The sequence below is a fragment of the Mesorhizobium sp. dw_380 genome (genome assembly GCF_018588885.1).
In the GTDB taxonomy this organism is placed as follows: domain Bacteria; phylum Pseudomonadota; class Alphaproteobacteria; order Rhizobiales; family Rhizobiaceae; genus Mesorhizobium.
This window is the reverse complement of sequence record NZ_JAFFIW010000006.1, coordinates 224,780-267,612: the sequence shown is the minus strand read 5'-3', so window position 1 is coordinate 267,612 and position 42,833 is coordinate 224,780. Positions and strand designations below refer to the sequence as shown.

47 protein-coding genes, 1 tRNA gene and 1 pseudogene (1 of these 49 cut by a window edge) are annotated in these 42,833 nt (G+C 61.9%); 30 read left to right on the top strand and 19 right to left on the bottom strand.

The annotated features are described in order from the left end of the window. Positions 1-117: helix-turn-helix domain-containing protein (locus tag JT360_RS33525; protein WP_250888687.1), on the bottom strand; the 117-nt coding region annotated here is incomplete at its 3' end. A gap of 145 nt (positions 118-262) precedes the next feature. On the opposite strand from JT360_RS33525, the gene JT360_RS08975 reads away from it, so the two are divergent. Together JT360_RS08975 and JT360_RS08970 are read left to right on the top strand one after the other, a co-directional pair. Next, positions 263-508, top strand: coding sequence for a hypothetical protein (locus tag JT360_RS08975; RefSeq protein WP_214471160.1), 246 nt, complete (start codon positions 263-265; stop codon positions 506-508). A 272-nt stretch (positions 509-780) separates the two neighbouring features. Continuing rightward, on the top strand, positions 781-1,320 hold the full coding sequence (locus JT360_RS08970; RefSeq protein WP_214471159.1) for a J domain-containing protein: 540 nt from the start codon (positions 781-783) through the stop codon (positions 1,318-1,320). A 96-nt stretch (positions 1,321-1,416) separates the two neighbouring features. Here JT360_RS08970 and JT360_RS08965 read toward each other — a convergent pair whose 3' ends face one another. Continuing rightward, positions 1,417-1,650 (bottom strand): hypothetical protein, encoded by a 234-nt coding sequence (locus JT360_RS08965; RefSeq protein WP_214471158.1) that lies wholly within the window; start codon positions 1,648-1,650, stop codon positions 1,417-1,419. 332 nt (positions 1,651-1,982) lie between these two features. On the opposite strand from JT360_RS08965, the gene JT360_RS08960 reads away from it, so the two are divergent. The 6 genes from JT360_RS08960 (at position 1,983) to rimO (ending at position 7,305) form a co-directional block, all read left to right on the top strand. After that, positions 1,983-2,780 carry a sterol desaturase family protein gene (locus tag JT360_RS08960; RefSeq protein ID WP_214471157.1) on the top strand — a complete coding sequence of 266 codons (798 nt, stop codon included), beginning with the start codon at positions 1,983-1,985 and terminating at the stop codon, positions 2,778-2,780. 134 nt (positions 2,781-2,914) lie between these two features. Next, entirely contained in the window at positions 2,915-3,721 is an 807-nt protein-coding gene (locus tag JT360_RS08955; protein WP_214471156.1) for an alpha/beta fold hydrolase, read from the top strand. Between the two features lie 68 nt (positions 3,722-3,789). Beyond that, positions 3,790-4,488 (top strand): DUF2161 domain-containing phosphodiesterase, encoded by a 699-nt coding sequence (locus JT360_RS08950; RefSeq protein WP_214471155.1) that lies wholly within the window; start codon positions 3,790-3,792, stop codon positions 4,486-4,488. A 56-nt stretch (positions 4,489-4,544) separates the two neighbouring features. After that, positions 4,545-4,952: a DUF930 domain-containing protein gene (locus tag JT360_RS08945; RefSeq protein WP_214471154.1), complete on the top strand. Its 408-nt coding sequence runs from the start codon at positions 4,545-4,547 to the stop codon at positions 4,950-4,952. Between the two features lie 186 nt (positions 4,953-5,138). Next, positions 5,139-5,825: a TerC family protein gene (locus JT360_RS08940; protein ID WP_214471153.1), complete on the top strand. Its 687-nt coding sequence runs from the start codon at positions 5,139-5,141 to the stop codon at positions 5,823-5,825. A gap of 166 nt (positions 5,826-5,991) precedes the next feature. Next, complete coding sequence (rimO, locus tag JT360_RS08935; protein WP_214471152.1) at positions 5,992-7,305, top strand: 30S ribosomal protein S12 methylthiotransferase RimO; 1,314 nt, start codon at positions 5,992-5,994, stop codon at positions 7,303-7,305. 78 nt (positions 7,306-7,383) lie between these two features. Here the strand turns inward: rimO and JT360_RS08930 are convergent, their stop codons facing one another. The 8 genes from JT360_RS08930 to JT360_RS08895 all read right to left on the bottom strand — a co-directional run bounded on the left by JT360_RS08930 (position 7,384) and on the right by JT360_RS08895 (position 15,717). Then, on the bottom strand, positions 7,384-8,451 hold the full coding sequence (locus tag JT360_RS08930; RefSeq protein ID WP_214471151.1) for a BMP family ABC transporter substrate-binding protein: 1,068 nt from the start codon (positions 8,449-8,451) through the stop codon (positions 7,384-7,386). Positions 8,452-8,502: 51 nt separating this feature from the next. After that, on the bottom strand, positions 8,503-9,423 hold the full coding sequence (locus JT360_RS08925) for an ABC transporter permease (RefSeq protein WP_214471150.1): 921 nt from the start codon (positions 9,421-9,423) through the stop codon (positions 8,503-8,505). Then, complete coding sequence (locus JT360_RS08920; protein WP_214471149.1) at positions 9,423-10,553, bottom strand: ABC transporter permease; 1,131 nt, start codon at positions 10,551-10,553, stop codon at positions 9,423-9,425. Before JT360_RS08920 ends, JT360_RS08925 begins: the two co-directional genes overlap by 1 nt. Beyond that, on the bottom strand, positions 10,550-12,127 hold the full coding sequence (locus tag JT360_RS08915; RefSeq protein WP_214471148.1) for an ABC transporter ATP-binding protein: 1,578 nt from the start codon (positions 12,125-12,127) through the stop codon (positions 10,550-10,552). Before JT360_RS08915 ends, JT360_RS08920 begins: the two co-directional genes overlap by 4 nt. A gap of 217 nt (positions 12,128-12,344) precedes the next feature. Continuing rightward, complete coding sequence (locus tag JT360_RS08910) at positions 12,345-13,322, bottom strand: quinone oxidoreductase family protein (RefSeq protein ID WP_214471147.1); 978 nt, start codon at positions 13,320-13,322, stop codon at positions 12,345-12,347. 22 nt (positions 13,323-13,344) lie between these two features. Next, positions 13,345-14,163 carry a phosphatidylcholine synthase gene (gene pcsA, locus JT360_RS08905; RefSeq protein ID WP_352126999.1) on the bottom strand — a complete coding sequence of 273 codons (819 nt, stop codon included), beginning with the start codon at positions 14,161-14,163 and terminating at the stop codon, positions 13,345-13,347. Beyond that, positions 14,160-14,774, bottom strand: coding sequence for a DUF1326 domain-containing protein (locus JT360_RS08900; RefSeq protein WP_214471146.1), 615 nt, complete (start codon positions 14,772-14,774; stop codon positions 14,160-14,162). Before JT360_RS08900 ends, pcsA begins: the two co-directional genes overlap by 4 nt. 13 nt (positions 14,775-14,787) lie before the next feature. Beyond that, positions 14,788-15,717, bottom strand: coding sequence for a DUF2182 domain-containing protein (locus JT360_RS08895; protein WP_214471145.1), 930 nt, complete (start codon positions 15,715-15,717; stop codon positions 14,788-14,790). A gap of 70 nt (positions 15,718-15,787) precedes the next feature. Here JT360_RS08895 and JT360_RS08890 point away from each other — a divergent pair, with 70 nt between their 5' ends. Continuing rightward, positions 15,788-16,999 (top strand): UbiH/UbiF family hydroxylase, encoded by a 1,212-nt coding sequence (locus JT360_RS08890; RefSeq protein ID WP_214471144.1) that lies wholly within the window; start codon positions 15,788-15,790, stop codon positions 16,997-16,999. Positions 17,000-17,172: 173 nt separating this feature from the next. Continuing rightward, positions 17,173-17,496 (top strand): heat shock protein HspQ, encoded by a 324-nt coding sequence (gene hspQ / locus JT360_RS08885; protein ID WP_027027770.1) that lies wholly within the window; start codon positions 17,173-17,175, stop codon positions 17,494-17,496. 80 nt (positions 17,497-17,576) lie between these two features. Here hspQ and JT360_RS08880 read toward each other — a convergent pair whose 3' ends face one another. Then, complete coding sequence (locus tag JT360_RS08880; RefSeq protein WP_214471143.1) at positions 17,577-18,206, bottom strand: invasion associated locus B family protein; 630 nt, start codon at positions 18,204-18,206, stop codon at positions 17,577-17,579. Between the two features lie 232 nt (positions 18,207-18,438). On the opposite strand from JT360_RS08880, the gene JT360_RS08875 reads away from it, so the two are divergent. From JT360_RS08875 to mgtE, 5 genes are all read left to right on the top strand, one after another. Further along, positions 18,439-20,256 carry an extracellular solute-binding protein gene (locus tag JT360_RS08875; RefSeq protein WP_214471142.1) on the top strand — a complete coding sequence of 606 codons (1,818 nt, stop codon included), beginning with the start codon at positions 18,439-18,441 and terminating at the stop codon, positions 20,254-20,256. Between the two features lie 16 nt (positions 20,257-20,272). Further along, positions 20,273-20,953, top strand: a complete 681-nt coding sequence (locus JT360_RS08870; RefSeq protein ID WP_214471141.1) for a DsbA family oxidoreductase — start codon at positions 20,273-20,275, stop codon at positions 20,951-20,953. A 48-nt stretch (positions 20,954-21,001) separates the two neighbouring features. Further along, the gene (locus JT360_RS08865) at positions 21,002-21,232 is read left to right on the top strand and encodes a hypothetical protein (RefSeq protein ID WP_214471140.1); all 231 of its coding nucleotides are present in this window, start codon (positions 21,002-21,004) and stop codon (positions 21,230-21,232) included. A gap of 326 nt (positions 21,233-21,558) precedes the next feature. Beyond that, positions 21,559-23,451: an ABC transporter ATP-binding protein/permease gene (locus JT360_RS08860; protein ID WP_214471139.1), complete on the top strand. Its 1,893-nt coding sequence runs from the start codon at positions 21,559-21,561 to the stop codon at positions 23,449-23,451. 271 nt (positions 23,452-23,722) lie between these two features. Further along, a complete protein-coding gene (mgtE, locus tag JT360_RS08855) occupies positions 23,723-25,087 on the top strand; it encodes a magnesium transporter (protein ID WP_214471138.1) in 1,365 nt (454 codons plus the stop codon). Between the two features lie 67 nt (positions 25,088-25,154). Here the strand turns inward: mgtE and gor are convergent, their stop codons facing one another. The 3 genes from gor to rpiA all read right to left on the bottom strand — a co-directional run bounded on the left by gor (position 25,155) and on the right by rpiA (position 27,995). Then, positions 25,155-26,546, bottom strand: a complete 1,392-nt coding sequence (gene gor, locus JT360_RS08850; protein ID WP_214471137.1) for a glutathione-disulfide reductase — start codon at positions 26,544-26,546, stop codon at positions 25,155-25,157. 116 nt (positions 26,547-26,662) lie between these two features. After that, positions 26,663-27,277 carry a DUF2059 domain-containing protein gene (locus JT360_RS08845; RefSeq protein ID WP_214471136.1) on the bottom strand — a complete coding sequence of 205 codons (615 nt, stop codon included), beginning with the start codon at positions 27,275-27,277 and terminating at the stop codon, positions 26,663-26,665. Next, the gene (gene rpiA / locus JT360_RS08840) at positions 27,264-27,995 is read right to left on the bottom strand and encodes a ribose-5-phosphate isomerase RpiA (protein ID WP_214471135.1); all 732 of its coding nucleotides are present in this window, start codon (positions 27,993-27,995) and stop codon (positions 27,264-27,266) included. The genes JT360_RS08845 and rpiA overlap by 14 nt, the downstream gene beginning before the upstream one ends. Positions 27,996-28,255: 260 nt before the next feature. Here rpiA and JT360_RS08835 point away from each other — a divergent pair, with 260 nt between their 5' ends. From JT360_RS08835 to JT360_RS08820, 4 genes are all read left to right on the top strand, one after another. Then, positions 28,256-28,939, top strand: a complete 684-nt coding sequence (locus JT360_RS08835; RefSeq protein WP_214471134.1) for a phosphoglycolate phosphatase — start codon at positions 28,256-28,258, stop codon at positions 28,937-28,939. A 139-nt stretch (positions 28,940-29,078) separates the two neighbouring features. Next, positions 29,079-29,153, top strand: a tRNA-Val gene (locus tag JT360_RS08830). A 160-nt stretch (positions 29,154-29,313) separates the two neighbouring features. Beyond that, on the top strand, positions 29,314-29,571 hold the full coding sequence (locus JT360_RS08825) for a PepSY domain-containing protein (RefSeq protein ID WP_214471133.1): 258 nt from the start codon (positions 29,314-29,316) through the stop codon (positions 29,569-29,571). Between the two features lie 170 nt (positions 29,572-29,741). Further along, positions 29,742-30,194, top strand: coding sequence for a hypothetical protein (locus JT360_RS08820; RefSeq protein ID WP_214471170.1), 453 nt, complete (start codon positions 29,742-29,744; stop codon positions 30,192-30,194). Here the strand turns inward: JT360_RS08820 and JT360_RS08815 are convergent. Both JT360_RS08815 and JT360_RS08810 read right to left on the bottom strand, forming a co-directional pair. After that, positions 30,186-32,069 carry a L,D-transpeptidase family protein gene (locus JT360_RS08815; protein WP_214471132.1) on the bottom strand — a complete coding sequence of 628 codons (1,884 nt, stop codon included), beginning with the start codon at positions 32,067-32,069 and terminating at the stop codon, positions 30,186-30,188. The two genes, JT360_RS08820 and JT360_RS08815, sit on opposite strands and share 9 nt — an antisense overlap. A gap of 205 nt (positions 32,070-32,274) precedes the next feature. Beyond that, positions 32,275-33,021, bottom strand: coding sequence for a 3-oxoacyl-ACP reductase family protein (locus tag JT360_RS08810; protein ID WP_214471130.1), 747 nt, complete (start codon positions 33,019-33,021; stop codon positions 32,275-32,277). A gap of 100 nt (positions 33,022-33,121) precedes the next feature. On the opposite strand from JT360_RS08810, the gene JT360_RS08805 reads away from it, so the two are divergent. After that, positions 33,122-33,736 (top strand): TetR/AcrR family transcriptional regulator, encoded by a 615-nt coding sequence (locus JT360_RS08805; protein WP_214471169.1) that lies wholly within the window; start codon positions 33,122-33,124, stop codon positions 33,734-33,736. Positions 33,737-33,796: 60 nt separating this feature from the next. Next, positions 33,797-34,192 carry a rhodanese-like domain-containing protein gene (locus JT360_RS08800; protein WP_214471168.1) on the top strand — a complete coding sequence of 132 codons (396 nt, stop codon included), beginning with the start codon at positions 33,797-33,799 and terminating at the stop codon, positions 34,190-34,192. A 9-nt stretch (positions 34,193-34,201) separates the two neighbouring features. On the opposite strand, the gene JT360_RS08795 is transcribed toward JT360_RS08800, so the two are convergent. Continuing rightward, a complete protein-coding gene (locus JT360_RS08795; protein ID WP_214471128.1) occupies positions 34,202-35,107 on the bottom strand; it encodes an alpha/beta hydrolase in 906 nt (301 codons plus the stop codon). 47 nt (positions 35,108-35,154) lie between these two features. Here JT360_RS08795 and JT360_RS08790 point away from each other — a divergent pair, with 47 nt between their 5' ends. Then, positions 35,155-35,607 carry a MarR family winged helix-turn-helix transcriptional regulator gene (locus JT360_RS08790; protein WP_019858112.1) on the top strand — a complete coding sequence of 151 codons (453 nt, stop codon included), beginning with the start codon at positions 35,155-35,157 and terminating at the stop codon, positions 35,605-35,607. A gap of 100 nt (positions 35,608-35,707) precedes the next feature. Here the strand turns inward: JT360_RS08790 and JT360_RS08785 are convergent, their stop codons facing one another. Together JT360_RS08785 and JT360_RS08780 are read right to left on the bottom strand one after the other, a co-directional pair. Next, a complete protein-coding gene (locus JT360_RS08785) occupies positions 35,708-36,319 on the bottom strand; it encodes a pyridoxamine 5'-phosphate oxidase family protein (RefSeq protein WP_214471126.1) in 612 nt (203 codons plus the stop codon). A 71-nt stretch (positions 36,320-36,390) separates the two neighbouring features. Further along, complete coding sequence (locus JT360_RS08780; protein ID WP_041006636.1) at positions 36,391-36,744, bottom strand: gamma-butyrobetaine hydroxylase family protein; 354 nt, start codon at positions 36,742-36,744, stop codon at positions 36,391-36,393. Between the two features lie 193 nt (positions 36,745-36,937). Between JT360_RS08780 and moaA the strand changes: the two genes are divergently transcribed. The 8 genes and pseudogenes from moaA to JT360_RS08740 all read left to right on the top strand — a co-directional run. After that, positions 36,938-37,933: a GTP 3',8-cyclase MoaA gene (moaA, locus tag JT360_RS08775; protein WP_214471125.1), complete on the top strand. Its 996-nt coding sequence runs from the start codon at positions 36,938-36,940 to the stop codon at positions 37,931-37,933. A 146-nt stretch (positions 37,934-38,079) separates the two neighbouring features. Beyond that, complete coding sequence (locus JT360_RS08770) at positions 38,080-38,439, top strand: hypothetical protein (protein WP_214471123.1); 360 nt, start codon at positions 38,080-38,082, stop codon at positions 38,437-38,439. 108 nt (positions 38,440-38,547) lie between these two features. Beyond that, positions 38,548-39,471: pseudogene (locus tag JT360_RS08765) on the top strand (DMT family transporter). A 47-nt stretch (positions 39,472-39,518) separates the two neighbouring features. After that, a complete protein-coding gene (mobA, locus tag JT360_RS08760) occupies positions 39,519-40,151 on the top strand; it encodes a molybdenum cofactor guanylyltransferase MobA (RefSeq protein WP_214471122.1) in 633 nt (210 codons plus the stop codon). Beyond that, positions 40,148-40,651: a molybdopterin-guanine dinucleotide biosynthesis protein B gene (gene mobB, locus JT360_RS08755; RefSeq protein WP_214471120.1), complete on the top strand. Its 504-nt coding sequence runs from the start codon at positions 40,148-40,150 to the stop codon at positions 40,649-40,651. Before mobA ends, mobB begins: the two co-directional genes overlap by 4 nt. A 158-nt stretch (positions 40,652-40,809) precedes the next feature. Continuing rightward, positions 40,810-41,595: an ABC transporter substrate-binding protein gene (locus tag JT360_RS08750; RefSeq protein ID WP_214471119.1), complete on the top strand. Its 786-nt coding sequence runs from the start codon at positions 40,810-40,812 to the stop codon at positions 41,593-41,595. Positions 41,596-41,669: 74 nt separating this feature from the next. Further along, on the top strand, positions 41,670-42,386 hold the full coding sequence (locus JT360_RS08745; protein WP_214471118.1) for an ABC transporter permease: 717 nt from the start codon (positions 41,670-41,672) through the stop codon (positions 42,384-42,386). Next, positions 42,383-42,833: the 5' portion of an ABC transporter permease gene (locus JT360_RS08740; RefSeq protein ID WP_214471117.1), read on the top strand. Its footprint extends 374 nt past the window's final position; the window shows 451 of its 825 coding nt (coding positions 1-451); it begins with the start codon at positions 42,383-42,385; the stop codon falls past the right edge of the window. Before JT360_RS08745 ends, JT360_RS08740 begins: the two co-directional genes overlap by 4 nt.

Below are 42,833 nucleotides of genomic sequence, written 5' to 3'. Positions count from 1 at the left end.
ACCCGTCTTGCGCGAGATGCCGAATTCCCGGCACACATCGCTCATGCCTTCTCCGTCGAGAAGGCGAGCTACAAAACGAAGACGTTCCTCCATCACCGAACACCCTCTCCACGGCATCAACACCTCCGGCCAAAGCCAAAAGTGTTACCCATGTGTCCGGTACAAAACGTCACCTATGTCTCGGGTCGCTCACCAGGGTATTAGAAGCCCTGAAGCGCCGGGAGCGATAGGGAACCTGCGGCTTGTCGCGGCGTTCTCTCGGATGCTCAAACAAATCGCCTTCGCTGCCGTGCTGATCCAGGTCGCCGCCTTCTCGGCTCTCATAACCGAGACGGTTCTTTTCGCGTCGACAGCGACCCAGGCGGCCAACGTGCAATACAGCGAGCCCGCTGCGATCACCGAAGAAGAATGCGCCCAAGCGACGGGGCTGAATATTCCACGACAATGCCTCGAGGGCGTTGAGGCAACAGAATCGGTCACGACGATTGTTTTGACGACAAAGGAATAAAAGCCCCAATTGAAGCGGCGGCCCGATTGTGCTGATCTGCAATTGTGGTCGATGTTGCTGCGATGCATGCCGTACCTGATTGTCCGCTCGGCTGGCGTCATCGATCGCAACCCTCACCAAAGAGGAGCCGGCTAGCCGGTTATCGATGCCGGACCAAAGTCTTGGTCGCCGCAAGCAAAAGTCCTGCGTAACCGCTTTGGTTCTGTACTTGTCCATTGGACGTTCCTTAGTTTAGTAAAGTCGAATATGTATTACGTTGGGGGTGCGTCGCTGTGTTCATTGACTACTACGAAGTGCTGGAAGTTAGCCCAAACGCCAACTCCGAAACGCTGGAGCGGGTGTTTCGTTATTTTGCCATGCGTTACCATCCCGACAATCAGGACACGGGCAATGAGGCACGCTTCAGCGAAATCGTAGAGGCCCATAATACGTTGAAAGATCCGGTCAAACGCGCGCAGTATGACATCCAGTACAGGGAAAATGCGGGTCTGCGTCGCGAGCTGACCGAGGAAGCAGGCAACGCCAAAGGCATGGAGCGTGACGTCGTAATTCAAGCCAAGCTGCTCGCGCTGCTTTATGTAAAACGCAGACAAGACGTCAACAACCCTGGCATTGGAGATGTAGAACTCGAGCGGTTGTCAGGCTGCCCGCGGGAGCATCTTGAGTTTCATCTCTGGTATCTCAAGGCAAAGGGTTGGATAGCCAGGATCGAGAACGGAACGATCGCGATCACGGTAGAAGGCATTGATCGCGCCAATTCCGAACATCGTCGTGACCCTACGACCAAGCTCCTGAACCATACAGCTTCTTGACCCTCGCGCTCGCTTGTGGCCCAGCCGTCGCTTCGAAGCCAATCGGCTTCATGCGACCATCCAGTTGGGCAAGCCCACGCAACGCCAGGCCCTTGCTCAATCGGATTGCTGGGTACGCTCCGCGATGGCAAACGCCTGTAGGTTCTTGGCCTTGCCGATGTCCTGATCCGCATTTGCGATGATCGAAAAGAAGGCCGCTCTCGCTATGTCCTTCTTCGAGGCCTTGGGGTGCGCTTTCCGGGCTGCCTTGACAAGCTGCTTGGGAGACATGTCGGGCGTGACGATCCTCATGAGGGTATCGCCGATCGCGCTCATTTCACTTGCGTCCATGACGGGTGTCCTGTGCTGACCGTGAGGCAACAATAACAGGGACAATTCGCGACTGCCAAGATGGTTCTTGAAACGGAAAACCCCGCCGGCAGGGACCGGAGGGGTTAGTCCTGGGAGGACGCGCGGCGCGCTGCGTTCGTCGACCGCGCATTCCCCAGATATCGTCCGGTTGCGACACCGATGTGACACACCGGCGGTGCCTGTATCACCAGCCCGGGTCAGCAGCATAACTGGGGAGACCGGCATCAAGCCTTTGGAAAGGAGAAATGTGGTTTGTTCAGAAGCTGAAGCGCGGCTGCGCTGGCCGAAGGCAAGGCGATAGAGGCGGGCGAATGGATATCTTTGGCATCAAGGCGCTGTTGATTTCAGCGCTGATCTTCATTCCGTTCGAACATCTGTTCCACGAACGGCAGCAGAAGACCTTCCGCAAGGGCCTGGGTGTCGATCTGATTTATGTGATGTTCAATGGCTTCATCATAAAAATAGTCATCATTCTGATAGCAGCCAACGCCCTCGACGCCGCTGCAATCCTGGTCCCGCAATCGATGACCAACGCCATCGGCGGCCAGCCTGTCTGGCTGCAGGTCGCGGAAATCATCTTGATCACCGATATCGGCGTCTATTGGGCACACCGCGCCTTCCACAAAATCCCCGCGCTTTGGAGGTTCCACGCAGTCCACCACGGCATTGAGGAACTGGACTGGCTCGGCGCTTTCCACTCCCACCCGGTCGACGCAATCCTCACCAAGGCGATATCGCTGACACCGATCTTTTTCCTCGGCTTCTCCCAAGCCTCGATCGCCGTCTTTTCAGTTATCTACTTCTGGCACACGCTGCTTGTTCATTCGAACGTGAGGATTCCGTTCGGTCCCTTGAAGTGGCTGATCGCCGGCCCGCAGTTCCATCGTTGGCACCATGCCAACCAGCGCGAAGCCTATGACAAAAACTTCGCCGGGCAACTACCCTTCCTCGACGTGCTGTTCGGCACCTACAATGCCACTGGCAACAAGATGCCCGACAAGTACGGCGTCGATGATCCGATCCCCTCCAGCTATTTCGGTCAGGCCGGCTATCCGCTCGTGCCCCGCGGCAAGCTGCCGAAACCAGCAGTGCCAAGTACTGAGGCCTGACGGCCAATATCTATCGTGCACGGTGGCTGCTGCTCATGTCGCCTGATGGCAGCAGACGTTGCGTCGTGGGTTGGTTTTTGCGGATACCCGCAATAATTGTAGGTCCTCCGCGTCAGCCCGAGGTTTGCTAAAGCATGGACTATCACGACGACGACCTCAGGAAATTCGAAGCCCATGGCGCTGCGCCTCTGCCGGCCGCGAGCGGCGAAGGCCAGGTGGAAAACGAGGGCGCAAGGATCTGGTACGCGACGTTTGGGACCGGCTTTCCCGTGATCCTGTTGCATGGCGGCCTCGGTCATAGCGGCAATTGGGGATTTCAGGTTCCCGCACTGGTCAAGCAGGGTTACCAGGTCGTGGCGATCGACAGCCGCGGCCACGGGCGCAGCACCCGCGACGAGCGGCCGTACAAATACGAATTGATGGCTTCCGACGTCCTGGCTGTGATGAACACTCTGCAATTGAAGAAGGCGGCCGTGGCGGGTTGGAGCGATGGCGCATGCGTTGCGCTGATCCTCGGCATGAAAGCCGCCCACCGCATCGCGGGTGTGTTCTTCTTTGCCTGCAACATGGATCCGAGCGGCACGAAAGAATTCGTGCCGGGTCCGACTGTCGAGCGGTGTTTCAGCCGGCACGCCAGGGACTATGCCGAACTATCGGCGACGCCGGGCCAATTCGACGCCTTTGTCAAAGCCGTCGGCCTGATGATGAAGACCGAACCCAATTATTCCGCCGCCGACCTGGCCCGCACGCGCGTGCCCGTGGCGATCGTCCAAAGCGAGCACGACGAGTTCATCAAGGACGAGCATGCGAGCTATCTGGCCAGCAGCATACCGGCATCGGAATTGATCATATTGCCAGAGGTCAGCCATTTCGCACCGTTGCAACGACCTGAGCAGTTCAACAGCGTGCTGTTGGCCTTCCTCGGAAAAATTCATTCCTAAGGATCGGCTGCATTGCTCTTCCTGAAGCCGGAAGGCTTTTTTGCCTCGAATCGGCTAAGCCTCGAGGCATGAACGAGACCTCACTCTATGCGCCGGTGAAGCGGTTCCTCGAAAGTCTGGACTTCGTCGTGAAGGGGGAAATTGGCGGTTGCGACATCGTCGCGCTGCGCGAGGGTGAGCCGCCGGTCGTCGTCATCTGCGAATTGAAGCTGCAGTTCAATCTCGAACTGGTGCTGCAGGGCGTCGACCGCGCCGCCGCTTGCGACGAAGTCTGGCTGGCGGCGCGCATGTCAGCCCGGGGCAAGGGGCGCGAAAGCGACGCCCGGTTCCGCAATCTCTGCCGCCGGCTTGGCTTTGGCATGCTTGGCGTGACAGCCAATGACAAGGTCGAGGTGCTTGTCAGTCCCGCCGCGCCGGAGCCGCGTAGGAATTCACGACGGCGATCCCGCCTTGTCGACGAGCACACACGCCGCCGCGGCGATCCCGTGGCTGGCGGCGGATCGCGCAATCCGATCATGACCGCCTATCGCCAAAGCGCCCTCATTTGTGCCGCCGCGCTTGTCCACGGACCCAAACGACCACGCGATCTGAAGGTGTTGACGCCGATCGCGCCGAAGATTCTGCAGCACAATGTCTATGGCTGGTTCGCGCGCGTCGATCGCGGCCTCTACGAGCTCACGGATGCCGGCCGTGCCTCGCTGGTCCGCTGGCCACAGGCCTCGCACGACGAGGCGCGACACGAGATTTTGATTGCGCCGACCCCCTGAATGCGGCCGTTTGCCGAGCATGAAGCGCGCCGCTTGGTTGATTTATCAGACAAAATATGCAGCTTGTCCCGCCCATGAAGACACTCTGCATGATGGCCATGGCGTCCCTGACGCTGGCTTTCCCGGCCAGCGCAATGGACAACGCCTTGCGTGCCGGGCTGATGAAACTTGATCCGCAAACACGCCTCGAGCAGCGTTGCGATGCCGAGGTTCTCGATCGGATCACCCATGACGATCGTAAGTTCAAGGCCGACCGTGTCGTCGCTTATGCCTTCGCCACGCCGGAGATGAGCGCCGATGCGATCAGGAGCCCGGGTGCGGCGTTCCGCAGCAAGGGACAGTGGTACCGGCTGAAATTCAAATGCCAGACCGGGCCGGACCATATGGAGGTCCTGCAGCTGCGCTACCGGATCGGTGACGAAATTCCGGAAGCCGACTGGGCGAAGTACAATCTCTACGACTAGTTTTCGCGGGGGCTGCGTCGGCGTTGGCACGCGAGCCGGCGGTTGCTGAAGGTCCCCCCGCAATGTCCGCGTTATGAAAGTGGTTTTCCAGCGTCGACTGTCGCAGCGTCTTGACGCCAGCGGACCATGCCTTTAGGCCCGTTCGGATAATCGACGACGAACACTCGGCGAAGGGCTTCCAGGTCGATGGAAATATTTACCGCCGCGGGCATATCGGCTCTTCTTCAGGTCATCGCCATCGATCTTGCGCTTGCGGGCGACAATGCGATCGTCATCGGCCTCGCCGCGGCCGGCCTGCCGGCCAGCCAACGCAAGCAGGCCATTCTCGTCGGCATCGCGGCGGCCACCATTCTTCGCATTTTCTTCGCCTTGATCACGCAATGGCTGCTCACCATTGGCCCCATGCTGCTGATCGCCGGCGGCCTGCTGCTGCTGTGGGTCTGCTGGAAGATGTGGCGCGAATTGCGGATCAGCCACGAACAGGAGCGCGACGCGACCGAAGCGTTGTCGAATGGCGATTTCGACAAGGACGGCGTCATTGGCGGCAAGGGACCGCGCAAGAGCTTCTCGCAGGCCGCATGGCAAATCGTCATCGCCGACGTTTCGATGTCGCTCGACAATGTTCTGGCCGTGGCCGGCGCGGCCATGAACCATCCCACGGTGCTGATCATCGGATTGGCCCTGTCGATCGCCTTGATGGGCTTTGCCGCATCGTTTGTCGCGCGCCTGCTGCACAAATACCGCTGGATTGCCTATATCGGCCTGGCGATCATCCTCTATGTCGCGGTCAAGATGCTGCTTGACGGGGCCGTACAGCAATTGCCCGAGCATTTCGCTTTCCTGGCGCCTTGGTTCGGATCGGGAGGCCACTGAGCCACCCTGACGGTGCGGACCAGCCTGTCGGCCGGTTTGCTTGATTGCGGAAGCCATGCTATTTGCGCCCCGCGTATTGGCTCCTGCCACGCGCCACAGACCGACATTTACAGCGACTTGAGGCCGGACCAGCATTTCGGCCCGTGCCCCCATTGGAAACTTGCCTATGTCCGCCCCTCGCGTCAGTTTCGTCAGCCTTGGATGTCCGAAGGCGCTCGTGGATTCCGAGCGCATCATCACGCGCCTGCGCGCCGAAGGTTATGAGATCGCCCGCAAGCATGACGGCGCCGATCTCGTTGTGGTCAACACCTGCGGCTTCCTGGATTCCGCCCGCGACGAGTCGCTCAATGCGATCGGTTCGGCCCTTTCGGAAAACGGCAGGGTCATCGTCACCGGCTGCCTCGGCGCCGAGCCGGACGTGATCCGCGAGAAGCACCCCAATGTGCTGGCGATCACCGGGCCGCAGGCCTATGAGAGCGTGATGGCGGCGGTGCATGAGGCAGCCCCTCCTTCGCACGATCCCTATATCGACCTGCTGCCGCCGCAGGGCGTCAAGCTGACACCGCGCCACTATGCATATCTCAAGATTTCGGAAGGCTGCAACAACCGCTGCACCTTCTGCATCATTCCGGCGCTGCGTGGCGACCTCGTTTCGCGGCCGGCGGCCGACGTGCTGCGCGAGGCCGAGAAACTGGCCAAGGCCGGGGTCAAGGAGCTCCTCGTCATCTCGCAGGACACCAGCGCCTACGGCATCGACATCAAGTATCAGACGTCCATGTTCGGCGATCGCAAGGTACGCGCGAAATTTCTCGATCTCTCGGAGGAACTCGGCAAGCTCGGCATCTGGGTGCGCATGCACTACGTCTACCCCTACCCGCATGTCGCCGATGTCATCCCGCTGATGGCCGACGGCAAGATCCTTCCTTATCTCGACATCCCGTTCCAGCATGCCTCGCCACAGGTATTGAAGAACATGCGTCGGCCGGCGCACGGCGAAAAAACGCTGGAGCGTATCCGCGGCTGGCGCGAGGTCTGTCCGGATCTTGCCATCCGCTCGACCTTCATCGTCGGCTTCCCCGGTGAGACGGACGACGATTTCGAGATGCTGCTCGACTGGCTGGACGAGGCCAGGATCGATCGCGCCGGCTGCTTCAAATACGAGCCGGTCCGGGGCGCCCGCTCCAATGACCTCGGCCTCGAGCAGGTTCCGCAGGAGGTCAAGGAAGCACGCTGGCACCGCTTCATGCAGCGCCAGCAGAAGATTTCGGCGACGCAACTGACCAAAAAGGTCGGCAAGCGCCTGCCGGTGCTGATCGACGAAGCCAATGGCACGTCGGCAAAGGGCCGCACCAAATATGATGCGCCGGAGATCGACGGCTCGGTCCATATCCAGTCGCGCCGTCCGATGCGTGCCGGCGACATCGTCACAGTCAAGATCGAGCGCGCCGACGCTTATGACCTCTACGGTTCGGCTGTCTGAGCCTTTCGTCGGTTTTTCCGAGCATATGAAAAGGGCGCCTCGCGGGGCGCCCTCTCCATGTTCGCTGGGATCTTCCGCCTATTGCGGCAGCTTGTCGTCAACGCCCTTGACGTAGAAATTCATGCCGAGCAGCGTGCCGTCGTCGGCGACTTCACCGTCCTTCAGCCACGCCGAGCCGTCCTGTTTGGCGATCGGTCCGGTGAAGGGATTCCAGCCGCCGGCGATCTTCTTCTCGGTCGCCTCGGCCAACGCCTTCACGTCGTCGGGCATGTTGGTGTAGGGCGCGAGCTTCACCGCGCCGTCCTTGATGCCGAGCCAGACATTGTCCGGCTTCCAGGTGCCGTCGATGGCTGCCTGCACCCGGCTGATGTAGTACGGGCCCCATTCGTCGGTCAGTGAAGTCAACTGGGCATGCGGCGCGAACTTGATCATGTCGGAGGACTGGCCGAAGCCGTGCAGCTTGCGCTCCTCGGCCACCTGCAGGGCAGCGGTCGAATCGGTGTGCTGGACGATGATATCGGCGCCCTGGTCGAACAGCGCCTTGGCCGCGTCGGCTTCCTTGCCCGGATCGAACCACGAATTGACCCAGACGATCTTGGCCTTGAAGTTCGGATTGATCGACTGCGCGCCGAGCATGAAGGAGTTGATGCCCATCACCACTTCCGGGATCGGGAAGGAGACGATGTAGCCGGCAACGCCGGACTTCGATTCCTTTGCGGCGATCTGGCCGAGCACGTAGCGGCCTTCGTAGAAGCGTGCATTGTAGATGCCGAGATTGTCACCGGTCTTGTAGCCGGTGGCGTGCTCGAACATCACCTTGGGAAACTTCTTGGCGACCTTCACTTCGGCGTCCATGAAGCCGAAGGACGTGCCGAAGATCAGCTTACAGCCTTCGCGCGCCAGGCGCTCGAAGGCACGGTCGGCATCGGGCCCTTCGGAGACGTTCTCCAGATAGGCGGTCTCGACCTTGTCGCCGAGCGCCTTCTCGACCTCGAGGCGGCCCTGGTCGTGCTGGTAGGAATAGCCGAAATCGCCGATCGGGCCGGTGTAGACCCAGCAGGCTTTTAGCTTGTCGGCAGCCTCCGCTGACACCGCCAGCGACAATGCCGCTGTCGTCGTCATCAGGGCAATAAGCAGTTTTTTCATCGTGTTACCTCTCTGTGTTAAGCCTTGGAGCTTCCCGTCTTTTTGTTGTTGTCAACGATCCGGAACGAATGGCTGCCCCAGGGAGGCCGGCGTGTTCATCATCGTCAGACGCTTGTTGCGCGAGATTAGAACGAGAACCACGACGGTTGCCAGATAGGGCAGAGAAGAAAGCATCTGCGAAGGCACCGGAATGCCAAATGCCTGTGCATGAAGCTGGCCGATCCACACCGCGCCGAAGATGTAGGCGCCGGCCAGCACTCGCCACGGCCGCCACGACGCGAACACAACCAGCGCCAGCGCGATCCAGCCGCGGCCCGCGGTCATGTTCTCGACCCACTGCGGCGTATAGACCAGCGACAGATGGCCGCCGGCAAGACCGGCGCAGGCGCCACCGAAGATGACCGAGAGATAGCGGTAGCGGATGACATGGATACCAAGCGCATGCGCCGAAGCATGGCTGTCGCCGATCGAGCGCAGCGTCAGTCCGGTACGCGTCTTGAACAGGAACCACATAACGGCGGCTGTCAGTGCAATCGAAATGTAGAAGATCGGGTCCTGGCCGAACAGCAGCTTGCCGACCACCGGGATCTCGGTCACGCCCGGTATGTAAAGGTTAGGCAGCCGTTCACCTGGCTGGCCGACGAAGCTCGTCCCCATCATGCCGGAGAGACCAAGGCCGAGCAGCGTGAGCGACAGGCCGGTCGCCACCTGATTGGTAGCCAGCGACAGCGTCATGACGGCAAACAGCAGCGAGAACAGCGCCCCCATGGCGATTGCCGCCAGCAGGCCGATCCAGGGCGACCCGGTCAGATAGCCGGCGCCGAAGCCGCCGACCGCGCCCATGATCATCATGCCCTCGACGCCGAGATTGAGCACGCCGGAGCGCTCGACCACCAGTTCGCCGATCGCAGCGATCAAAAGCGGCGTCGCTGCCGTGGCGATGGTCAATAGGATGTTGACGGTAATGTCCATCAGCGGGCTTCCTTCAACTTCGGCGCGGCATCGAGCTTCGCAGCAGCTTCTTGTTTCGTCAGCGCCAGGCCGATGAGGCGGATGCGGTAGTGGATGAGCGTGTCGCAGCCGAGCACGAAGAACAGCAACATGCCCTGGAACACCCTCGCTACCTTGTCGGAGATGCCGAGCGCGCTTTGCACCGCCTCGCCACCGAGATAGGTCAGTGCCAGCACCAGGCCGGCGGCGATGATGCCGAGCGGATTAAGGCGGCCGAGGAACGCCACGATGATGGCGGTAAAGCCGTAGCCGGGCGAGATCACCGGCTGCAATTGCCCGATGGCGCCTGAGACTTCAGAGATGCCGGCAAGGCCGGCCAGCGCACCCGACAAAAGGAAGGCGAAGAACACCATGCGGCTGAGGCGGAAACCGGCGAACCGCCCTGCCCGCGGGCTTGAGCCCAGCACGCGGACCTCGAAGCCCTTGAGCATGCGGCTCATCAGGATCCAGATCAGCACGGCCGCAACCAGCGCGAACACAAACCCCCAGTTCGCGCGTCCGGCATCCGGCATCAGTTCCGGCAGCACGGCAGAGTCGCCGAACTGGATCGTCTGCGGGAAGCCGTGGCCCTGCGGATCGCGCCATGGGCCGCGCACCAGCCAGTCGAGGAAGAGCTGGGCGACATAGACCAGCATCAGGCTGGTCAGGATCTCGTTGGTGTTGAACCGGGTCTTGAGCAAGGCCGGGATTGCCGCATAGGCCGCTCCACCGACCATGCCGAGCAAAAGCATCAGCGGCAGCACCAGCGGCCCTTCGAATTGCGGAAACAGGACCGGAATGCCGGAGCCGAAGATGGCGCCGAAAATGAACTGGCCTTCGGCGCCGATGTTCCAGATGTTGGCCTTGTAACAGACCGACAGGCCGACCGCGATCAGGATCAATGGCGCGGCCTTGATTGCCAGCTCGTGCAGCTGCCAGACCTGGCTGATCGGTTCGATGAAGTAGATCCGGAAGGCGGTCAACGGATTGACGCCGAGCAGGGCGAACATGATGGCACCGGCGATGATCGTCAGCGCGAAGGCGATGAATGGCGACAGTGCCGAAAACAGCGGGGAGCGCTGCGGGCGTTTGACGAGTTCGAGGCGCATCATGCCGTCTCCAGAGTGTGTTCGGCGTGGCCAGGCTCGGCGCCGCCCATCAGCAAACCGACCTTCTCGAAGGTCGCCTCTGCGATCGGCATCGGCTTGGACAACTCGCCATTGTGCATCACCGCGATCGCATCTGATATCTCGAACAACTCGTCGAGATCCTGGCTGATCACCAGCACCGCCGATCCGCTGCGCGACAGCTCGATCAAGGCTTGGCGGATATGGGCGGCGGCACCCGCGTCGACGCCCCAGGTCGGCTGGTTGACCACCATGACGCTTGGCCGGCGGTCGAGTTCGCGACCGACGATGAATTTCTGCAGATTGCCGCCCGAAAGTGCGGCAGCTTCAGGATCCGGTGCGCTCTTGCGCACGTCCATTGCCTCGATGATGCGTTGGGAGGCAGCGTAGATGGCGCCGCTCTTGACCATGCCGCCGGTTCCGACAAAGGCCTTGCCGTCGGTGGCATGGCGCGACAAAAGCAGGTTTTCCGAAAGCTTCATGCGTGGTGCCGCACCGTGGCCGAGGCGTTCTTCCGGCACGAAGGCCGCACCCAGCAGGCGCCGTCCGGTGATGGTGAGGCTGCCTGCGTTCTTGCCGCGGATGCGCACCGAGGCGGCATCCTGCTGCAACACTTCGCCGGAGACGGATTCGAAGAACTCGCCTTGACCGTTGCCGGCGACACCGGCAATACCGATCACCTCGCCGGCGCGGACATTGAGGCTGATGTTCTTGAGCGGAATGGAGAACGGCGTCGCCGGCTTGCGGCTGAGGCCGCGGATTTCGAGCAGCGGCTGCGCGGTTTCGATCCCCTCGACCGGCGCACGCACCACGGCCTGCACTTCATTGCCGACCATCATGCGGGCGAGCGAGGCGGCTGTCTCTTCGCGCGGGTTGCAGTGGCCGACCACCTTGCCGTGCCGCAACACGGTGGCGCGGTCGCAGATGCGTTTGACCTCTTCGAGCCGGTGCGAAATGTAGAGGATCGATTTGCCTTCCGAGCGCAGCCGCTCCAGCGTCTCGAACAGCTTGTCGGCCTCCTGCGGCGTCAGCACCGAGGTCGGTTCGTCCAGGATGATCAACTGCGGCGTCTGCAGCAGGCAGCGGATGATCTCGATGCGCTGGCGCTCGCCGACCGACAGGTCGCCGACCAGCGATTCCGGATCGAGCGGCAGGCCGTAGCTGTAGGAGAGCGCCCTCGCCTTCGCGGCGATGCTGCTGATCGGCGAGCCGTCATCCAAGGACAGGGCGATGTTCTCGGCCGCGGTCAGCGCCTCGAAAAGCGAAAAATGCTGGAACACCATGCCGATGCCAAGCTTCTTCGCCGCGCCCGGGCTGGTGATCCGGACCGCCTGGCCGTTCCAGAAAATCTCGCCGGAATTGGGCTCCAGCGAGCCGAACAGCATCTTGACCAGCGTCGACTTGCCAGCGCCGTTCTCGCCGAGCAGCGCGTGGATTTCACCTCTGGCGATGTTTAGGTCGATATGATCGCACGCCGTAAGCGTGCCGAATATCTTGGTCAGGCCACGAACCTCAAGCAGGTTCGACCCATCATGATTTGCACTCACAGTGCCTCCCATCCGGATTGCCGGACATGTTCTGTGTTCCCGCAAGCATCGTATGCGCGGCCAGCTCTTGTGCGAAAGCAGCACCCGACTTGAAAGAGCTTCAAGAATTTCAGCGGAAACTCAAGGGCAAAGATCAGCCTTCTTCCCACAAGCATGCGGCTGGCCGGTTTTTCCTGCAAATCCGTGCCCGCGGCAGTGGCAGAACGCTGAAAACCAGGGCAAACTTCCGTCAGGGGACCAGGATGGTCGTGCCAGTGGTCCTGCGGCCCTCGAGATCCGAGTGTGCCTTGCCCGCATCCCTGAGCGCGTAGCGCTGGTTGATCTTGATCTTGACGGCGCCACTGAGCACCACCTCGAACAGCGCGGCCGCGGAGGCGTCGAGGTCTTCGCGTTTCGCATTGTAGACGAACAACGTCGGCCTGGTCGCGAAAAGCGAACCTTTCTGGGCAAGCAGCGACATCGAGAAAGGCGGGATCGGTCCGGAGGACTGGCCGAAGCTGACGAACATGCCGAGCGGCTTCAGACAGTCGAGCGAGGCTGGAAAGGTGTCGTTGCCCACGGAGTCGTAGACGACGTCGCATTTCCTGCCGCCGGTGATGGCGGCGACGCCGGCGACGAAATCCTGCTCCTTGTAGTTGATGACATGGTCGAAGCCGTGCGCCTTGGCGAGCTCGATCTTGTCGGCTGTACCAGCGGTGCCGATGACATGTGCGCCGAGATGCTTCGCCCATTGGCCGAGAATAAGCCCGACGCCGCCGGCCGCGGCATGAAACAGGATCGTGTCGCCCGCCTTCACCTTGAAGGTCCGGCGCAAGAGATATTCGGCGGTCATGCCTTTCAGCATCATCGCGGCGGCCTGTTCGTCGCTGATGCCGTACGGAACCTTGACGACCCGGCTGGCATCGATGACGCGCTCTTCAGCATAAGCACCTGTCGTCACGGCATAGGCAATCCGGTCACCCGGTTTCAGCCAGTCGATGCCCGGGCCGACCTTCAACACCACGCCGGCGGCTTCGCTGCCCGGGATGAGCGGAAATCCGCCAGGTGGCGGATAGAGGCCGGAGCGATGATAGACATCGATGAAGTTGAGGCCGATGGCCGTGTGTCTGACCAGGATCTGCCCAGAACCCGGCTCGCCGGGATCGGTTTCCTCATAGGTCAGAACTTCCGGGCCGCCATGGGCGTGGATGCGGATCGCTTTGGACATGGGGTAGGCTTCCTCTGGCTGATCAGGCCTTCTTGGCACCGAGATTTGGAAAGAACTGCATGATGCCACCGATACAGGCGAGGTAAAGCCCGGTAACGGAAATGCCGATCTTGGTGAAAGCGCCGACCTGTTCGCCAAGCACGCCGATCTGGTCGTAGAAGGCCGCGAGAGCCGCCTGTGCAAGCGCAAGCGCGCCGAAGGCGCACCACAAAAGCGTCATTGTGAGATTGATGCGCCGCAGCCGCACCACCCGCACCGGATGAATGAAATTGATCGGGATGAACGTCAGAATCGCGGCCACCACCACGACCGCGAACGAAACCCATTGTCCCGGCTCGATGACAAACAGCGTGAACACCACCATGTTCCAGACAACTGGGAATCCCTTGAAGAAATTCTCCTTCGTCTTCATGCCGGTGTCGGCATAATAGATCGCACTGGAGACGACGATGATCGCCGCCGACAGGAACGACAGGCCCTCGCCCATGAAGCCGCGCTGGTAGAGCGCGAAGGCCGGGATCAGCACGTAGGTCACATAGTCGATGATGTTGTCGAGGAGTTCGCCCGACCAGGTCGGCAGGATTTCCTTGACCTCGAGCTTCCGGGCGATCGGCCCGTCGATACCGTCGACGAACAGCGCCAGTCCAAGCCACCAGAACATTGCCGTCCAGCGTTCCTCACTCGCTGCCACCAGTGACAGGAAGGCAAGGAACGAGCCCGATGCGGTCAGCAGGTGGACGGAGAACGCCCTCGCCTGTGGCCACGTCACCTTCTTCTTCGGTCGCGGAATCCGGTCCGTGATCTTCTTGGCGGCTTTCCTGGCCGTTGTGTTCTTGCTCACGGGCCTCGCCAATCCAGCTTGCAGATTTCGGCCGAGCGGCCAGCAAAGTTCCAGTTGCGCCCAAACGCCCGCAGCTTGCTCTTGTCGGACTTCGCCACGATGATCTCCGGCGCGATCCAGTATTCCGAATTGCTGATCACGGTGTCCTTCTCGCGATCCCTGCCGGCAACCGGCGTGACCGCCCCATCGATGATCTTCGGTATCTGGAAGATACGCGTCTTTTCTCGCGTCTCATAGATGATCGGCACCTGTTCGACACCCAGGAATTTTCCGACGAGGATCGACAGCAGCGACGTGGTCCCGCCCGCCTTGCCGGTGAAGATCTTCGTCAAGGCTTTGACCGCGTAGATCGAGGCGCGTTTGTCGATGAACAGGCCAGCGGTCCAGTTGCCGCGGCTCATGTAACCGGGGATTTCCATGACCAGCCCAAGGTTGAGCCCGGAGAGATCGACCTCGCCGAAATGACCGGCGTCGATGCGGAAACCCGCCCAGGTCTGGCAATAGCCCTCGGTCGGAGGATGACTGCCGAGCGACAGAACGCAAGGGCAAAAAACCGTGCAATTGCAGGAGAGTACGAGCTCTCCTTTCATTGCCCAGCCCCGATCTGTCATCGAATTCCCCCACTCATAACGAGACTACTAGCAGCGCGGCTGCCCAGACAAGCAGTATCGCACCGGCCAGCCGGGTTGGAAGACTGCCCATCATCTGTTTTTCAATCAGGGTGAACACGCCGATCAGCGCCATCCAGAAGATGTTCATCACGCCGACGGCGAACATCACCAGCATCAGCGCCCAGCAGCAGCCGAGGCACCATATGCCTTGCGCGACGCCGAGCCGGAAGACGCGGACGGGTTTGGCACTCCAGTTCGAAAACAGGATCGAGAAGGGGTTTCGGCATTTCTTCAGGCAGGCCTGCTTGAGGCCGCTGAACTGGTAGAGGCTGGCAACCAGCAATGCGAGCGCCCCGGCAATGCCAAGCACCGGATCGTCCATTTCGCTGGATGCGGCGAATGTGTGTATCGCAAGTGTCAGCGTCGCGAACAGAATGGATGCGGCGAACCAGACGGCGAGATACCCGGCAACCAGCACCAGCGGGTGGACGACCTGCTCCCCCTTGATCCGGGCGGTATCTGCGATCTGGCAATAGGTGCGGATCATCGGAGCCGCCGACGGCAGCATCGCGGCGATCGCCATCAGGAACCACATCAGAATGAGCGCCAGGGCACGCGGACCGATGCTTGCATCCAGTGGCGCCGGCGACAGGCAGAGCGCGAAGAACCGTTCCAGGAAATCGGGCAACGGCAACCGCGGCAAGCCGCGCAGCAGAGTGTCGCCGGGCGCGCTGCCACGGGCCTCGGCGCCGCGAATCGCCATCGCGGCGAGCGACAACCAGGCAAGCAGAATGCTTGCACCGACGACGATATTCACCGTCAGGCGCGGGTTGCGCGCGACATTTGCCATGGCGCGGCCGGCGCGGTCGAGATGGCTGAAATCGTCCTGGTGGCCGGTCATGACACCCGAATGGGCCGAATCGCCGCGTTGATCAAGCCGCATGATCTGACCTATATGCTCCTTGACCGGCAGGTCGGGTGATCTGCCTCGCATCTTAAGCCGGAAGTCGAACTTGGAGCATCAGGAAACAGCGCGGATACTGATAGCCGGCACCGGGCCGGCCGGGCTGATCGCGGCGCTCGCTTTCGCCGATGCCGGCTTTCCGGTGACGCTTGTCGGGCCTCAGGCATCGGCCCCCGATGGCCGCACTACGGCACTCATGAACCCAGCGCTCAAAATGCTGGAGCGGCTTGACCTCCTTGAAGACATCAAGCCCAAGGCCGCCCCCTTGAAAGTCATGCGCATCGTCGATGCGACCAGCCGGCTGATCCGCAGTCCCGTCGTCACCTTCCGCGCCAGTGAGATCGACGAGGAACAGTTCGGGCTGAACCTGCCCAACAGCGTCTTTGCTCCCGCGCTTGCCAGCAAGGTGGCCACTCATTCCGGGATCGAATGGCGCAGGTCGATGGTGAAGACCTGGCGTCTCGATGCCGACAAGGCCCATGCCGAGCTCGCCGACGGCAGCGAGATTGGCGCATCGCTGGCGGTCGCCGCCGATGGTCGCCAGTCGCCTGCGCGCGAGGCCGCGGGCATCGCCACCGCCTCGCGCGCCTACCCTCAGGCAGCGCTCGTGCTCAATTTCCGCCACAGCCGCGACCATGCCTTCACCTCGACGGAGTTTCACACCGAGACCGGTCCGTTCACGCAGGTTCCGCTTCCCGGCAATCGCTCGAGTCTTGTCTGGGTGGTCAAACCCGAAACCGCCAGGGAACTCGCCGCACTGGACGATACAACGCTCTCGCTGCGGGTCGAGCAGCAGATGCAATCGATGCTCGGTCGGGTGACGGTCGAACCTGGACGGCAGATCTATCCGCTCTCGACGGTAACTCCCTTGCGGTTCGCGCGGGACCGGGTGGCGCTTGTCGGCGAAGCCGCCCATGTGTTTCCGCCGATCGGCGCGCAAGGTCTCAACCTTGGGATCAGGGACATCGACGATCTCGTTGGCATTGCTGGTGAAAATCGTGATGACCCGGGCGCGGCCAAGGCCTTGGCGGTCTACGATTTCAAGCGCCGTCCCGACATTCTGGCGCGCAGCAGCGCGGTTAACCTGCTCAATATGTCGCTGCTCTCAGACATGTTGCCGGCGCAGGTGGCGCGCGGTGCCGGTCTCGGCGTGCTCGGTGGCTTTGCACCGCTCCGCGCCTTCTTCATGCGCGAAGGGCTTCGTCCGGGCAGCGGCTTTGCAGCACTTGCGGGCGGCCTGCGAAAGCCAGCGCGCCCGTAGCGGTCTTGCGGATGTCCCTGTGATCGCGGCCATCGATGCGCGTCGATATCGGCCATGTCAGTCAAAACCTTTGTTCCGCATTCTGCGTATCTTAGGGCGCGCTTGAAGGCTTCGGGATTGAATTAACTCGAAGTCTGCGCCAAATAAAGTCAAGGAATTCAGTGGTGAGTACGATGAAAACGGCCAAATTTGCGATCGGACAGGTGGTCCGCCACCGTCTGTTCCCGTTTCGCGGCATCATTTTCGACGTCGATCCACAATTCGCCAACACCGACGAATGGTACGAAGCCATCCCCGCCGACGTGCGGCCGCGCAAGGATCAGCCGTTCTACCATCTGCTCGCCGAGAACTCGGAAACCGAATACATCGCCTATGTGTCCGAACAGAACCTGCTCGAGGATCAGTCGGGCGAGCCGGTCCGCCACCCGCAGATCAAGGAGATGTTCGACAAGAAGCCGGATGGGCGATACGAGCCGAAACGGCAGTCCAGGCACTGACCTCCGACATTCCGGCCAGGAACGAAAAAAGCGGGGCATGACCCCGCTTTTTTGACTCGGTAACCACCAGATGCCGGTGATCAGTTGGCGGTCTTGGCCTTGTCCTGCTCGTCCTTGAGCTTCTTGGCGAAGTCCTGGTTGTTCTTGGCGACAAAATCCTGGAGCTTCTTCTGCCGGTCTTCGATGTCCGACTGCTGCAGCGGCGGGCCGTCATAGGCGCCGCTGAAGCCCTGCAGCGCGATCTTGATCGGGTTGGCCTGGTTCTGGAAATTGATCGAGGTCAGCGTGATCCCCTGGCCTTTCTTGAACGAGGCGACGAGCTGGTCGGTCAGCGGCACTTCGGCCACGCAACGATCCGGGAAGCAAATGACATAGTCGAGCTTCTGCGCCTTGCCGGCGTCGATCTGGAGGCCGATGCCGGGAGGCACGAGGCGGCCGGTCGGGACCGTGACCTGGAACACCTTGCGGTTCACCTTGCCCTTGAGCTCGATCAGGCTGACGCCGGTGACGAGCTGGCCATTGCCCGCAGTGACGATGTTCTGGACATTGCAGATGTCGACATCTTCCTGCTTGGTGCAGGCCTTGAACCAGCCCTGTGGGATCTGCTGTTGCTGCTGTGCGGAAGCGGCGGGAAGCCCTGCGCCCAGAAAGCCGACCACGCCCGCGGCCATGACCGAAAGGCGGTACGCATTGCTGTTCAGGCTCGTCATGTCGTGCACTTCCTCTCAAATGATCCGGAACCGGCCTCTTGGTGCCGTGTGGTCCAGCTACCTGTTGCCGAAATGAGGCAACAGAATGACTTCGGACGGCGTGTTACACTGCAAGCGGCGCCGAATCCAGCCCGCCCACTTGTAATTCTTGATCACACCATTGGCCGGCATGCAGCTGCCTCATGCTAGGGTGCGCACCGAATCATCGAGCCGATCTGTTAAGGAGACGGTCATGGGCCGCGTTCTTGTTTGGCTGATCACCGCGATATCGTTTCTCACCCTGTCGCCGCCCGCGCGGTCAGAGCCAAAATACGCGATTGCGATGCAGGGCGAACCAGCCCTGCCGCCGGACTACGCGCATTTCGGTTACGTCAATCCTGACGCGCCGAAGGGCGGCAGCATTACCTATTGCGTCGTCGGCAGCTTCGACAACCTCAACCCTTTCATCCTGAAAAGCCTGCGCACGACCGCGCGCGGCATGATGGACACGATCTACGGCAATCTGGTCTTCGAGCCGCTGATGCAGCGTAGCGCGGATGAGGCTTTTACTCTCTATGGGCTGCTCGCCGACGCCGCCGACATGGACGCAGAGCGCAAGAGCATCGAATTCCATCTCAATCCGAAGGCCAAATGGTCGGATGGACAGCCGGTGACGCCGGAAGACGTGCTGTTCACCTATGACGTCTTTACGCAAAAAGGGCGCCCGCCCTATAGCGACCGCATGGCCAGGATCGCCAAGCTCGAAAAGACCGGCGACCACAGCGTTCGCTTCACCTTCAACGAGAAAGCGGACCGCGAATTTCCCCTGATCATCGCGCTGACGCCGATCATCCCCAAGCACGCCTTCGACATGGACACGTTCGACAGGACGACGCTGAAGCCGTTGGTCGGCAGCGGCCCCTACACGATCGCGCAGGTGACGCCCGGCCAGCGCATCGTCTTCAAGCGCAATCCGGACTACTGGGGCAAGGACGTTCCCGCCAAGCGCGGCTTCGACAATTACGACCAGATCACCATCGAATATTTCCTCAACGCCAACGCCAAGCTCGAAGCGTTCAAGAAAGGCCTTTGCGCCATCGATGACGACGGCGATCCGGTGAAACGCGAGCGCGATCTCGACTTTCCCGCCTTTCACAGAGGCGAGGTGGTTTCCGAGACCTTCGACACCGGCATTCCGCCGGTCGTGACCGGTTTCCTGTTCAACACCAGGCTGCCGAAATTCTCCAATCCGGTGGTTCGGCGCGCGCTCGGCATGCTTTATGACTTCGAATGGGCCAACAAGAACCTGTTCGGCGGCAAGTACACGCGCACGATGAGCTATTGGCAGAATTCCGAGCTTTCCGCGCTCGGCCATCCGGCCGACGACAGGGAAAAGGCGTTGCTGGCCCCCTACCCCGGCCGCGTGCCGGCCGAAATAATGGACGGCACCTGGAAACCGCCGGTGACCGACGGTTCGGGCCAGGACCGCAAGGTGCTGAAGGCGGCTTTCGATCTCCTGAAAAGCGTCGGTTACCACGTGCAGGACGGCACGATGCTCGATGCCGATGGCAAACCTTTCGGATTCGAGATCCTGACCGCTTCGCAGGACGAGGAGCGCCTGGCCGGCATCTATCAGCGCACACTGGAGAAGATCGGCGTCGACGTCAGCATCCGCAGCCTGGACGGCGATCAGATCCAGTCGCGCAAGCAGCGCTTCGATTTCGAGGTGCTGATCGGCTCGAGCGGCTTCAACAATTCGCTCTCCCCAGGCATCGAGCAGATCGGGCGTTGGTCGTCCGCGGCCGCCAAGACCGAAGGATCGTTCAATCTCGCCGGCGTCGCCGACCCGGCGATCGATGCCGCGATCGAAGCGATGCTGCGCGCCCGCTCGAAAGAGGATTATGTCGCCGCCGTTCGCGTTCTCGACCGGCTGCTGATCTCGGGCAACTACATGGTGCCGATGCAGTACAACACGCAGCAATGGCTTGCTTACTGGAATTATCTGGAACATCCGCGCAAGACGCCCATATTCGGTTACCAGCTGCCAACATGGTGGCGCAAACCGAACTGAAAATCCGGAGATCGAGATGAGCGAAGCGAACACCATAACCATCGATGTGGTGTCGGACGTCGTCTGCCCGTGGTGCTTCATCGGTCAGAAGCGGCTCGACAAGGCGGTTGCCGCGGCTGGCGATGTCGATGTGCATATACGCTGGCGGCCGTTCCAGCTCGATCCGACCATCCCGCCCCAGGGCAAGGACCGCCGGGAGTACATGCTGGCCAAATTCGGCAGCGACGAGCGCATCCGCGAAATCCATGCCCGCATCGAACCGCTTGGCGAGGCCGAGGGCATTTCCTTTGCCTTCGACGACATCAAGGTGGCGCCGAACACGCTGGATGCACACCGCCTGATCCGTTGGGCAGGCGCTGCCGGTGAAGCCGTGCAGAACATGTTGGTCCGCCGGCTGTTCCAGCTGAATTTCGAGGAGGGTGTCGATATTGGCGACCATGCCGTATTGATCGAAGCCGCCCGCGACGCCGGCATGGACGCGTCCGTCGTCGCCACGCTCTTGCCGACAGACGCCGATGTCGAAGCGGTGCGCACCGAGATCGCCACGGCCTCGCGCATGGGCATATCAGGCGTGCCGTGTTTCCTCCTCGAAGGCAAATATGCCGTGATGGGCGCGCAGGATGCCGACACGCTGGCCGATGCGATCCGCCAGGTGGCGGCCGCCAAGGCGCGCGGCGAGCTGGACAAGGTCGGCTGACGCAGCTTCCCTCTCGCCGTTGACAAGAGCAGGCGCTTCACCGTCACCTTGGCCTTGCTGATGAAAAGGCTGTGGCCATTGTCGGCCGTTGTAGGTCAGCCCCTTTCGCTGATGATCGGTGGGAAAACCACCCAGCGCTCATGCTCACAGGACCTCGTGGTGTGCCTCGACGACGGCAAGGAGTCCGACATCAAGGACGGCACGTTTTCGGGGTTTTGGTTAGCCGCAATGAAAAGTCGGGCTGCCGGACAGGCCAAGATGAGTCACGAAATCGTGTGAACGCTTTCCCCAAGGGAAGGTAGAAGCACGCCTGCCCGTTGTTTGGTAACCGTCTGACATCGTTGTGTTAAACCGCTGTTTCGCCGGCTTTCGCGCGACACGCGGAAAGGCCGTGCTGTTGCCTTTCCGACACGGCCGGAACTTCAATGCCGCCGACCCCCTACAAAAACTAATAGAAAATGATCAATTGGTGTTACCATCCGTAACAAAAGAAAAAAGGTTTGGGCGGGATCGTGATTCGGATCGGCAGACGATCGCAGGAGTCAGTACCGGATAGACTACACCGCGGCGCCGCAAGGCCGTCGCATTTGACGCCGGTATCCTCGATGCGCAGTTTCTGGGGCCTGATGCGGGCCTACTGGATCTCGGATCGCTGGAAGGAAGCCTGGACCCTCACGCTCGTCATCGCCTTGCTCACCGCGCTGTCCAGCAAGGCGGGTGTCTGGTTCGCCGAAGCTTCGGGTGAGTTGGTCAACTCGATTGCCTTCTTCCACGATGCTGCCAACACCACGCCGCTGCGCACGCTGCTGGTCAATGCCGGCATCCTGGTTTTGCTGGTCTTGCTCAAGGATGCCGGTTTCACGGGCATCCGCAATCTTGTCTCGGTGACCTTGCACCGCAAATGGCGCGGCTGGCTCGACAGCCGTTTCAACGAGGCGCTGCTGGACGGCAACCACACGCATTTCCATGCCCAGCATGCCTCGACCGGCGGCGGTATGTCAGCTCCCGACAACATCGACCAGCGCATGCAGGAATCGATCAAGGACATGACCGGCGGCGCCATTGGCCTCGCCATGGGCGTGCTCGGCGTCGCCACCTCGCTCTATTTCGTCGGCCAGAAGCTGCTCGAAACCTCCGTGGAGGTGAAGGGACTGGAATTCCTTGGCAGTTACGGCAGTGCCGTTCTGGCCTTCCTGGGGGTCGCCACCTATGTGCCGCTGAACACATGGATCGCGGTCAAGCTCGGCGGCCTGCTTGAGCGGCTGAATGTTCGGATGCAGCAGGCCGAAGGTAGCTACCGCGGCGAACTGACCACCTTCCTGCGCCGGAGTTTCCATGTCGCGGCATCGCATGGTGAAGGCGTGCAGAAGTCAATGCACCGCCGGCTCTATGTCGACATCGACGGAACCTGGTCGCGGCTGAACATCGTCAACACCGTCTATATGTCGTTCGAGCTGATCTACAATTTCGTCGGTGCGCGCATTGTCGCCTATGGGCCTGGCCTCGTGCCGTTCATCCACAATGGTCTCGATCTCAAGGGCTATATTACCGGCTCCGAACTGGTCAATTCGCTGATCGGCCAGTGTTCGTGGTTCATCCATGTCATGCCGGCCATCGCCACGTTGCGCGCCAACAGCCAGCGTGTCACGGAGCTCGCCAACGCGATCGAAAATGTCCAGCACCCGCAGGAGTTCTACAGCCAGTCCGGCCGTTCCGACTTCCAATATGCCAGCCAGAACCCGGTTTTCGGCCTGACCATCCAGAAGCTCGAACTGGCGCATCAGGGCGAGGATGCAACGCCGTTCCTCAGTGCCGTCAACCTGCGCTTCCGGCGTGGCGAGTGGACTTTCCTGAAAGGCGAATCCGGCTGCGGCAAGACCTCATTGATCAAGGCGATCAACGGCCTGTGGCCGTACGGCCGCGGCACCATCGTCTTCCCCGACGGCGTAAGGAGCTTTTATGCCGCCCAGGAGGTCAAGCTGCAGCAGGTGTCGCTGAAACAGCTGGTCTGCCTGCCTGGCTCCGAACTCAACCATGGCGATGCCCAGGTCGCGTCGGCGCTGCACAAGGCTGGCCTCGGTGATTTCATCGAGCACATGGCCAATGAAAGCCGCGAGGGCAAGATCTGGGATCAGGTCCTGTCCGGCGGCCAGAAGCAGAAGCTGGTGGTGGCTCGCATCATACTGCAGCAGCCGGGCCTCCTGTTCCTCGACGAGGCGACCGGTGCGCTCGACCCGGACGGCAAGGTTGCCTTCCACCAGGCGATCAAGGACAACTGCCCCGATGTCACCGTGATCAGCGTCATGCACGAAGCGGTGGCGCCGAGATCGGCTGCCGGCACCGAATTCTACCACTCGATCGTCATGATCGCCGACGGCGTCGCCACCAAGAAGCCGCTGGCGCCGGCCCTGCCCGTCGAACTCACCACGATTCTCGTGCAGCCGAGGCCGGTCGAAGAAAAATGGCTCCGGTTCCCGCGCCGGCTCAAGCAGAAATAACGATGCTTTCACCGCGGCTTGCCGCGTCTGGCGACGATCGACCATCACAGTGTCGCGATCGCAGCCATCAGGCACCATTTTCCTTCCTTACGGCGATTGACTCGGCAAGGGGCGCCCCTATGTTGCGCCGGCTTGCAGACAGTCAAACGCAAACCCGCAAGCGGAAAGGTCACCGCGCCATGCCTGGCGACAGTATTAGTCGAACGCAACCGCCGTCCGCCTAGACGTGACCTGAATGGTTCATGTCCTGCCGGACGGCAAGGAGTGAACCATGAACGAATTTTCCCTCGTAGCGGACGACGAGGCCGTCGCCATCGCCCGCGTCCTTGCAAACGACCATGTCGCCGACGTGGTCGAGGCGCTCAATCACGAATCGCGCGAAACCGCGACGGATATGCTTTGCGCCGTACCCTTCGAACGGCTGGTCGAGATCTTCGATCAGCCCGAACTCGAAGGCGCGCCCGAATTGGCGGAAGCCCTGCCCCGCTCCAAGGCGAGCAAGCTGCTCACGGCGATGTCTGTCGACCGTGCAGCGGATATTCTGCGCGACCTCGATGAACCGGCACGCTCCGAGCTGCTCGGTGCACTGGCGCCGCCGTTGCGCGCAACCCTGCTTTCCATTCTGGGCTATCCCGAAGGCAGCGCCGCATCGATCATGACGACGGAGTTCGTCAGCGTCCCCTCGGACTGGACCGTTGGGCGCACGCTCGACTACATCCGCAAGGTCGAGCGGACGCGCGAGACCGTCTACGCGATCTACATCGTCGATCCGGAAACACACCTGCTGGTGCGGTCGACCGGCCTGCGCCGGCTGATCACCGGCGAGCCGGGCGATTCGATCCTGTCCGTGGCGCCGGACCGCGTGCCGGTGACGGTCACTCCGCTGACCGATCGTGAAAATCTGGCGCAGACGATCTCCAAATACGATCTGCTGGCCGTTCCTGTCGTCGATCACGGTAAGATCCTCGGCATCGTCACCATCGACGACATCATCGACACGATGATCGAGGAGACGACCGAGGACGTGCACCGTTTCGGCGGCATGGAAGCGCTTGACGAGCCCTATATGAAGATGAGCTTCCTCGCCATGATCAAGAAGCGGGGCGGTTGGCTCTGCGCGCTGTTCATCAGCGAAATGCTGACGGCGAACGCCATGCAGAGCTACGAGGGCGAACTGGAGAAGGCGATCGTGCTGACCCTGTTCATCCCGCTGATCATGAGCTCCGGCGGCAATTCCGGCTCGCAGGCGACGTCCCTGGTCATCCGTGCCCTGGCGTTGCGCGAGATCGGGCTGCGCGACTGGTGGCGGGTTGCGCTGCGCGAACTGCCCACCGGTCTCGTGCTCGGCGCCATGTTGGGCGTGGTCGGCATTTGCCGCATCGCGGCCTGGCAATATATGGGTCTCTACGATTATGGCCCGCACTGGCCGCTGATCGCCACGACCGTCGGCGCGACACTGGTCGGCATCGTCACCTTTGGTTCCCTGTCGGGGTCAATGCTGCCGTTCGCCCTGAAACGGATCGGCTTCGATCCGGCCAGCGCGTCGGCGCCGTTCGTCGCGACGTTGGTCGATGTCACCGGGCTGGTGATCTATTTCTCGGTGGCGCTGGTGATCCTGCGCGGCACGCTGCTGTAGCAACAGCCAGAAATCCCATCGCGGCAGCAGTTGCCGCGATGGGCCTTGTTTAGGCGCTTAACGTGTTTCAATCGACGCGCTGGCCGTCCTTCACGCGGTATGTCGGCTTGTACATGGTGACCAGCTCTTCCGCGGCGGTCGGATGCACGGCCATTGTGCGGTCGAAATCATCCTTGGTCAGGCCGGCCTTCAAAGGAATGCCGAGCAGCTGCGCCATTTCGCCGGCATCCGGCCCCAATATGTGGGCGCCGAGCACTTTGCGCGAGGCCCCATCGACCACCAGCTTGATCAGCATCTTTTCGTCGCGGCCGGACAGCGTATGCCGCATCGGCCGGAAGCTGGCGCGGTAGATCTCGATATCGGCAAAGCGCTTGATGGCTTCGTCTTCCGACAGGCCGACGGTGCCGATTTCCGGCTGGGAGAAAACGGCGGTCGCGATGGTCTCGTGGTCGGGGGCGGTCGGATTGCCCTTGAACGCCGTCTCGACGAAGCACATGGCTTCATGAATCGCCACCGGCGTTAGCTGTACGCGGTTGGTGACGTCGCCGATCGCCCAGATATTGTCGATGTTGGTGCGGGAATAGTCGTCGACCTTGACCGCACCGGTCGGGGTCATCTCGATGCCGATGCCTTCCAGGCCCATATTCTCGGTATTAGGGAGACGCCCTATGGCGAGCATGACCTGGTCCACCGTCAGCACCTTGCCGCTGTTGAGAAGGGCATCGAGCCGGCCGTCCGGCCGCTTGCGCACCCACTCGGTCACCGAATGGCAGAGTATCTTTATCCCCTTCTTTTCCATGGTTTCGTGCAGCGTGCGGCGCAGGTCCATATCGAAGCGGCTGAGTATCTCCTTGCCGCGATAGACCAGCGTGGTGTCGACGCCGAGGCCGTGGAAAATGTTGGCGAACTCGACCGCGATATAGCCGCCGCCCTCGATCATGATCGCCTTTGGCAGCTCCTTGAGGTCGAAAGCCTCGTTGGAAAAGATGCAATGTTCGTGGCCGGGCAGCGCCGGATGCGCCGCCGGACGACCGCCGGTGGCGATCAGGATCTGGTCGGCGGTGATGGTGCGGTCCTCGCCGAGAAGATGCACCACGTGCGGGTCGACGATCATCGCCCGCGAATGAAAGGTCTCGCCGCCGGCGCCCTCGACATTCTTCTTGTAGATCGCTTCCAGCCGGCTGATCTCGCGATCCTTGTTGGCGACCAGCGTCCGCCAGTTGAAGCTGGCTTCCGGCACCGTCCAGCCATAGCCGGCCGCGTCGGCAAAATGCTCCGGAAATTGCGAGGCGTAGACATAGAGTTTCTTCGGCACGCAGCCCCTGATAACGCAGGTGCCGCCATAGCGGTACTCCTCCGCGATACCGACACGCTTGCCGAGTGCCGCGGCAACGCGCGCCGCCCTCACCCCGCCGGAACCGCCGCCGATGACGAAGAGGTCGTAGTCGTAACCGGCCATGACGCGGCTCCTTGAACGTCGAAAATGTGTGTGACAGGTAGGCCGCAAACCATCAAAAGAAAAGCCCGGACAAGCCGGGCTTCACCGATGGCCGCGAGGCCGTTCAAAGAACAGGATCAGTTCTGCGTGTCGTCCGCCGGAGCCGAACCATCGGCAGGTGCCGCGCCATCGGCCGGAGCGGTTCCGTCGGCCGGAGCGGCTGCATCGGCGGGCGCAGCCGGCGCCTTGGCCTTCGCCGCCGCGGCCAGCGTTTCGCCCACCTGCTGCGCGAGATCGCGGGCGACGCCATTTTGCCAGATGTCGGCTGCCTTGACCAAATCACGCGTCACGGTCGGACCGCTGTCGAGGAGCTTCTTGCCGGATTCGGAATTGTAGAACGCCGCGATGTCGTTGAGTTCCTTTTCGGAAAACACCTTCGCATAGGCAAGAGCCGCTTCCTTCTCGAGATCGGCGCGGCGCGAGGCCAGCGCCAGCGCCTTCTCGTTGATGGTCTTGCCGATCAGCTCCTGCATATCCGGGTTCTTCTGGATGAGCTGCGATTCGAGCGCGGCAGCCGCCTGCGGCAGGATGTTGTCGAATGGGTCCGTCGCGTGGATCGCCGCGACCGCCGCACGGGCGGCCTTCAGGTGCGATTCCGGAACGTCTTGCGAAAACGCCGGCGAAGAGAACGCCAAAACGGCCGAAGCCGCCAGAACGGCGCAAAGGCCGCGAACCCGATTATGCAACATCATGGTCGGTAGAACTCCCTGGTTTTCGGGCGGCATGGACGGTTTGGATACCGTCGCCGCCGGCGATGATGGCCGCTGACGCCAGCCCGATGAAAAGACCATGCTCGACCACGCCCGGAATGGCGTGGAGAGCATTCGAAAGCGCTCTTGTATCCGGAATGCGGCCAAAAGATGCATCGAGGATAAAATGGCCGCCGTCTGTAACAAAAGCCTGGCCTCCCGTCATCCTCAATGTAATCGAACCGGAAAGGCCGAGCTTCGCAGCCGCCGCGGCCACCGCGATCTCGGTGGCACGCAGGCCGAACTGGTTGACTTCGATCGGCAGCGGAAACCGGCCGAGCGTCTCGACCATCTTCGACTGGTCGGCAATGACGATCATGCGCTGCGAGGCCGCGGCCACGATCTTCTCACGCAGCAGCGCGCCGCCGCCGCCCTTGATCAGGGTCAGTTCCGGGTCGACCTCATCGGCGCCGTCGACGGTGAGATCGAGCTCGGGCGTTTCCTCCAATGTCGACAACGGCACGCCAAGCTCGCGGCACAGCGCAGCGGTGCGCTCCGAAGTCGGCACCCCAATGACGGTCATGCCGGTGGCGACCTTGTCGGCCAAAAGCCGCACGAACTCCTCGGCAGTGGTGCCGGTGCCGATGCCGAGCCGCATGCCATCGGTGACATGGGCAAGGGCCGCCCGCGCGGCTTCGACCTTCAATTGCCTCGCGTCCATGCTGCTTTGCTGCCCCGAAACCTGATGCATGTCGCCCAACGACATGCATGAAAACTAAGAACTGAAGCGCGTCGCCTGGGCCCGTTCGATGCGACGCGCTCCAGCGTTTCGGGCTCCTAGCATTTTTGCCGGTCCGGTCAAAGCCTTTGACCGTGGTCAAAGCCCTTGGCGGGCTGTCCGCGGCTGTCCACCGCTCTGCTTGCCTTGACGCGCCGCAGCCGCTATCGCCTGCCGATTACAAAAACTGCGCAGGATGGATCATGAGTCGCCCGATCATCGTGTTCGACCTCGACGGAACGCTGATTGACACGGCGCCGGACCTGCTCGACAGCCTCAACCACAGCCTGGCCGCCAGCGAGCTTGCCGCCGTCGACGAGGCCGGCTTCAAGCGCTTCGTCGGCCATGGCGGCCGCGTGATGATAGAGCGCGCGCACGCCGCCCAGCAGCGCTCGCTTGATGTCGCCGAGCACGACCGGCTGCTGAGACTGTTTCTCGATCACTACACCGACAACATTCCGGGAAAATCCCGCCCCTACCCCGGTGTCATCGAGGCGATCGCACGATTCGAGAAGGCAGGCTATCTCCTGGCCGTCTGCACCAACAAATACGAGGCCAACTCGCTGGCGCTGATCGAAGCGCTCGGCTTGACCAGACATTTCGCGGCGATCGCCGGCCAGGACACGTTCGCGTTCCGCAAGCCCGATCCGCGCCATTTGACGGAAACCATCAGGCTGGCCGGCGGCGATCCGCACCGCGCTCTGATGGTCGGTGACTCGCAAACCGACATCGACACCGCCAAGGCTGCCGGCATTCCGGTCGTCGCGGTCGATTTCGGCTACACCGACCGCCATGTCCGCGAATTCGAGCCGTCGGCTGTAATCTCGCATTTCGACGCGCTGACGCTCGACCTGGCGCAAAGGCTGATCGCCGCCGCGGGACACTGAACGGGCAGCGATCGGCATCCAGTTGAGAGGGGTCCGAAAGGGCCAAGAATCCGATCGCTGTGAGAACGCCAGACACTGCCTTGACTTAACCGGCCGGCCTCCCTTATATCGCGGCTCGCTTGGCCTTCGGGCAACGAGCGGGCGATTAGCTCAGCGGGAGAGCACACCCTTCACACGGGTGGGGTCGCAGGTTCAATCCCTGCATCGCCCACCATTTTTCCTAGGTTTTGGCCTCACCGTCCGTCTTGGCACCCTGTTGGGAAGCGCTCGGCGAATTTGCAATCGATGCAAACGCGGTCAGGTACCCGTTGCAGCCCGTCTGGAACAAACCACCATGCCAGCGAGTTTCCTTCAGTCAAACTTGAGGGAAAACCATGTCCAGATTTCTCATGGCGACCAGCGTCGCCGTTTTTCTCGCTGCCGGATCGGCTCTGGCGGCGGATGACAAGCCATTGCCGCCACCGAATGCCAAGAAACTGTCTGACATCATCGCCAAGGTCGAGCAGCGTGACGGCTTCCAATATGTCAAAGAAGTCGACTGGGATGATGGCGCCTATATCGTCACCTACTACACCGCCGACAAGGCGAAGGTTCAGATCACTTACGACCCCGTGACGGCCGAGCCCAAATAGGCTGATCCGGAGACACTCTCTTGGGGGCGAAGGGCCGAGCTTGCGGAAGGGCACCGCTTGCTCGCCTCCCCTTGCGCCGGATCGTCTTTGATGGCTGACTGAAACTGTTGACTGCGCCGCATGGGGGGGTGGGCTTGGCGACGGCGAAGCACGTGATGAAGCGCATCCTGATGATGCTTGCCGGCTATCTCGTCGCCACACTGGTCGGCCTGTTCGCCGTGGTGGCAATCTACGCCGCGCTCAGTTCCCTGCCTGGAGCGCCCGCCTATTTCGATGTCATGGGCGTTACGCCGATCGCGGCCCTGGTGGTGCCGCCGCTCGGCATGTTCATCTATTTCCTGACGGTTGTCGTGACCGTATTGCAGACGTTGATCTTCGCGCTCATCGCCGAATTCTTCTCGCTGCGCAATGTCCTGATGCACATGTTCTTCGGTGCCGCTGCCGCCGCTGGCGGCTTCCTCCTGATCTGGCCGAGTTCGGCCCAGGATATGGATCCGGAGCGCTGGGCCGACATCGGCATTATTGCCGCCGCCGGTTTGGTGGCCGGGCTGGTCTACTGGCTGATCGCCGGGCGCGACGCTGGTTTCCGGCGTCCCTTGTCGGAACGCCGGCTATCAGCTTGACGGCGAACGCACCGCCTCGGTCGCATCCAGGGCCTGCTTCAGCCGTGAATCGCGGTCGTAGACGTCGCTGAAATACTCGACCTTGCCGGACATGTCGGGCCAGGCGGTGAAATAGGCGACATAGACCGGAATCTTGCGCGTCACGTCCTCGGTCGAATGTCCGTGCTTCAGCTTCTCGGCGATATAGTCGACCGAGGTGCCAAGCACGGCCGCGGCCATGCCGCGCGGGTCCTGCAGGCGCACGCAGCCATGGCTGAGCGCACGCATATCCTGCTTGAAGAACGATTTCTGCGGCGTGTCGTGCATGTAGATCGCATGCTTGTTGGGGAACAGGATCTTCAGTTCGCCCAGCGCATTGGCCTCGCTCGGCTGCTGGCGCACACTGTAGGGGATGTTCGAACCATAAGCGCCCCAATCGACCGCCGACGAAGGAATACGCTTGCCGCGCGAATCCGTCACCTCGTAGCCGGCCCGATCGAGATAGCCGGGATCGCCGCGCAGCCTGGGCAGCATTTCGTTGACGATGATCGACTGCGGCACGCCCCAATAGGGATGAAAGTCAACCTGCTTGATCTGGTCGTAGAAGAATGCCGTCTGGTTGGTCACCCGGCCGACGACGGCGCGCGTCTTCAGCTTTTCCTCGCCATTGTCGATGTAGCTCGCGGTGAAGGCAGGCTGGTTGATGAAGACACGCGGGCTGCCGAGATCGGAAGGCAGCCAGCGCAGTTCTTCAAGCGCCACCTGCACCTTCAGCAGCCTGTCGGCCTTCGATGTCCCGGCGAGCAAAGCGACGGTGCGCGGACCGATGACGCCGTCACCTTTCATGCCCTCTTTCTGCTGCACCGCCTTGATCAGCGGCACCAGCTCGGGAACGTAGACTTCGCTGGTTGCCAGCCGCGACAGGACCTCACCATAGGTGCCGCCCATCTCGTCATCGAGATTGCGCGCGATCAGCGACAGCAGCTTCGGCAATTCCGGGCTGGTTTCGCCCGGCTTCAGCAGCAGCTTTGGATCGACGACGATCTCGTTCTCGGCACTTGCCTGCAGCGATTCCAGCTCGACGCGCAGCGCCTGATATTCCGCATTCTGCGGATGCCGCGATTCGAGGTAAGTGCGAACCTCCTGCGTATGCGCCAGCGTCTTCAGCACGCCGACCATGTCGAGCGGCTTGGCCGGGAAATCGTAGTAGCCGGTCATCCGGTTGGGCTCGACACGGCCGCTTTGGGCGTCATGGGCGTAGCGCAATACGCGCGCCGACAGCGCCATCTCGAAGCGCACGAGGTCCTTCAACTTGGCTGCGTCGTCCGTCGGGGACGAACTGGCGGCCGGCACATCGACCGTGTAGTCGGTGGGCGTCAGGCCATAGCTCGCCGCCTCTCCCAGCACCCGCACCGCATCCTGGGCGCGGCTGTTGGGGCCGGTTCCGCTCACCCAGATAAAGTCCGGATTGGCCGAATAGTAGGCGATCAGCGCCTTGGCGATATCAGGCTCGGCATAGAGTTCGTAGTCGCTGAGACCGGCAATGGCGTCGTGGAAAGCAGCCCCCGTGACTGACGGAACGAAAGCGGCGTCCTGCGGCGTCGCCGGCTGGGGCGCTGCGGACAGCGTCGAGAAATCGACGCGCACCAGCTTGTCGGCCTTATAGGTGTAGTAGGACGGGCTGCTGATTTTCGCGCCGCCATCGCCGCCATCGGCGGTCGCTTTCGGTCTGTGCTTTGGCGGCGGCGGAAATTCACCTTGCGGCTGATGCCTCACGCCGCCGCCAAACAGCATGTCGAAAAGGCCTTGCGCGCCTGCCTGGGGCACGCCGAAAGCGAGTGTAGCCGTGATCGCCATCAGCGGCATCGCGGTTGCTTTGTTTCGGAGGAATTTCATGAATCACCCGCTCCGGCCGCAACCGGTTCCCGTTCCGCACGCTAAGACCGTCTCGCTCACCGCATGGCGGATGTAAGGCGCGACTATACCGATTCATACCGATTTCGTTAAGCTTTCATAAATTTCCGAGCGCCTGTTGCAGAACAGTTTCACAACATCGTGACGGGGGAGCGGAGTGTCTCCGCCCCCGAGGACTCGATGCAAGTTAGGCGTTGGCGCCGCCATCGATCGTCAATGCCGCACCTGTCACGAAACGCCCCTCCGGGCCGGCAAGCCACGCAACCATGCCGGCGATATCATCGGCCTTGCCGAAGCGCGGCGTCGCCATCTTCCGGCGCTGATGTTCGGCATGCGGGCCATCCGCCGGGTTCATGTCGGTGTCGGTCGAACCGGGATGGACGACGTTGGCGGTGATGCCGCGCGGGCCGAGGTCGCGCGCCAGAGCCTTGGTCAGGCCGACCAGCGCTGCCTTACTGGCGGAATAGGCCCCGAGGCTTGTGTCGGTGACGCGTTCGGCGAGATTGCTGCCGATCGAGATGATCCTGCCGCCCTCTCCCATATGGGCTGCCGCTGCCTTGGAGGCGATGAACGGAGCCCTGAGATTGACTGACATGGTCTCGTCGAAATCGGCAAGCGACAGCGTATCGATGGGGGCCGCGCGCCAGATGCCGGCACTGTTGACCAGGATATCCAGCCGGCCGAATGCGGCGACGGCGTCATCAACGGCCTTGTCGATCGCCACGGCATCCCGGTTGTCGGCCTTGATCGCGATGGCGCGACCGCCCTTGGCTTCTATCTCGGCCACGACCGAGCGGGCATGTTCCTCGCCATGCACATAGGTCAGGGCGACATCGGCGCCATCAGCCGCCAGGCGCCGGGCAATCGCCGCCCCGATGCCGCGACTGCCGCCCGTGACGAGCGCTGCCTTGCCGTTCAGATTGCTGGAAGACATCTGTTTCTCCATTTATGTAGTGATTGATACACAAATGTCTGGCAGTCTTGTCCAACCGCGTCAACTGATTTATGTAACGATCAACACAGAAACAGGCGTCATGTCGGAAAGAGGCCGTCCCCGTACCTTCGATCGAACCGCGGCCCTGCGGCGCGCGATGGAACTGTTTTGGGCCAAAGGCTATGAGGGCACGTCGATCGCCGACCTGACCGCGGCGATGGGTATCAATTCGCCCAGCCTCTATGCCGCGTTCGGCAGCAAGGAGGCGCTGTTCCTCGAAGCGACCGAATATTACACGCACGCCGAAGGAACCGAAATCTGGGCCGCATTGGACGAGGCATCGACGGCATGCCTTGCGATCGAGAATTTCCTGCGGCGGACAGCCAAAGCCTATTCGCAGACCGATCGCCCGCAGGGTTGCCTGATTGCACTGGGCGCACTGCACCAGGACTCAAGCAGCGGTGCCATCTGCGCGGATCTGCGCCGCCGCCGCGCCGAAAACCTTACAGCCCTGTGCAAGCGCCTCGAGCGCGCCGTGGCCGAGGGCGAATTGCCGGCGAATTTCGATTGCCGTACCGCCGCGACCTTTTTCGCCACGGTGCAGCACGGCATGTCGATCCAGGCACGAGACGGTGCTTCGTGCACCGCACTGATGGCGACGGTCGCCGGGGCGATGGCTGCATGGAAGACGATGGCCGGCACCGACTCGGCGTGACAAATGCTGGCTGTTGTGCTCGAAATTCGGACCTGCCAGCACGGCCGGGAGGGGATGACAGTGAAAAAGGGTTATCGCGAACTGCTGGACGAGGCGAATGCCGAGATCGAGGTGGTTTCGCCTGAAGAAGCGGCAGGATTGCTCGAGGACGAAGGCACCGTTTTCGTCGACCTGCGCGATCCTCGCGAGGTCGAACGCGATGGCAGGATTCCCGGTGCCAAACATGTCACACGCGGCATGCTGGAATTCTGGATCGATCCCGAGAGCCCTTATCACAAGCCGTTCTTCGCCTCGGGAAAGAGTTTTGTTTTCTTCTGCGCCGGTGGCTGGCGCTCGGCCCTGGCCACCAAGACGGCGCAGGACATGGGGCTTTCGCCGGTCAAGCACATCCTCGGTGGCTACACGGCCTGGAAGGCTGCCGGGCTGCCGGTAGAGCCCGGCGAGAAGAAGAAATAGCCGGACCGCTCAGTGAAGCAGCGTCGGCTCGTGGGCCACGAAAGCGACGGCGCGTTCGACAACGCCCTTGTCCGCAAGAATGCGGCGGTGGCCAAGCCCGTCGGCCCAGTGCAGCAGCACATGATCGCCGGCACCGGCATAGCGCCTTGCGTGCTCGGCCGGCACCTCGCGGTCGTCAGGCGCGTGGATGACCAGCGTCGGCACGGCCGCCTGGGCAAGCTGGCGGTCGCCGGTGAATTCATGCAGCGGCCTGCCGGAAAGGTGTTCGACACGGTCCGCCATGGCGACCTGCGAACGCGGCCCGACATTGAGCATGCGGCTGAAGTCGGCAAAGATCGCCGGCAATGAGCTGGGTGCTGCGATCAGCACAAGACGCCCGGCCGTCAGCGGCGGAATGTTCTTGACCGAACCGGCTATGGCATTGGCAGCAACGGCGCCGCCGAACGAGTGACCGACCGCCGCCACGAATGGACCGAACCATTCACCGGCAACCCGCACCGCCTCAACCGCATTGACCATGTTCAGGTGCCGGCCCTGCGACTGGCCATGTCCCGGCAGGTCAAGCGAAACGACCCTGTAGCCGGCCGCGCGATAGCCCTCGATCAAGGCGCGCATATATTCGGTGCGAGAACGCCAGCCATGGACGACAAGCACCGTGCCGGCGGCCGCCCTGCCCGGCTCCGGCCGGAACTCATGCACCATGACGCAGCCGGTAGCCGTCTTCAGCCGATGATGGCGCGCTTCGGTCATGAACTCAGCGGCGCGGTCTATGGCGCGGCGTTCGCCACCGGTCAGCGCCCTGGCGCTTGGCGTACGACAGAACAGTTCGAACGCCGCGCGCCCGCTGATGCGTGGCGCGATATGTTCGGCTGCACCAAACACCCCCCGGATGACCTTCAGCCCGAATGATGCCATAGTGAGAATCCATCCATACGTTCAAGCATGAACATAATAGTTCAAAGATGAACAATAAACAAGAGCTGCCCTGGGACAACCCGCGCTTTCGCAACTGGGTCGCGGTGGCGCGCGCCTGCCATGTGCTGGAGCGCACGCTGGCGGTGAAGCTAGCGCCGCTTGACCTGAAGCCGGCGCAGCTCGATGTGCTGATGAACCTCTATCGCCATCCCGGCATGTCGCAGCACGACCTTGCCCGCAAGCTGCTCGTCGGCCGCTCCAACATCACCATGCTGTTGCCGCAGCTGGAGACACGCGGCCTGCTGCGCCGCGAAGGAGATGAGAAGGACAAGCGTATCCTGCGGCTTGCGCTGACCGAAGCTGGTGAGGCGCTGCTGATGCAGGCGCTGAAAGTCCATATGGCGCTGATCGAGAAGGCGATGAGCCAGTCGACGCCGGAACAATGCGACATGATCGGCGAGCAGATGCGCAAGATCTATGAGGTGCTGAAGGAGGCGTGACCGCCCTTTCGGCCCAGAGCATGATCCGGAAAAATGGCATCCGGTTTTCGGAAAAGATCATGCGCAAACAAACAGATAGAGCCCATCTTAGGGCTCTATCCTACCACATCGTTTTCTTCGCCCGCTCCGGCCATTCCTTGTCGTAGGTTTCGCCGTCGATGTTCTTGCAGCTGGTGATTTCCAGGATCTGTCCGGGCGTCGGCAGCGACTTCGGGTCGACATGCCTGGCCGGGTTCCACAGTTCCGACCGCGCAATGGCGCGGGCGCACTGGAAATAGACCGAATCGACATCGATGACGGTCACCGAGCGCGCCGCCTTGCCGTCGACCATGAACGACGCGCAAAGTGCCGGGTCCGTGGTGATATGCGCCCGGCCGTTGATGCGCAGCGTGGTACCGGAACCCGGCACCAGGAACAGCAGCCCGACACGCGGATCCCTGATGATGTTTTTCAGCGAATCGGCGCGGTTGTTGCCGCGCCGATCCGGCATCATCAGCGTTTTCGAATCGACGATGCGCACGAAGCCGGCAAGATCGCCGCGCGGCGAACAGTCCAGCCCCTCCGGCCCGCTGGTGGCAAGCGCAACGAAGGGTGAGGCCTCGATGAAGGCGGCATATTCGGGAATGACCTGGTCGAGTTCCTTGACCAGCGAGGCTTCGCCTGGAACGCCATAGAGTGCTTCGAGCTGTTCGACCGTGGTGATGAGCGACATTTTTTCGTCCCCGAACCTTTGCCCGCGCTACTCCATATCGATGACGTTTTGACGACAGCGACGGAACGGCTTCAGCGGTCGCGGCTCAAGCCCTTTTCCGCAAGCTCGGCGAGATAGGCGTTCCAGCGTTCGTCCTTCTCGTGGCCGAGCGTGTGCAGGTAATTCCAGGTGAAGATGCCGGTGTCATGGAAATCATCGAAGGTGATGCGCACCGCATAATTGCCCACCGGCTCGATCTTCAGGATGGCCACATTGCGCTTGCCGGGAACCGTCACCCGCTGTTCGGGCGAATGGCCCTGGACCTCCGCTGAAGGTGACGCCACACGCAGGAGTTCCGCCGGCAACTCGAATGGCTGATGCCCGGGAAATGTCACGGTGAGCAGCTTGCGGTCCTTGGAGACCCTCAGTTCTTTTGGCGCCGTCATGATCGGTCCTGCTTGAATTACCCCTTCCCTACGCTGCTTCGCGCCGTGCGAAAAGGCATGGAGGGTGTCCGACACGCAATGTCGGTCGGGGAATGTTACCAAAGATCAAGGCTGGCTATCTTGAATGGTGGGCTGGATCGTATCACATAGCTGTATGTAACGACGCCGGTAACGGCCACGGAAACGCTCGAACATGAACATGATCGACCCCTTCGGTCGCACGATCAGCTATCTCAGAGTGTCGGTCACCGACCGCTGCGATTTCCGCTGCACCTATTGCATGGCCGAGGACATGACCTTCCTGCCCAAGAAGGATCTCTTGTCGCTGGAAGAGCTGGACCGGCTCTGCACCGTCTTTATCGAAAAGGGCGTCAGAAAGCTGCGCCTCACCGGTGGCGAACCGCTGGTGCGCAAGAACATCATGCATCTGGTGCGCCAGCTGTCGCGGCATCTCGACAGCGGCGCGCTGGAGGAACTGACGTTGACCACCAACGGCTCGCAATTGTCGCGCTTCGCCGCCGAGCTTGCCGATTGCGGCGTCAAGCGCATCAACGTCTCGCTCGACACGCTCGACGCCGGCAAATTCCACCAGATCACCCGTTGGGGCCATCTCGGCAAGGTCATGGAAGGCATCGATGCCGCGCAGGCGGCCGGGCTGAAAGTCAAGCTCAACGCGGTGGCGCTGAAGGATTTCAACGACGCCGAACTGCCCGACATGATGCGCTGGGCGCATGGCCGAGGCATGGACCTGACCGTCATCGAAACCATGCCGATGGGCGAGATCGACGCCGATCGCACCGACCAGTATCTGCCGCTGTCGCTGCTGCGCGCTTCGCTGGAGCGCCAGTTCACGCTGGCCGACATTCCCTTCAAGACCGGCGGCCCGGCCCGCTATGTCCACGTTGCCGAGACCGGCGGAAAGCTCGGTTTCATCACGCCGATGACGCATAATTTCTGCGAAAGCTGCAACCGCGTCCGGCTGACCTGCACCGGCACGCTCTATATGTGCCTCGGCCAGGAGGATGCGGCCGATCTGCGCGCGCCGTTGCGGGCATCGGAGAGCAATGAGCTGGTCGCCGACGCGATCGACGAGGCGATCGGCCGCAAGCCGAAAGGCCATGATTTCATCATCGATCGGCGCACCAGCCGCCCGTCGGTCTCCCGACATATGAGTGTCACCGGCGGCTGATCTTCCGCCGATCCGTGCAAGGATTGCCCGGTGGCCAGTCACATCCCAGAAAAAGTCCGGTCGGCAAGCCGCTGTCGGATTTACCGCCAGCATCTTCCGGCCTAGCTTCCCCGCAGCGGAATCGTCGCTCACAGGGGGAATACATCATGCGCAAAATTCTTCTTTCTTTCGCCTTGCTCGGCCTCGCCGCCCTGCCCGCGGCCGCCCAGTCGATCGGCGGCACCTACACCGTCGCCGGCACCAATTTCGACGGATCGTCCTATGGCGGCGAAGCCACCATCACGCTGACCAGCGGCACCACCTGCACGATCCACTGGGAGACGGGTGGGTCCTCCTCGGACGGCATCTGCATGCGTAACGACAATGCATTCTCCGCCGGCTATGTCATGGACAAGGATATCGGCCTTGTCGTCTACAAGGTCGAGGACGACGGCTCGCTGCATGGCCTGTGGACGATCGCCGGCAAGGAAGGCAACGGCACCGAGATCCTGACGCCAAAGAAATAGACATCGAAGCGGCCGGGAGGCGATTGCGCCTCCTGGCACAGCCCTTTGCCATTGCTGTCTCGTGGCCAGCTGTTACAGGCTTGCTTGCCCAAGCAACCGGTAGATGTCTTGCCTCTTTCTCCAAATCTTCGCGGCGCGTTGTTCATGATGGTGGCGCGATGGTTGGCTTCACGCTCAACGATGCCATCACCAAATACTCTTCGCAATCGATGAACATGGCGCAGGTCATGCTGATCAGAGGGGCGTTTGCCTCGCTCTTCGTCGGCCTGCTGGCCTGGCAACGCGGCGCGCTTTTCCAGCCGCGCCTGATGCTGCAGCCGCTGGTGGCAATCCGTGTGCTGGGCGAAGCAGGCGCAACCGTGTCATTCCTCGTGGCGCGCTTGCCCATTTGCCGATCGGCAGTGTCTCGGCGGTTCTTCAGGCGCTGCCGCTGGCGGTGACGATGGGGGCCGCGCTGTTTTTCGGCGAAGCGGTCGGCTGGCGGCGCTGGCTGGCGATCGCAACCGGCTTTGCCGGCGTGCTGGTCATCGTGCGGCCGGGTTTTGACGGCTTCAGTGTCTATTCCCTTGTGGCGCTGGCCAGCGTCGCATGCTGCACGGTGCGTGATCTCGCCACCAAGCGCATCCCTCAGGCCATACCGACAATGCTGGTCTCGACCGCCACAGCGCTTGCAATGACCGTCGTCGGCGCGCTGCTGTTGTCGCCGATGGGTGGCTGGACGCCGATGACCGGCAAAAGCACGACATTGCTGGCGCTGGCGGCGGTGCTCGTGCTCATCGGCTATCAGTTCATCATCATGCGATGCGCTCGGGCGAAATCTCCTTCGTCGCGCCATTCCGCTATACGGCGCTCCTCTGGTCCATCCTGCTTGGCTTGATCGTCTTCGGCGACATACCGGACATGCCGATGATTGTAGGCGCCACCGTTGTCGTCGGCTCGGGTCTATATGCGCTGTATCGCGAGCGCGTGGTCGGCCGGCGAAGGATCGTCGCCGAAAGCACCGGACCTGCCATGGCGCCGGATGGTATCTAGATCTTGAAGCCGCTTGCGATTTCCGGCGGCTGGCGTACAGGCAGGCCATGAAGCGAGACGTCGCGGGGATCATTCTGGCCGGTGGCCAGTCGAGACGAATGGGCGGTGGCGACAAGAGCCTGTTGCCGCTTGGCGGCGGCAGCGTGCTTGATCAGGTCCTGTCGCGCTTTGGCCCGCAGATTGAAGCCCTGGCGCTGAGCGCCAATGGCGACCCGGCGCGCTTTGCCCGGTTCGGACTGCCGGTGCTTGCCGACACCGTCGAAGGCTTTGCCGGGCCGCTTGCCGGAATACTGGCCGGCCTCGAATGGGCCGCCGTCAGCACGTCTTGCGAGGCGATCGTCACCGCCGCCGGCGACACACCTTTCCTGCCGCTCGATCTCGTCGACCGTTTGCGGGCGGCGGCCGGAGAACATCCCGGTTCGATCGCCGTCGCCGCCTCGGCCGGCAGGCGGCACCCGACCTTCGCGCTGTGGCCGACGGGATGCCGCGACGCCTTGCGGCATTTTCTGGTCGATGAGGACAACAGGCGGGTTTCGGCCTTCATCGAGCGCCATGGCCATGTCGAGGTGGAATTCCCGGTCCCACAATTCGCAGGGCATCAGATCGATCCTTTCTTCAACATCAATGTGCCGGACGATCTTGCCCAGGCCGCTCGCCTGTTGCAGAGCATGACGTCATGAACATCTTCGGCATCACCGGCTGGAAAAACTCCGGCAAGACCACACTGACCGAAAAGCTGGTCGCAGAGCTTGTGCGGCGCGGCTGGAAGGTCTCGACCGTCAAACATGCCCATCATGATTTCGACATCGACAAGCCAGGCACCGACAGCTTCCGCCATCGGCAGGCCGGGGCTACCGAGGTCGCGATCGTGTCGGGCAATCGCTGGGCGCTGATGCACGAGTTGCGTGGCGAGGACGAGCCAACGTTGGACGCCATCCTCGCGCGGCTCGCGCCATGCGACATCGTGCTGGTCGAAGGCTACAAGCGCGAACCCCACCGCAAGATCGAAACGAGGCGGCTGGAAGCGAAGGACCAGGCGCCGCTTTCGCCAGGTGATCCCAATATTGTCGCCGTCGCAGCGGACTTCGCCATCACGGATGAGAGCCTGCCGGTGTTCGACCTCGACGACGTAAAATCGATAGTCGACTTCATCGAGCGCACGACCGGTCTCGTTGCTTGAGATGTAACGTAACGGCAGAAACCCATTACCGATTTTGGCGGTTTTGCAGTTGCTTTTTTCTTCGAAAGAGTGGGAGTATTGCCTCAGCGGGCGGTCAAAAGCACCGCCCCACAGAGCCGTTTCGGAACAACGGCCGGGACCATAAAGAGAGGACTATCATGCGTATTGCACTGCGTATCGCGCTCGCCGCATCGGCCGCGCTACTGACGCTCGGCGTAGCCCAGGCCCAGGAAAAGACCCTGAGGATCGGCACCGAAGGCGCCTACCCGCCCTTCAACAACCTCACTGCCGACGGCCAGCTCGTCGGCTTCGACATCGACATCGCCAAGGCGCTTTGCGATGAAATGAAGGTCAAGTGCACCTTCGTCGCGCAGGATTGGGACGGCATCATCCCGGCGCTCCAGGCCGGCAAGTTCGATGCCATCGTCGCCTCGATGTCGATCACGCCGGAGCGGCAGCAGAAGGTCGACTTCACCCACAAATACTACAACACGCCCTCGGCGCTCGCCGTGCCGAAGGACAGCACGCTGAAGGGCGTGACCAAGGAAGACCTCGCCGGCAAGACCGTCGGCGTCGCCACCACGACCACCCATTTCAATTATGCTTCGAAGACCTATACCGACAGCACCATCAAGGGCTATCCGAGCAGTCCCGAGGAGCAGGCTGACCTGGCCAATGGCCGCCTGGACGCCATCGAGGATGACATCGTCGTGCTGCAGCAATGGCTCGATACGCCTGACGGCGCCTGCTGCAAGATCCTCGGCCAACCCTCGCCGCAACCGGTCGAAATTTTCGGACCTGGCGCCGGCATTGCCGTTCGAAAGGGCGAGACCGATCTCGTCAACAAGTTCAACGCCGCCATCGACGCCATCCGCGCCAACGGAAAATATAAGGAAATCAACGACAAGTACTTCAAGTTCGACGTCTACGGCGCCGAGTCCTGATTATCATCGCCAAGGCGGCAGGGGTCCCCTGCCGCCTTGTTCATCTCGGGACCGCCGTGGGGTAAGACGAGTCGATGCCAGCCCAAAGCATATGGACACTGCTCAGTTGGGGACCCGAAGGCTGGAGTGACGATATTGCTTATGGTGCGTTGGTCACCATCGCACTTGCCCTTGCAACGCTGCCGATCGGCCTGACGATCGGCTTCTTCGTAGCATGGGCCAAGCAGTCGGAAGAGCCGTCGCTGCGGCTGGCCGCCAACATCTACACCACCGTGTTTCGCGGCCTGCCGGAACTGGTGACACTGTTCCTGTTCTTCTTCGGCATGCCCATCCTGCTGCAATACATCATCCGCCTGTTCAAGCCCGAGGCGACGATCGATGTCGACAGCTTCATCGCTGGCATGATCGTGCTGTCGCTGATCTTCTCTTCCTATGCCAGCGAGGTGTTTCTTTCGGCGTTTCGCGCCATACCGAAGGGACAATATGAGGGAGGCTACGCGATCGGCCTGTCGAAATGGCTGACCATGCGCAAGGTGATCTTGCCCCAGCTGCTGCGCATCGCCTTCCCCGGCCTTGAAAATTGCTGGCTCAGCCTGCTCAAGGACACGGCCCTGGTCTCGGTCGTCAACCTCGCTGAAACCTTGCGCAACGCGGGCGTGGCCGCGCGCGTCACCAAGCACTCGTTCCTGTTCTATAGCGTCGCTGCCCTGGTGTTTCTTGTCCTGGCGATCCTGTCGTCGATCGCCACCGGGCTCATCCTGCGCTCGCTGGGGCGGAGGGAGGCCCGATGAGCGCCGCTGACGCGATCGCGGTCGAACGGCCGCCGCCGCCGGCCCGCGGCTGGCCGCGCATTCGCATCGTGGGACACGCGCTTGTCGGCCTCTGGATGCTCTTCGGCCTCGGCATCCTTGCCTATCTGATCTACGCCTGGAACGGAGAGTTCTTCGCGAGGTATGCGCCGGCCTATCTGCAAGGGCTGGGAACCACGCTGGCGCTCGTGGCGATTTCGATGGTGGTCGGCGCGATCCTTTCGCTGCCCGTCACCTATGGCCGCATGTCGAAGGACCGGTTCTTGTCCGGCCTTGCCTACTGCTACGTCTATTTCTTCCGCGGTACGCCGCTGCTCGTCCAGGTCTATCTGGTCTACTATGGGGTAGGCTCTTTCCGGGTGCAGCTCGAATCGGTCGGCATGTGGTGGTTCTTCCGCGATGCCTTCAACTGCGGCGTGTTCGCCTTTG

Coding starts and splice junctions, on each gene's coding strand:
- JT360_RS08975 (WP_214471160.1), top strand. CDS start 263: ATGCTCAAACAAATCGCCTTCGCTGCCGTGCTGATCCAGGTCGCCGCC.
- JT360_RS08965 (WP_214471158.1), bottom strand. CDS start 1,650: ATGGACGCAAGTGAAATGAGCGCGATCGGCGATACCCTCATGAGGATC.
- JT360_RS08960 (WP_214471157.1), top strand. CDS start 1,983: ATGGATATCTTTGGCATCAAGGCGCTGTTGATTTCAGCGCTGATCTTC.
- JT360_RS08955 (WP_214471156.1), top strand. CDS start 2,915: ATGGACTATCACGACGACGACCTCAGGAAATTCGAAGCCCATGGCGCT.
- JT360_RS08950 (WP_214471155.1), top strand. CDS start 3,790: ATGAACGAGACCTCACTCTATGCGCCGGTGAAGCGGTTCCTCGAAAGT.
- JT360_RS08945 (WP_214471154.1), top strand. CDS start 4,545: ATGCAGCTTGTCCCGCCCATGAAGACACTCTGCATGATGGCCATGGCG.
- JT360_RS08940 (WP_214471153.1), top strand. CDS start 5,139: ATGGAAATATTTACCGCCGCGGGCATATCGGCTCTTCTTCAGGTCATC.
- rimO (WP_214471152.1), top strand. CDS start 5,992: ATGTCCGCCCCTCGCGTCAGTTTCGTCAGCCTTGGATGTCCGAAGGCG.
- JT360_RS08930 (WP_214471151.1), bottom strand. CDS start 8,451: ATGAAAAAACTGCTTATTGCCCTGATGACGACGACAGCGGCATTGTCG.
- JT360_RS08925 (WP_214471150.1), bottom strand. CDS start 9,423: ATGGACATTACCGTCAACATCCTATTGACCATCGCCACGGCAGCGACG.
- JT360_RS08920 (WP_214471149.1), bottom strand. CDS start 10,553: ATGATGCGCCTCGAACTCGTCAAACGCCCGCAGCGCTCCCCGCTGTTT.
- JT360_RS08915 (WP_214471148.1), bottom strand. CDS start 12,127: ATGGGAGGCACTGTGAGTGCAAATCATGATGGGTCGAACCTGCTTGAG.
- JT360_RS08910 (WP_214471147.1), bottom strand. CDS start 13,322: ATGTCCAAAGCGATCCGCATCCACGCCCATGGCGGCCCGGAAGTTCTG.
- JT360_RS08900 (WP_214471146.1), bottom strand. CDS start 14,774: ATGACAGATCGGGGCTGGGCAATGAAAGGAGAGCTCGTACTCTCCTGC.
- JT360_RS08895 (WP_214471145.1), bottom strand. CDS start 15,717: ATGCGGCTTGATCAACGCGGCGATTCGGCCCATTCGGGTGTCATGACC.
- hspQ (WP_027027770.1), top strand. CDS start 17,173: ATGAAAACGGCCAAATTTGCGATCGGACAGGTGGTCCGCCACCGTCTG.
- JT360_RS08880 (WP_214471143.1), bottom strand. CDS start 18,206: ATGACGAGCCTGAACAGCAATGCGTACCGCCTTTCGGTCATGGCCGCG.
- JT360_RS08875 (WP_214471142.1), top strand. CDS start 18,439: ATGGGCCGCGTTCTTGTTTGGCTGATCACCGCGATATCGTTTCTCACC.
- JT360_RS08870 (WP_214471141.1), top strand. CDS start 20,273: ATGAGCGAAGCGAACACCATAACCATCGATGTGGTGTCGGACGTCGTC.
- JT360_RS08860 (WP_214471139.1), top strand. CDS start 21,559: ATGCGCAGTTTCTGGGGCCTGATGCGGGCCTACTGGATCTCGGATCGC.
- mgtE (WP_214471138.1), top strand. CDS start 23,723: ATGAACGAATTTTCCCTCGTAGCGGACGACGAGGCCGTCGCCATCGCC.
- gor (WP_214471137.1), bottom strand. CDS start 26,546: ATGGCCGGTTACGACTACGACCTCTTCGTCATCGGCGGCGGTTCCGGC.
- JT360_RS08845 (WP_214471136.1), bottom strand. CDS start 27,277: ATGATGTTGCATAATCGGGTTCGCGGCCTTTGCGCCGTTCTGGCGGCT.
- rpiA (WP_214471135.1), bottom strand. CDS start 27,995: ATGGACGCGAGGCAATTGAAGGTCGAAGCCGCGCGGGCGGCCCTTGCC.
- JT360_RS08835 (WP_214471134.1), top strand. CDS start 28,256: ATGAGTCGCCCGATCATCGTGTTCGACCTCGACGGAACGCTGATTGAC.
- JT360_RS08825 (WP_214471133.1), top strand. CDS start 29,314: ATGTCCAGATTTCTCATGGCGACCAGCGTCGCCGTTTTTCTCGCTGCC.
- JT360_RS08820 (WP_214471170.1), top strand. CDS start 29,742: ATGATGCTTGCCGGCTATCTCGTCGCCACACTGGTCGGCCTGTTCGCC.
- JT360_RS08815 (WP_214471132.1), bottom strand. CDS start 32,069: ATGAAATTCCTCCGAAACAAAGCAACCGCGATGCCGCTGATGGCGATC.
- JT360_RS08810 (WP_214471130.1), bottom strand. CDS start 33,021: ATGTCTTCCAGCAATCTGAACGGCAAGGCAGCGCTCGTCACGGGCGGC.
- JT360_RS08805 (WP_214471169.1), top strand. CDS start 33,122: ATGTCGGAAAGAGGCCGTCCCCGTACCTTCGATCGAACCGCGGCCCTG.
- JT360_RS08795 (WP_214471128.1), bottom strand. CDS start 35,107: ATGGCATCATTCGGGCTGAAGGTCATCCGGGGGGTGTTTGGTGCAGCC.
- JT360_RS08790 (WP_019858112.1), top strand. CDS start 35,155: ATGAACAATAAACAAGAGCTGCCCTGGGACAACCCGCGCTTTCGCAAC.
- JT360_RS08785 (WP_214471126.1), bottom strand. CDS start 36,319: ATGTCGCTCATCACCACGGTCGAACAGCTCGAAGCACTCTATGGCGTT.
- JT360_RS08780 (WP_041006636.1), bottom strand. CDS start 36,744: ATGACGGCGCCAAAAGAACTGAGGGTCTCCAAGGACCGCAAGCTGCTC.
- moaA (WP_214471125.1), top strand. CDS start 36,938: ATGAACATGATCGACCCCTTCGGTCGCACGATCAGCTATCTCAGAGTG.
- JT360_RS08770 (WP_214471123.1), top strand. CDS start 38,080: ATGCGCAAAATTCTTCTTTCTTTCGCCTTGCTCGGCCTCGCCGCCCTG.
- mobA (WP_214471122.1), top strand. CDS start 39,519: ATGAAGCGAGACGTCGCGGGGATCATTCTGGCCGGTGGCCAGTCGAGA.
- mobB (WP_214471120.1), top strand. CDS start 40,148: ATGAACATCTTCGGCATCACCGGCTGGAAAAACTCCGGCAAGACCACA.
- JT360_RS08750 (WP_214471119.1), top strand. CDS start 40,810: ATGCGTATTGCACTGCGTATCGCGCTCGCCGCATCGGCCGCGCTACTG.
- JT360_RS08745 (WP_214471118.1), top strand. CDS start 41,670: ATGCCAGCCCAAAGCATATGGACACTGCTCAGTTGGGGACCCGAAGGC.